Origin of the sequence: Salinisphaera orenii subsp. orenii MK-B5 (genome assembly GCF_003788635.1) — a bacterium.
GTDB lineage: Bacteria > Pseudomonadota > Gammaproteobacteria > Nevskiales > Salinisphaeraceae > Salinisphaera > Salinisphaera orenii.
In genome coordinates this window covers 1-57267 of the sequence record NZ_AYKH01000015.1, presented here as the reverse complement: position 1 = coordinate 57267, position 57267 = coordinate 1, and the positions used below count along the sequence as shown (strand labels likewise).

Below are 57267 nucleotides of genomic sequence, written 5' to 3'. Positions count from 1 at the left end.
CCGGCGCAGCCGCCGCGCCCCGACTTCACGCTGCCCGGTCTCGACGGCGAACCGCGGTCGGTCTCGGAATTCGACGGCGACGTGCTGGTGCTCAATTTCTGGGCGACCTGGTGTGCACCATGCCGGCGCGAGATCCCCATGCTGGTCGAGGCCCAGGACGACTACGGCGACGACGGGCTGACCATCGTCGGCATCGCCGTGGACACCCGCGGCGCGGTCGCCGACTTCGCCCGCGAGTACGAAATCGACTATCCCGTGCTGGTCGACCCGACCGAGGCCGCCCGCGTGCAGGACCGCTACACCGGCGCCGACACGCCCGCCGGGGTGCTGCCCTACACGGTCGTCGTGAACCGTTCGGGCCGGATCGTCGCCCGGGTCGCCGGCGAGCTGACGCGGGCGCATCTGGACCGGCTGGTGCAGGGCCCGCTCAAAGCGACGCCGCCGGCCGAGACGCGGTAACGGCGCGTATCGCGGCGCCTGCGGTGATCTGATCGTCGGCGATTCCTCCACAATACGGCAGCGAACGGCACCGAAGTGCTGCAGTGCACGGTTGTATCGCGCGCAACGCTGGTGCAGACTTCGCCGAACGACACTCAAGGACGGCGGCGTGGCGCATTTTCTGCTGCTCAACGGACCCAACCTGAACCTGCTCGGCACGCGCGAGCCCGGGGTCTACGGGCAGGACAGCCTCGCCGTCATCGAATCGCGCCTGGCCGACACGGCCTGCGCCGCCGGCCACACGCTGGCCTGCTTCCAGTCCAACAGCGAAGCCGAACTCATCGAGCGCATCCACGCCGCGCGCGATGAGAACGTCGCCTGTGCGCTGTTCAATCCGGCGGCGTTCACGCATACGAGCGTGGCGCTGCGCGACGCCCTGCTGGCCGCGGAGCTGGCCTTCATCGAGGTTCATCTGTCGAACACCGCGAAGCGCGAGCCGTTTCGCCATCATTCGTACTTCGCCGACATCGCCGTCGGCACCATCACCGGTTTCGGCGCACGGGGGTACGCCATGGCGCTGGACGCCGCCATGGCGGGCTTTGCGGAAACCGCGCGGGAGCACTGATCATCATGGACATTCGCAAGCTCAAGAAACTCATCGAACTGGTCGAGGACTCGGGCATCGCCGAGCTCGAGATCACCGAAGGCGAGGAGTCGGTGCGCATCGGCCGCTATCCGGCGCCGGGCAGCGTGCCGGCGGCCCCGCAGCAGGCGTATGCGGCCGCGCCGCCGCCGGCCGAGGCACCGGCCCAGAACGCCGGCGGCAGCGCCCCGGCCGCCGAGCCGGCCGACAACACCCCCGAGGGGCATGTGGTGCGCTCGCCCATGGTGGGCACCTTCTATCGCGCGCCGGCGCCGGACGCCAAGGCGTTCGTCGACATCGGCGACACCGTCGGCCCCAACGACACGCTGTGCATCATCGAGGCCATGAAGATGCTCAACCAGATCGAGGCCGAGGTCTCCGGCGAGATCGCCGACATCCTGGTCGAGGACGGGCAGCCGGTCGAATTCGACCAGCCCCTGTTCGTGGTCAAGTAGAGGCCACTCCTATGCTGGGCAAAGTTCTAATCGCCAATCGCGGCGAAATCGCGCTGCGCATCCTGCGCGCCTGCCGCGAACTCGACGTCCCGGTGATCGCGGCCTATTCCACCGCCGACCGCGATCAGAAACACGTGCTGCTGGCCGAAGAGGCGGTCTGCATCGGGCCGCCGTCGGCCACGCAAAGCTATCTCAACATGGCCACGCTCATGAGCACGGCCGAGGTGGCCGGCGCGACGGCCGTCCACCCGGGCTACGGCTTCCTCTCCGAGAACGCCGACTTCGCGGAGAGCGTCGAGCAGTCCGGCTTCACGTTCATCGGCCCGCGGGCGGAAACGATCCGCCTGATGGGCGACAAGACCTCGGCCATCCAGGAGATGCAGGCCGCGGGCGTGCCCTGCGTGCCGGGTTCCGGCGGTCCGCTGGCCGCCGACGACGCCGCCAACCGCAAGCTCGCGCAGAAGATCGGCTTCCCGGTCATCATCAAGGCCGCGGGCGGCGGCGGCGGCCGCGGCATGCACGTGGTCTACGAGGCCAGCGCGCTGTCCGGCGCGATCGACATGGCGCGCCGCGAGGCCGCGAGCTTCTTCGGCAACCCGTCGGTCTACATGGAGAAGTATCTCGAGCTGCCGCGCCACATCGAGGTGCAGGTGCTCGCCGACAACCACGGCAACGCGATCCATCTGGGCGAGCGCGACTGCTCGCCGCAGCGCCGCCACCAGAAGGTGGTCGAGGAGGCACCGGCGCCCGGCATCACCGAGGAACAGCGCAACCAGATCGGCCAGCTCTGCGTGGACGCCTGCAAGCGCATCGGCTATCGCGGCGCGGGCACGTTCGAGTTCCTGTACGAGAACGGCGAGTTCCACTTCATCGAGATGAACACGCGCATCCAGGTGGAGCACCCGGTCACCGAGATGGTCACCGGCGTGGACCTCGTCGGCGAGCAGCTGCGCATCGCCGACGGGCAGGAGCTGCGCTACACCCAGGACGACATCCACATTCGCGGGCATGCCATCGAGTGCCGGATCAACGCCGAGCATCCGCAGACGTTCGTGCCCTCTCCGGGCAAGATCGAGGCCTATCACGCGCCCGGCGGCCCCGGCATCCGCATGGATTCGCACATCTATGCCGGCTACAGCGTGCCGCCGCATTACGACTCGCTCATCGGCAAGCTTATCGCCTACGGCGACACCCGCGAATCCGCGCGCAAGCGGCTCGACATGGCACTGTCGGAGATGGTGGTCGAGGGCATCCACACCAACATCGCCCTGCACAAGCGCATCATCCACGACCCCGCGCATATCGAGGGCGGCGTGTCCATCCACTTCCTGGAGAAGAAGCTGCGGGACGAAAGTGACGACGGCTGAGGCGCCAGCCTGGCTGCAGATCACCGTCACCACACCGCGGGCCGCACTGGCCGAGGCCGTGTTCGAGGAACACGGCGCCGATGCGGTGACCGTGCTCGACGCCGGCGACGATCTGGTGGCCGAGGAGGCCCCGCACGCGCAGCCGGACTTCGACGCCGCGCGCGTGGTCGGCCTGTTCACCCACGGCACGCCGGCCGAGCCGATCCTGGCGGTGCTACGCGACGTCCTCGGCGACGACGTCTCGGCGGCCACCGAGACGCTGGCGAACCAGGACTGGGCCGGCGCCTGGCTGTCGCAGCATCCGCCGCTGCGCTTCGGCGAACGGCTCTGGATCGCCCCGCACAGCGCGCCGGTGGACGCCGACGAGGACGCCGTGGTGGTCCGCTTGGATCCGGGCCTGGCCTTCGGCACCGGCACCCATGCCACCACCGCCCTGTGTCTGGAGTGGCTGGCCCGGACCGATCTGGCCGGCCGGCGGGTGCTGGACTACGGCTGCGGTTCGGGCATTCTCGCCATCGCCGCGGCGCGCCTGGGCGCGGCCTCGGTGACCGCGGTCGACATCGACGACCAGGCGGTGCGCGCCACCCGCGACAACGCCGCGCGCAACGGTGTGGCCGACGCCGTCGCCACGCCGCCGATGGACGCCATCGAGCACGGCCCCTTCGACATCGTGCTGGCCAATATCCTGGCCCAGCCGCTGATCGATCTCGCGCCCACGCTGCACGCCCTCACCGCGCCCGGCGGCGATCTGCTGCTCTCGGGCCTGCTGACCCGCCAGCGCGAGGCCGTGTCCGCCGCCTACATCGCCACCGGCTTCACGCTGGCCGGCGACGCGCACCGCGACGACTGGGTCCGCCTCGACGCCCGCCGCCCGGCGGGCTGACCCCGGCGAGCGCGCTCGGGCGCGGCCGGCGCTCGATCCCGCTCGATGTCCCGGACTCGGTGCCGGCAGGGGCGCCGACCATCGCCGGCCACGTCGTTCCGGGACGGCGCCGCTTGGCCGTGTCCGAGCCGGCTGTCGCGGCGCTCCGACGCGCGTCGGCACCGCGCCCGTCCGAGTATCGCCGGCAGCCCGCTTCGCGGCCTGTCGCGCGGCGAGGGACGGCGCGGGGCGGCATCGCCGAAAGTCGCCTTTCTATCGCCCGGCTTTGCCGTTATAGTTTCGAGTCCTTAACCCGCCCGCGCGCCTCGAGAACGGATGACGCAGACCGACCCGGACGCCGATGCCCTGCCGCTCAGCCACTACGTGAGCACGAGCATCGATCGCTATTTCGAGTCGCTGAACGGCTCCGCGCCGCCCTGCGATCTCTATCACATGGTGCTCGAGCAGGTGGAGAAGCCGCTGCTCGAGCGCGTGCTCGAGTACAGCCGCGGCAATCAGTCGCGCGCCGCCGAGATGCTCGGCATCAACCGCGGCACGCTGCGCAAGAAACTGCGCGCCTACGACATCGCCCAGTAGCCGGGCGCCCCGAAGCCATCCGCCCGCCTCGCGGGCTTTTTCTTTTTCGAGAGGACTTCCACCGACGTGAGCGAGCCGACCCCGATCCGCCGTGCCCTGATCAGCGTCTCCGACAAGACCGGCGTGGCCGATTTCGCCCGCCGCCTGGCCGAGGACCACGGCGTCGAGATCCTGTCCACCGGGGGCACGGCGCGCACCCTGCGCGAGGCCGGCGTCTCCGTGACCGACGTGGCCGAGCACACCGGCGCGCCCGAGATCATGGACGGCCGCGTGAAGACGCTGCACCCCAAGATCCACGGCGGCATTCTCGGCCGGCGCGGGACCGACGACGCGGTGATGGCCGAGCACGCGATCGCGCCCATCGACCTGGTGGTGGTCAATCTCTATCCGTTCGAGCAGACCGTCGCCCGGTCGGACTGCAGCCGCGACGAGGCCATCGAGACGATCGACATCGGCGGCCCGGCCATGCTGCGGGCCGCGGCCAAGAACCACGCCCACGTCACGCTGGTGGTCGACGCCGCGGACTATGACGCCGTGCTGACCGACCTGGCCGACAGCGGCGGCACCACCGACGCCACCCGCGCCCGGCTGGCGGCCAAGGGCTTCAACCACACCGCCGCCTACGATCAGGCGATCGCGACCTACCTGAGCGGCAGCGACGCCCCGGCGGCAACCGACGACGCGCTGCCGGATCGCTTCGCACCGGCCTGGCACAAGCGGAAGTCGCTGCGCTACGGCGAGAATCCGCACCAGCGGGCCGCGCTCTACGCCGGCGATACGCCGGTCGCCGGCAGCCTCGTCGACGCCCGCGTCTGCCAGGGCAAGGCGCTGTCCTACAACAACCTCGCCGACGCCGACGCCGCGCTGGCGGCCGTGCGCGCCTTCGACCAGGCCCCGGCCTGCGTGATCGTCAAGCACGCCAACCCCTGCGGCGTCGCCGTGGCCCCGGATCTGACCACCGCCTACGAGCGCGCCTTCGCCACCGATCCGGTCTCGGCCTTCGGCGGCATCCTCGCCTTCAACGAGACGCTGGACGCGGCCACCGCGGAGCGCATCGTCGCCAACCAGTTCGCGGAGGTCATCCTCGCCCCGCACATCGCCGACGCGGCCCTGGCGGTGTTCGCGAAGAAGAAGAACCTGCGCGTGCTCGCCACCGGCGACTTCAAGCCCGCGGCCACGCCCGGTTATGCGCTCAAGCCAATCGCGGGCGGGCTGCTGGTCCAGGACGCCGACGGCCTGCTGTTCGAGCGCGACAAGCTGCAGGTCGTCACCGAGACCCAGCCCGACGGCACCCAGCTGCAGGATCTGCTGTTCGCCTGGCGGGTGGCCAAGTACGTCAAGTCCAACGCCATCGTCTACGCCCGCGACGGCCGCACCATCGGCGTCGGCGCCGGACAGATGAGCCGCGTGGATTCGGCCCGGCTGGCCGGCCAGAAGGCCGCCGACGCCGGGCTCGAGGTCGCCGGCTCGGTGATGGCCTCGGACGCGTTCTTCCCCTTCCGCGACGGGCTCGACTCCGCCGCGAAGGTGGGCATCCGGGCGGTGATCCAGCCCGGCGGCTCCATCCGCGACGACGAGGTCATCGCCGCCGCCGACGAGGCCGGCATCGCCATGGTCTTCACCGGTATCCGCCACTTCCTGCACTAGGGCCGAAACGCCCGCCACGGCCCGGTCGACGCCGCTCGTTCGGCGGTACCCGGGCCGCGGTCCGGCCGTCTGCGCAAGCGCGCTGGAAAGCCGGGTTGCCGCGAACCAACGCTTGGCCCGAAAGAGGGGCCGCCCATGAAACAACCATGGGCGCGCCGCGGCGTTGGCCGTCCGGAGCGTGGCGCGCCACGATCGTCGACTCGCGCCTTGCCACACACGATGTGCGGTCGCCAACGCGGCGCTCGTATGACGTGTTGACAGGCCGCCTCGGCCCCGCGCCGAAACGCCCCGGCAGCCGGCCGACGGTGCCCGTTCGGCGATGCCCGGGCCACGGCCCGGTCGGACCGCCGGCGCGGGCGATGCGCCGCGACCGTTCGATACCAGCCCGGTGGTCATCCCCGGGTCGAAGCCACGCCCGCCTCGCAGTCCGGCACCCGGACCGGGGCTGCGCCTGACGTCTGAACGGGCGCGCTCGCACACCCCTTCCCGCCCCACCGTGGCCAGCGGCGCCCGCGCTGCGCTTAGTTCGAGCATCTCACCACGGCGCATCGCCCGGCCCGCAGCTCGCGCGCTTCCGCCGATCGGGCGGACGATCACAGGCGATACGCGGCCGAACTCAAGCGCCGACGCGACTCGCCGCTCGTCGCGGCCGGACGCCTCCGGACTCGCATCGCCCACACCGGCAGCCCGCGCCGCCGCAACGCCGAACGAGCCTTCGGGCCGCTGCCGCGCGTGGCTGCCTGCCGTTCGACGCCCCGACGAGGGGCCAAGGGGCCGGCATTGAAACGGCGATCGCAGCGCGTGGCCGGCCGCCGGCGGCGCGCGCGAGGGCCGTCGCCACGCCGCGGCCGAAGACGGCGGCGAACCGCACTACGGCGTCGTTTCGCGGCTGCGGCGCACCGATCCGCACATCGCATGATTTGCATGGGATTTATATCCCATGATAACTCTGCACTTCACCGATCGATCAATAATCCAAGAATCGGGTAAGCCACGCACGCCGTGGTGCAGAGGAGATAAGCATGCGCATGATCCTGTCCGCGGCCACGGCGGCCGTCTTCACGCTATCGCTGACCACGACCCCGGCGCTCGCCGCCCTGGGCGACGGCCTGCTGGGCCAGCTGCTCGGCGGCGGTGACAGCGCCGACGAAACGACCGACAACAGCCCGACCGAAAGCCAGCCCGAAACGGTGTCGGACGATAGTGCCGACGACGACCTCGCCGGGGCCGGCGGTCGCTTCAGCGCGCCGTTCGCGGAGCCCACGATCTCGGTGGACGGCGAGGAGATCGCTACCGACGACCGCTGCATCCCCGGCGCCGACGGCTCGCTCAACTGCAAGCCGGCGGCCGGCACCGTGGCCGTGCTGGGCGACGGCCGTTTCGTCTATCTCAACGCGCTGGAAGGCACGGAGAACGTGGAGCTGTCGATCGTCGCCGAGTTCGGCGAGGTCTCGGTCAACGACCAGTCGCGCGTGCTCACTCTCGACGAGAACGACGACCCGTCCTGGGCGCGGCCCACGCCGGTCGACGGCGGCGCCAACCCCGACGGCGCCGACAGCGAAACCATCGCGAGCGGCCTGCCCGGCGTGCCCGACGGCGCGCTGTCGACCGCCGACAACACCACCAAGAACGACGGGGCCCTGTTCTGCGCGGACGTCGTGTTTCTGGCCGACGGCAGCATGATGGCTGTCGGCGGCACCGACTACTACACCGAGCCCGGCGTGGACGGCGTGCCGGTGGGCGTGGTCGAACTCGAGGGTCTGAAGTCCTCGCGTATCTTCGATCCCGACACCAACACCTGGACGCAGAGCGGCGACATGCAGTTCGGGCGCTGGTACCCAAGCCTGGTGACGCTGGCCGACGGCGACGTGTTCGTGGCCAGCGGCGTGACCAAGCTGCTCAAGCCGGTCTATCCCGAGCAGCCGCTCAACTCCGGGCGCAACGTCGCCCAGACCGAGACCTACGACATCGAGACCGGCCAGTGGCAGGGCAACGGCGAGGCGGCACAGCGCTCGCTGCCGCTGTTCCCGCGCATGCATCTGCTGCCCAACGGGCAGGTCTACTACAACGCCGGCGGCCAGGCCTTCAACCCGTTCGGCCAGGCCTACGATCAGGCGCTGTGGAACATCGTCGCCGCCTACGATCCCGAGAACCAGACCTGGACCGACCTCGGCTATGCGGGCCTGCCGCTGCGCCTGAACGAGATCGGCCTGGGCCAGCTCACGAGCACGCTCAACCCGACCACGGTCGACGGCGAACAGGTGCAGAGCCTGCTCAGCGATCTGGTCGGCACCACCCTGGACGACCCGACCGCGGCGATCGGTCAGCTGCTCGAAACGCCGATCGACGGCCGCGCGCTCGAACGCACCATCGGCTCCGGCATGCGCGGATCGACCTTCTCGGCGATGCTGCCGCTGGAGCCGGACGCCAACGGCGGCTACCACGAGGCCGAGTTCCTGACCGCCGGCGGCGTACCCACCTACGTGACCGTCGGCAGCCCGGGCGGCTATCTGCCGGTGTCCTCGTCGCGCATCGACACCGTAACCGTCGACGAGGAGCAGATGAGCTACGAGTCGCGCCTGACCGGGCCGCTGAACCAGCCGCGCTGGTACAGCTATGCCGTGGTGATGCCCGACAACGGCGTGATGATCTTCTCCGGCGGCACACGCGACGGCGTGGTGGTACCCGGTCTCGAGGGCGCGATCCGTCAGACCGAGCGCTTCGACATCGAGACCGAGACCTGGGAGCCGATGGCCACCGCCAACCGGCCGCGCACCTACCACAACACCGCCGTGCTCATGCCGGACGGGCGCGTGCTGGTGGGCGGGCATTCGCCCATCAACACGGCCTATCTGTCGTTCACCAATCTCGACAGCCTCGGGCTGGCGGACTACTCCGGGCGCGATCCGTCCTTCGAGATCTACACCCCGCCCTACGCCCTGCGTGACGACCGCCCGGTGATCGAGGACGCACCCACCGAGCTGGAGACCGACGGTGAGACCTTCACCCTGACCACGGATCGGAGCGATATCGATCAGGTCATGCTCATCCGCCGCACCGCGACGACCCATCTCGTCGACGGCGACCAGCGTGCGGTCGTGCTGCCGATCGCCGCCCGCAGCGGCAACGAGCTGACCGTGGAGATGACGGCCAATCCGGCGGTGGTGCCGGCCGGCCAATACATGCTCTTCGCCAGCCACGAAGCCGACGACGGCACCCGCGTGCCCTCGGAGTCGACACCGGTGAGCGTCCAGCTCGGCGGCGACGGCGAGATTCGCCAGCCGGAACCGGCGCCGATCGCGGATCGCACCGACGGCGGCCTGTTCAGCGGTGGCACCGGCAGCGCCTTCGACGGTTCGGTCTCGCCCCTGCGTCCGGTCACGGATCTGCTCAGCGGCGTGACCAGCGTCATTCCCGGCCCGGAGACCGCGATCACCGGCGCCCCCGGGGTGGCCGACGAGGGCGCGGCCCTCGGCCAGCGCACCTTCGACCTGCTGAAACGCACCGTTCGGAGCCTGCCCGGCGCCGGCACCGGCGTGGTGACCGACATCACCAACATGGGCGGGGACGACGGCAACGACACCGGGGGCGATCAGTGATCGCCGTCACGCCGCGAACCACTCGGCCGCGCCTGCGCGGCCGGGGCCTGGCCCTTGTGCTGGCACTTGCACTGTCGGCCCCGAACGCCTTCGCCCACGGCGGCGGCGACAGCGACGGTAGCGTCCGTGCCGTGCTCGGCCCGCTGCCGCCGGCGCTCGACGGCGTTCGCGTGCAGCTGCGACGCACGCTCGCGCCGCAGCTGCTCGTGGCCAATGAAGGCGAGCGGACGCTGACCGTGCTCGACAGCGACGGTCGCGCGTTCCTGCGCATCGGCGACGGCGAGACGCGGGCGGATCTGGGCGCGGCCGCCTTTCATCGCAGCAATACCCTAATGGCCCCGGGCGCGATCCCGGCCGACGCCTCGACCAAGGCACGCTGGCAAACGGTCGAACCCGAGCCCCACTGGGGCTGGTTCGACCTGCGCCTGCGCACCGATGGCCTCGACGTGCCCCATGCCGTGACCGATGGCGGCGAGCGCGCGCGTCTCGGCGGCTGGTCGATCCCGGTCCGGCACGGCGACACCACCACCGAAATCAGCGGCCACTTCGAGTTCGTGCCGGACCCGGGCGGCATTCCCGAAGCCCGGATCGCCGACACCGGCGCGCTGTCCGATGTCGCTCTGGTGCGGGCGATGAACGGCAGCGCGCGTGCGGGCCTGTTCCTGTCCTACCGCGGCGAGCGCCCGCTGACCGTGCGCGGCGCGCTCGACGAACCGCTGCTGCGCTTCGACGCCGACGGTGTGGCCGTCAATCGGCACAGCCCGACCTGGCAGGACATCGCCCCGGCCGGCGCGCCCGACTATGCGGCCGGCGACGGCGTCGACTGGGCGCGCATATCCGGCCAGCCCAGCTACGGCTGGATCGATCCTCGCGCCGGCTTCACGGGCTCGGTCACCGAGGCCGACGAGGCCACGGTCGTCAAACGCTGGACGATCCCGATCCGGGTCGGCGAGACCGAAAGCGCGATCGAGGGGGTGACCGAATGGAAACCGGTCGCGCCCGTCGCCCGCGCGCACTGAACCGTCGCCCCACCCGGCCGCCGCGTGACCGGCCCGCCGACGGGTCACCGACTCGTCGTCCAGACAGCGCGAGTATACGTATCGTAGGCTGTCGCCGGCGGCCCGCCGCGACAGTTGCACCGCTGGGACATGGCATGACGCCGCAACGATCATTGAACCCGACCGCCGCAGCCGGCCTTGCCGCGATCGGCCTCGGATCCCTGTGCGGCGGTGTCGCTCAGGCCCGGGTCGCCGACGATTTCGACCCGCGCACGCATCTGCTCGGCGACCCGGGCGGCCTGCGCTCGGCGGCCGAGGACCACGGTTTCGCGCTCGACGCCAATCTGACCGGCGATCATTCGATCGTGCTGAACGGCGGCCGGGCGCCGCGCGCCACCGCGACGCGCTATCTCGCCGAAGCCGGCGTCACGGTCGACACCGACACCGCCTTCGGGCTGCCCGGCGGCACGCTCCGCGTGGCCTATGTCGGCTTCCACGGCGATAGCGGCAATCTCGACAGCGGCGATTTCCAGACCTACTCCAACATCGACGCCGAGCCCTTCGATGCGCTGTACTCGGTCTGGTATCGCCAGCGTCTGTTCGACGAACGGCTGTCGATCCGGGTCGGCAAGGTCGACGCCAACACCGACTTCGCCTACGTCGACAACGGCGGCGGCTTCATCCATTCCTCACCCGGGTTCTCGCCCACGATCCAGGGCTTTCCCTCCTATCCCGACCCGGCGACGAGCATGAGCGTCTTCCTGCGCCCGCACGGCGGGTTCTATCTGGGTGCGGGGGTCTATGACGGCGCCACCCAGGCGGGCGTGCGCACGGGCACGCGCGGGCCGTCGACGTTCTTCGACGACGATCCGGGCGGGCTGTTCTGGATCGGCGAGACCGGCCTGGAATACGCCCGCGACGGGCGCATCGGATTCGGCGCGTGGCGCCACACGGGCGACTTCGAGCGCTTCGCGGGCGGCACGGCGGATCATGCCGACGGCGTCTATGCGGTCTGGGACCAGACCGTCTATGCCGACAGCGCCTCGCCGCGCGAGGCCGGCGTTTTCGCGCAGTACGCGCTCGCGGACGAGGCCGTGAGCGAGGCCACGCACCACGCCAGTCTCGGCGTGGAGATCCAGTCGCTGCTCGCCGACCATCCCAACGACGTGAGCGGCCTGATGGCCAGCTACGTGGCCTTTTCCGATGCACCGGGCGCCGGCTTTCGCGACGATTACGAACTCGCGATCGAAGCGTTCCACGCCATCCGGGCGACGGGCTGGCTGACCCTCAAGCCGGACCTGCAGTACATCGTCCACCCGGGCGGCACCGGCCTGGACGACGCCACGGTGGCGACCCTGCGCGCGCGGATCGCACTCTAGCCGCTCTAGCCGAGCACGCCTACTCGATCACCCCGCAGTACATGCGCACGCCGCCCTTGCCGTGGTCGTGATCGTCGTGGCCGTCGTAGTGATCGGCCGCGCCGTGGACCATGACGGCACGCCCGTCCAGGTCGGCGACCGTCGGCCGCGGTGCGAGCACCGGAATCGTGGCAGCGCCGTCGGCGGCCACGATCAGATTGGGCAGATCACCGAGATGGCCTTCGCCGTAGGGGCCTTCGTGGCGCTGCGTATCGTCCGGGTCATAGTGGCCGCCCGCGGCACCGCCGGCCATCGCATGGCCGTGCGAGCCCTCGCGCGGGCCGCACGCACCCTTGGCATGAATATGCATGCCATGCGCGCCCCCGCTTGCCAGGCCCTGCAGATCGGGGGTGACGAGCAGGCCGTGGGCCGCATCGGTGAACGTGATCGTGCCGACCGCGCCCGCTTCGCCCTGGGCGGTGATCTCGTGCAGCGTCGCCGTGCGTTCGGCTGCGAGCGCGCCGCACGACACCAGCAGGGCAAGCGCGAGCGCGCCCGCCCGGCGCCGGGGAATTCGCATGAGACTCCTCCTTGTCTATCTTCTTGTTTATTGTTGGATAGTACGCGGCATACGACCGATCGGTGGCGCGCCTCGCTCCCAGGGTATCGTCGTTAGGGATTCGACGACCGCCCACCGCGCCGCGAGAGGCCGCTACCCCACGGCGGGCATGAGCGTGACCACCACGTCGCGGCGATGCGGCGCGCTGCGGTGCTCGTAGAGATAGATTCCCTGCCAGGTGCCCAGATTGAGCGCGCCGTCGGTGATCGGCACCGTGAGATCCATGCCGGTGAGGATGCTGCGGATATGACCGGGCATGTCGTCCGGGCCTTCCATGTCGTGCTCGAACATGGGGTCGCCGTCGACCACGACCTTCGCCATCCAGCGCTCGACGTCCTCGCGCACGCTCGGGTCGGCGTTTTCGCAGATCATCAGCGAGGCCGAGGTGTGGCGGATGAAGACGTGGCACACGCCGACGGCCACGCCGGCCGCACGCACCACCGCGTTCACGTCGGCGGTGATGTCCCGGGTGGAGCGCCCCGGGGTCTCGAACGACAGTGTCTGCTGCATGCGCTGCTACCGAGTCGAAAAACCTCTGCGCGACAGGCTAACGCGTCGAACCCGCGGCGTCTGCGGCCAGGGCCGTGCGACCGAAGGGGCCAGCTCGACGCTGCCGGCCACGCCCACCGTCGCGGATCGGCCGGCAAGCCCGCACGGCGGCCGAGCCCGGACCGATGGAACCCGGCGTCCACCGAGCCCTGTCGGCAATCCGTGTGCAATCGGGCCCGTCTCGCGTACCCACTGTCATCGCGCGCCGTCGTCCGGCGCCGGGCAATACGCCTCGACGAAGGCTAGAGCGCGTCGAGCTTGGCGACGAGCATCCGATTGACGTCCTTGGGGTTGGCCTTGCCCTGCGAGGCCTTCATGACCTGGCCGACGAGATAGCCCACGATCTTGGTCTTGCCGTCGAGATACTGCTGCACCTGGTCCGGGTTGTCGGCGATGACCTGGTCCACATAGCCCTCGATGGCGCCGGTGTCGGTGATCTGCCGCAGGCCACGGGCCTCGATGATCGCGTCCGCGGACTCGCCCTCGCCGGCGAACAGTGCCTCGAAGACCTCCTTGCCGATCTTGCCGGAGATGGTGCCGTCGGCGACCCGCGCGATCAGGCCGCCGAGCTGGGACGGGCTCACCGGCGAGGCGTCCACGCCGCGGCCCTCGCGGTTCAGGGCACCGGAGAGATCGCCCATGATCCAGTTGGCCGCAGGCTTGCCCTGGCTCGCCGCGTCACCGCCGGCGGCGGCCACGGTGGCCTCGAAATAGTCGGCGAGCACACGCGACTGCGTCAGCGCCGCGGCGTCGTCGTCGCCCAGGCCGTAGTCGGCGACGAAACGCGCGCGCTTGGCGTCGGGCAGCTCGGGCAGGTCCGCGCGCTCGGCCTCGATGAAGTCGGCGTCGATCGCCACCGGCAGCAGGTCCGGATCCGGGAAGTAGCGGTAGTCGTGCGCCTCCTCCTTGCTGCGCATGCTGCGCGTCTCGTCGGCCTCGGGATCGTAGAGCCGGGTCTCCTGAACGACGGTGCCGCCGGATTCGAGGACGTCGATCTGGCGTTCGATCTCGAAGTCGATCGCCTTTTCCAGAAAACGGAAGGAGTTGACGTTCTTGGTTTCGGTCCGGGTGCCGAACTCGACGCTACCCGCCGGGCGGACCGAGACGTTGGCGTCGATCCGGAACGAGCCCTCGGCCATGTTGCCGTCGCAGATGCCCAGATAAGTCACCAGCGAGTGCAGCTTGCGGGCATAGGCCGCGGCCTCGGCCGCGCTCGTCATGTCGGGTTCGGAGACGCACTCTACCAGCGGCGTACCCGCGCGGTTGAGATCGATGCCGGTCTCGCGTTCATACGCCTCGTGCAGCGACTTGCCGGCGTCCTCCTCCAGATGCGCGCGGGTGATGCCCACGCGCTTGTCGCGGCCGGCCACGGTGATGTCCAGATGCCCGCCGGCAACGATCGGCAGCTCGTACTGGCTGATCTGATAGCCCTTGGGCAGGTCCGGATAGAAATAATGCTTGCGCGCGAACACCGACCGCGGCGCGATCGTGGCGTCGATGGCCAGGCCGAAGCGCGTGGCCATGCGGATCACGCCCGCGTTGATCACCGGCAGCACGCCCGGCAGCGCGATATCGACCGCGCTGGCCTGGGCGTTGGGCGCCGCGCCGTAGGCGGTCGGCGCGGTGGAGAATATCTTGCTCTGTGTGGCGAGCTGGATGTGGACTTCCAGCCCGATCACCGCTTCCCAGTTCATGGCGTTTCCTGCGACTCGTAGCCCGGCGGACGGCGCGTGTGCCAGTCAGTGGCCTGCTGGAAGGCATGGGCGGCGTTGAGCAGACGCCCCTCCTCGAACCACGGCGCGAGCAGCTGCAGACCCACGGGCAGCCCCTCGACAAAGCCGGCCGGCACCGACATGCCGGGCAGCCCGGCCAGACTGGCGGGCAGCGTGTAGACGTCGTTGAGATACATCGACACCGGATCGTCGAGCTTTTCGCCCAGCCGGAAGGCCGGCGCCTGGGTGACCGGCCCGGCGATCAGGTCGACGTCGGCGAAGGCGCGGGTGAAATCGTCGGCGATCAGCCGTCGCGTCTGCTGCGCCTTGACGTAGTAGGCGTCGTAGTAGCCGGCCGAGAGCACATAGGCGCCGACCATGATACGGCGCTGGACCTCGCGGCCGAAGCCCTCGGCCCGCGAGCGGCTGTAGAGATCGTCCAGATCGACCGGATCGGCGCAGCGGTGGCCGTAGCGCACGCCGTCGTAGCGAGCCAGATTCGACGAGGCCTCGGCCGGCGCGATCACGTAATAGGTCGATACCGCGAGATCGGTGTGCGGCAGCTCGATCTCGACGGGCTCGGCGCCGAGACCCTCGAGTTCCGCGATCGCCTTGTCGATGGCCGCGCGGCTGCCCGCCTCCAGGCCGTCGGCGAAGTACTGTTTCGGCAGCCCGATACGCAGGCCGCGGATGTTGCCGTCCAGGGCCGCGGCGTAGTCGGGCACGTCCCGCTCCACGCAGGTGGAGTCGCGCGCGTCGAAACCGGCCATGGCGCCGAGCACGTGGGCGCAGTCCTCGGCCGAGCGCGCGAAGCAGCCGCCCTGGTCGAGGCTCGAAGCGAAGGCGATCATGCCGTAGCGCGACACCCGGCCGTAGGTCGGCTTGATGCCGGTCACGCCGCACAGGGCCGCGGGCTGACGGATGGAACCGCCGGTATCGGTGCCGGTGGCCGCGGGCGCGAGCCCGGCGGCCACCGCGGCCGCGGAACCGCCGGAGGAGCCGCCAGGCACGTAGTCGCGGTTCCACGGGTTGCGCACCGGGCCGTAGTAGCTGGTCTCGTTCGACGAGCCCATGGCGAACTCGTCCATGTTGGCCTTGCCGAGCGTGACCGCACCGGCCGCGGCCAGACGCGCCACGGCGGTGGCGTCGTAGGGCGCGATGAAGTTGTCGAGCATGCGCGAACCGCAACTCGTCTTCACGCCCTCGGTGCAGAAGATGTCCTTGTGGATCAGCGGCAGGCCGGCCAGCGGCCCGTCCGCCGCGGTGCCGGCGTCGACGGCTTCGGCCTGGGCGCGGGCGCGCTCGGCACAGACGCTGATCAGCGTGTTGAGGTCGCCGTCGTGGCGCTCGATGCGCTCGAGATAGTGCGCGGCGATCTCGGCGGCCGAGATCTCACCTGCGGCGCGGCGCGCGACCAGCGACCGGATGCCGTTTTCGGCCGTCATTCGATCACCTTCGGCACGAGGTAGACGCCGTCGGCCACGGCCGGCGCGATCGCCTGGAAGGCGTCTCGCGTGGTCACCGGCACGGCCTCGTCGGGGCGCAGCCGGGCGGTCAGATCCAGCGGATGCGCCATCGGCTCAACGCCGTCGGTATCGACCTGCGCCAGCGACTCGAACACGTCGATGATGTTCGACAGTTCGCCGGCATGCTCGGCGATGCGCGCATCGTCGAGGCCCAGGCGCGCCAGCCGCGCCACGTTGCGTACCTGATCGTCGGTCAGACTCACGAGTGCTTGCCTGTCTTGGGTCTGTCGGTGAATGCCCGCGCACCGCAGCGCGGCGCATAAAACTAGCATAATTGACCGCTTGCCGAACCGCGGCGTTGCCGTGGCCCACCCCCGTTGCTAGCATTGCGCCCTTGACCGTGTCGCGCTCGAAGGCGCGACACGGCAGCGCGTGGCTGGCGCGCTGTATCGTACTTGCGCTCGGGTGCCCCTCTAATGCTGGAAAACTTTCGCGGCCTGTTCGTCAACGATCTATCGATCGATCTCGGCACGGCCAATACGCTGGTCTACGCCCGCGACCAGGGCATCGTGCTCGACGAACCGTCGGTCGTGGCGGTGCGCACCGATGCCCGCGGCGGCAAGCGTATCGAGGCGGTCGGCGCCGACGCCAAGCGCATGCTCGGGCGCACCCCGACCCATATCAGCACCATCCGGCCGCTCAAGGACGGCGTGATCGCCGACTTCACGGTCACCGAGAAGATGCTCCAGCACTTCATCCGCAAGGTGCACAAGAAGCGCTTCCTGCGGCCGATGACGCGGGTGCTGGTCTGTGTGCCCTACGGCTCGACCCAGGTCGAGCGCCGGGCGATCCGCGAATCGGCCTCCAACGCCGGCGCGCGCCGTGTGTATCTGGTCGAGGAGCCGGTGGCCGCGGCCATCGGCGCCGGCATCCCGATCAGCGAGGCCCGCGGCTCGATGGTGCTCGACATCGGCGGCGGCACCTCCGAGGTCGCGGTGATCTCGCTCAACGGCATCGTCTACGCGGAGTCGGTGCGCACCGGTGGCGACAAGTTCGACGAAGCGATCGTCAACTACGTCCGGCGCCAGTACAACATGCTCATCGGCGAGGCCACGGCGGAATCGATCAAGCACCAGATCGGCACCGCCTTCCCCGGCCACGAGGTCAAGGAGATCGAGGTGGTCGGCCGGCATCTCTCCGCGGGCGTGCCGCGCAGCTTCACGCTCAACTCCAACGAGGTGCTCGACGCCCTGCAGGAGCCGCTGTCCAACATCACCAGCGCGGTCAAGCTGGCGCTGGAGTCGACCCCGCCGGAGCTGGGCTCGGACGTGGCCGAACGCGGCATCGTGCTGACCGGCGGCGGCGCGCTGCTCGCCGATCTGGACAAGCTGATCTCCGAGGAGACCGGCCTGCCGGTGATCGTGGCCGACGATCCGCTGACCTGCGTAGCCCGCGGCGGCGGCATTCTGCTGGAGATGATCGACCGCAAGGCCGGCCAGGTCTTCGCGCTGGAATAGGCCCACTCGCGAGTTGCGCGGCGCCGCCGCGCGCCCCTATTCTTCACCGTCCATATTGCCGTTACCGTACGGCGGGGTACGCATGACGAGTACGCCGACGGACCGCAGACGTGCTGCCAGGACGCAGCCCCGGACGCTCATCTCCGCCGCCCGGCCCGGCGCGTGACGGAGGGTGCGCGATGTGCCGCGCCGGTGCGTCCGGCGTGCGGCGGCGACGGTTTCCAACGACACGGGCTTTAAGTGCGCGGATTCGCCGACGACGACGACAACAAGGGCCCCCTGCGCGGTCGCGGTGTCTCGCCGGGGATCAAGATCGTGGCGATCGCGATCGTCTCGGTCGTGCTGATGATGGTCGACAACGCGCACGATGCGCTCGCCCCGGTGCGCGGCACGCTCGCAATCGCGATGCAGCCGATCCAGATCGCCGCGGAGATGCCCGGTGACGTGGCCGACTACCTCGGCCGCTACTTCAACCGCGGCGAGCTGATCGAGGACAACGAGGCGCTCAACCGCCGGGTGTTGCTGCTGCGGGCGCGGCTGCAGCGGCTGGCCGCCCTCGAGGCCGAGAACGAACGCATCCGCGCCTTGCTCGCCTCGGCGAGTTCGCTGGATCAGAACGTGCTGATCGCTCGCGTGCTGTCGGTCACGCCCGACCCATACCGCCATCGCATCAAGCTCAACAAGGGCAGCGCGGACGGGGTCTTCAAGGGCCAGGCGCTGATCGACGCCAACGGCATCATGGGTCAGGTGACCGACGTCACCCCGCTCGATTCGCGCGCGATCCTGATCACGGACGCCAATCACGGCATTCCGGTGGAGATCAATCGCACCGGACTGCAGACGATCGCCCAGGGCACCGGCCGATCGAACGAACTGCGGCTGCCATTTCTGGCCAACAACGCGGATGTTCGGAACGGCGATCTGCTGGTCTCCTCGGGCCTCGGCGGCCGCTACCCGGCGGGCTATCCGGTCGGTCGGGTCCAGAATGTCGATCACAAGCCGGGTGACGAATTCCTGGACGTGGTCGCAGAGCCCGCGGCCCATCTCAACCGGGGCCGCGAAGTCCTGCTGGTGTGGACCAGTGACACCGGAGCGAAGGCGGAAAAGGCGAATGACGAGAAGCCGTCGGCTGACACGGCCGACGCGGCCGATGGCGCGAATCGGGCCGATGCCGGCAGCGACGATCGATGATCACCAATCATCACGTGAGCGGGTTGATGATCCTGTTCACGCTGGCGATCGGTCTGCTGCTCACGCTCCTGCCGCTGCCCGAGGCCCTGGCCGCGGCCCGGCCCGCCTTCTATCCGGCGACGGTGCTGTTCTGGGTGCTCATGCAACCGCTGCGCTTCGGCCTGGTCGCGGCCTGGGTCTGCGGCATTCTGATCGACGTCATCTACGGTACGCCCTTCGCCGAGCACGGCCTGGCGCTCGCGGTCGCTGCGTACCTGGTGGTCCAGATGCGCGAGCTGCTCTGGAGTTTTCCGCCGTGGCAGCAGAGTCTGCTGATCGCGCCGGCCATCGTGGCCTACGAGTTCGTACTGTTCTGGATCGACGGCGTCGCCGGCGCGGAAGTCAACCAGTGGTGGCGCTGGCTGCCCGTGCTGACGACGCCGCTGATCTGGCCTCTATGGACGTTTCTGCTGGAACGTATCGCAGAATTCGAGGTCGGATGATGATGACGTTGAAGTTTCGGCTCTAACCAACTGAGCCGGCGGACAAACGCCGTATTCAAGAATGTCTGCCCGAACGGGCGCAAGGGGACGGGAGCGCACATACCAGCATGGCCGCAGACGACGCGATCAAGGACCACGCCGCGGAGCGACGTCTGTTTGTCGTGCGCACGCTCGTCATCGGCACGGTGCTGGGCGTGATGGTGGCGACCCTGGTCGCCCGCGTGGCCTATCTGCAGGTCTACCGGCACGCCTACTACGAGACCCGCTCGCAGGACAACCGCATGCGAGTCCAGGTGATCCCGCCGGTGCGCGGGCTCATCTACGATCGCGACGGGGTCGTGCTGGCGGACAATCTGCCGGCTTATCGGCTCGAGATCGTGGCCGAGCAGGTCGAGGATCTGGATGCCACGCTGGACCGGCTGGGCGAGGTGGTCGAGATTCGCGAGGCCGATCGCCAACGCTTTCGAGATCGGCTGTCCAAGACGCCGGATTTTCGCGGCGTGCCCATTCGGATGAATCTCAGCCAGCGCGAGGTGGCACGATTCGAGGTCAACCGCGGGGCGTTTCCGGGGGTGGAGATCCGCGCCGGTCTGACGCGCCACTATCCGCTGGGCCGCGTGGCCGCGCACCTGGTCGGCTATGTCGGCGGCATCACCGCCGAGGATCTCAATCACGTCGACAACACGCGCTATCGCGGCTCCAATCACATCGGCAAATCCGGGGTCGAGTACAGCTTCGAGTCCCGTCTGCACGGCTATCCGGGCTCGCGCGTGGTCGAGACCAATGCCAGCGGCCGCGCGCTGCGGGAATTGGAAATGAACCGCCCCACGGCCGGCGAGAACCTCTATCTGACGGTCGACGCCCGCCTGCAGAGCGCGGCCTACGAGGCGCTGGGCGACCACGACGGCGCCGTGGTGGCGATGAGCCCGGAGACCGGGGGTTTACTCGCCATGGTCTCCAAACCGAGCTACGAGCCGGACCTGTTCGTGGACGGCATCAGCCATGACGATTACCGGCAGCTGACCAGCGATCCGCACATGCCGCTCTACAACCGGGCCATGCAGGGACGCTACCCGCCGGGCTCCACGATCAAGCCGGTCATGGCACTGGCCGGACTGGAGACCAACGCCGTCCCCGCGACGAAGAAGGTCTGGTGCCCCGGCTACATCACCCTGCCGGGCAGCGAGCGCCGCTACCGCGACTGGAAGCGGACCGGCCACGGCTGGGTGGACATGCGCGAGGCGATCTATCGCTCCTCCGACGTCTACTTCTACAAGCTTGCGCTCAAGCTCGGCATCGACAACCTGCATCGCTACGGTGCCATGTTCGGTCTGGGCAGCCCGACCGGCATCGACCTGCCGCGCGAATCCAGCGGCATCATGCCCTCCCGCGAATGGAAACGCGGTGCGCGCAGTCTGCCCTGGTACCCCGGCGAAACGCTGAACACAGTCATCGGTCAGGGCTTCATGACCGCCACGCCGCTGCAGCTCGCCCAGATGACGAGCCTGATCGCCGAGCGCGGGGCAGGCTATCAGCCGCATGTGCTGCGCGGCTGGAAGGCGCCCTCGGACGAGAGCTTCCAAAGCGCGCCGCCGCGGCCGCTCGAGCCGATCGAGCTCAAGGACCGCGATCACTGGCAGGTGGTCATCGACGGCATGGTCGATGTGGTCTCCGCGCCGCGCGGCACCGCGCACCATTATGTCGGCCAGAATCTCGACTATTCGATCGCCGGCAAGTCCGGCACCTCTCAGGTGGCGGGCCTGGCCCAGAACGAGGCAGCGCCGGACATCGAGGATGTGGAACGACGCTTTCGCGACCACGCCCTGTTCATAGCCTTCGCACCGGTGGAGGACCCGGAGATCGCGGTCGCAGTGGTCGTCGAGCACGGCGGCGGCGGCTCCAGCGTCGCCGGCCCCATCGCGCGTCAAGTCATCGACGCCTACCGCGCCGATCAACCGATGCTTCAGGCCAGCACGGAGACGCCGCAATGACCACGCAGACCGCGGCCAACGCCCCGTCGACACTCTCCGAGTGGCTGGTCTACTGGCGCATCGACCTGCAGCTGCTGGTAGCTCTGCTGTGTGGCGGCGCGGTCGGCCTGTTCGTGCTCTACAGCGCCTCCGGCCAGTCGACGACGCTGGTCCTCAACCAGGCGATCCGCTTCGGGATCGGCATCCTCGGCATGCTCATCATCGCCCAGATCCCGCCCGACTGGTTCCGCGTCGGTGCGCCCTGGCTGTTCGCGCTCGGTGTAGTGCTGCTCACGCTCGTGATCCTGATCGGCGACACCGCTATGGGCGCACAGCGCTGGCTGGACTTCGGCTTCATGCGGTTTCAGCCGTCGGAGATCATGAAACTGGCCGCGCCACTGGCGATCGCGGCCTATTTCCACGACAAGAGCCTGCCGCCGACGCTCGCCCGGGTCGCCGTCGCCGCGGCCATGATCGCCGTGCCCGCGGGCCTGATCGCCAACCAGCCGGACCTGGGAACATCGCTACTGATCTCGATCGCCGGCGCCTTCGCCATCTATTTCGCCGGTCTGCGCTGGCGCGTCATCCTCGTGCTCGCGCTGCTGGCCGCGGCCGCCGCGCCGCTGCTGTGGTTCAACATGCACGAGTACCAGCAGGCGCGGGTGCTGACGTTTCTCAACCCCGCGAGCGATCCGACCGGCGCCGGCTATCACATCTCCCAGTCCAAGATCGCGATCGGCTCGGGCGGGCTGTTCGGCAAGGGCTGGCTCAACGGCAGCCAGGCGCATCTGAACTTCCTGCCGGAGTCGGACACGGACTTCGTGTTCGCCGTCTTCGCCGAGGAGACCGGCCTGTTCGGCGTGATGGCGCTGCTCGCGCTGTACTGTTTCATCGTGGCCCGCGGTCTGTACATCGCCGCCAAGAGCCAGGACACCTTCCAGCGATTGGCCGCCGGCAGCCTGAGCCTGACGTTCTTCATCTACGTGTTCGTCAATATCGGCATGGTCGCCGGGCTGATGCCGGTGGTCGGCGTGCCCCTGCCGCTGATCAGCTACGGCGGCACCTCGATGGTGATCCTGCTCGCCTCCTTCGGCATCCTCATGTCCATCCACACCCACCGGAAGCTGCTCGCCACATGATTCGATCCATCGCTCTCATCACGCTGGCGCTGGCCGCCGCGCCCCTGCTCGCCGCGCCGGGCGGCAACTACGCCGAGCGCGAGGCCGGACGGGCCCTGCTCGAACGGCTGGAGGGCGTCGACGGCGTGAACATCGACGCCGCGCGCGCGCTCCTCGCCGAGGCCGAATACCAGCCGGAGATCGTCGAAAAGATGCGCACGCCCGCCGAACGCACGCTGACCTGGGGGGACTACCGGCCGATTTTCCTGCAGGCCGAGCGAGCCGCGCTCGGCGCCGACTATATCGCCGCGCATCGCGAGATCTTCGACCGCGTCGCCGACGAGACCGGCGTGCCGCCCCATATCGTCGCCGCGATCATCGGCGTGGAGACGAAATACGGCCGCGTGCTGGGCAACGACCGCGTGCTCGACGCGCTGGCCACGCTGGCCTTCGATTACCCGGAACGCAGTGACTACTTCACCCGCGAGCTCGAAGGTTTCATCCGGCTCTGCGTGGAGGAGTCGCTCGACTGCGACCGTGAGGTCGGCTCCTATGCGGGGGCTATGGGCCAGCCGCAATTCATGCCCTCCAGTTATCGCGCCTACGCGGTGGACGGCAACGACAACGGTCGGCGCGATCTCTGGGAAGAGCCCGCCGACATCATCGCCTCGGTGGCCAACTATCTCGCCGAGCACGGCTGGGAGCGCGACGCCCGCGTCGCCCTGCCCGCCTGGGTGGGCGACGCCGATCAGATCGACGGCATCGAGCGCAGCGAACGCGAACCGGCCTATCGCTGGGACGCGCTGCGCGGGCTCGGCATCCGGGTGGACGCGCCGCCGGCGGATGACGCCCGCGTGGGCCTGCTGGAGTTCGACGGCGCCCACGGCACCGAGTATTGGGTCGGGCTGAACAACTTCTTCGTGATCACGACCTACAACCACAGCCCGCTCTACGCCATGGCCGTCTACCAGCTCAGCCAGGAGATCGCGGCGGCCCGCCAGGACGCCGAAGGCTGATGCGTGGCGCGTGGATCCCGGCGACGGCGGTGCTGGCCGCTCTGATGCTGGCCGGCTGCGCGAGCACTTCCGGCCGGAGCACCGGCGGTTCGGCGGGCGGCGGTGGCGGCTACTATCAGAACGACGGTCCGCCCGAGAACGAGCGCATCGACCTCGACTCGATCGAGGATGCCGTGCCACGCGACGAGCCGAAATCCAAATACGGCAACCCGGCAAGCTACGAAGCACTCGGCAAGACGTACTACGTGCTGGAAAGCGCGGCCGGCTTTTCCCAGACCGGCCGCGCCAGCTGGTACGGGCGTCAGTTCCACGGCCGACGCACCTCTAGCGGCGAGGACTACAATATGTTCAAGATGACGGCGGCGCACAAGCGCCTGCCCATCCCGAGCTATGTCCGCGTCACCAATCTCGACAACGGCAAGCAGGCGATCGTGCGGGTCAACGATCGGGGACCCTTCCACGACGGCCGCATCATCGACCTGTCCTACGTCGCCGCGCGACGCCTCGGCGTGGTCAGGCGCGGCAGCGCGCCCGTGCGCATCGAGACCGTCACGCCGGCAAGCCTGCGCGCCGAACGCCGGGCGTCCGAGCCGCCCGAACGCACCGCGCAGCGAAGCACCACGCCCACGGCATCCGGCCCGCAGGATGACCGCCGCGCGGCCGCATCCACGAGTGCTTCCGGCTCCCCCGGCCGCGCGATTCCGGTTGCCGACGGCCCGCCGTCAAGCCGCCGGAGCCCGCGCCTGTATCTCCAGGCCGGCGCCTTCGGCGAGGCCGCCAACGCGGACCGGTTGCGCACGCGCCTCGAAGCCGCCGGTTTCGAGCGCGTGTCGATCATCGAACCGAGCGCGGCCACACCCCTGTATCGCGTGCGCGTCGGCCCCTTCGACGATCCGCGCCGCCGCCGCTCGTCCCAGCGAATCCTGACCCAACACGGCTTCGCCGCGCGCGCGGTCGAACGTTAGCCCGCAGCCGATCCACGCGATAAACTCCCGCGTCGCCGGCCCAGTCACTCTCATGCCACCGAGTCGAAGTCGATGCACCACGCCACTCGCCTTTTCTTTGCCGTTGTTCTGCTGTTCGTCGCCACGCCGGTACTGGCCGCCTCGCTGCCGATCCCGGACCCCCCGAACCTGGAGGCACGCAGCTACATTCTCGTGGATTTCGATTCCGGACAGGTCCTGGCGGCCAAGAACGCGGAAAAGGCGATCGAGCCCGCCAGCATCACGAAGCTGATGACGACCTACATCCTGTTCGACGAGATCGACCAGGGCAACATCGCCCTCGACGACCAGGTCACGATCAGCGAGAAGGCCTGGAAGATGGGCGGCTCGAAGATGTTCATCGAAGTCGGCGACCAGGTCAGCGTGGACGATCTGCTGCACGGCATGATCACCTCCTCGGGCAACGATGCGACCGTGGCCCTGGCCGAGTACGTGGCCGGTACCGAATCCTCCTTCGCCGACTACATGAACCAGTACGCGCAGGATCTCGGGCTGACGGAAAGTCACTTCGTCGACGCCAGCGGCTGGCCGCACGAGGACCACGTGATGAGCGCCCACGACATCGCGCGCCTGCTGGGCGCCATCGTGCGCGACTTCCCCGACCTCTACGACCAGTACTTCCATCAGAAGAAGTTCACCTACGCCGGCATCGAGCAGTACAACCGCAACTCGCTGCTGTGGTCCGACGACAGCGTCGACGGCGGCAAGACCGGCCATACCGAATCCGCCGGCTACTGCCTCGCGGTGACCGCCAAGCGCGACGACATGCGGCTGGTCTCGGTGGTCACCGGCACGGATTCGAACAACGCCCGCAAGTCGCAGAGCCAGGCACTGCTGAACTACGGCTTTCGTTTCTACGAGAGCGGCCAGCTGTTCGATGCCGACACGCAGATCTCCGAGATCCGCGTCTGGAAGGGCGACGAAACCATGTTGCCGGTGGTCGCCGACGGCGCGGTCCACGTGGCCTACCCGCGCGGCAAGCGCGACGAGCTGTCCACCAGCGCCGAGCTGCCGTCCAACCTGAGCGCGCCGGTCAAGGACGGCGAGCGCCTGGGCACCCTGCACGTCAAATACGGCGACGAGACCCTGGCGGAAGTGCCGCTCTACGCCGGCCAGGCCATCGCCGAGGGCGGCATCATCCGCCGCCTGACCGACGAAGTCATGATGATGTTCGAGTAGGCCGCCATGCGCACCGACACCGCCCCCGACACCGCCTGGGTCAACGGCCGCTTCCTGCCGCTCGCGGATGCGAGCGTGTCCGTGCTGGACCGCGGCTTCCTGTTCTCGGACAGCGTCTACGAGGTGATTCCGGTCTATGCCGGGACCCCCTTTCGCATGGACGACCACCTGCAGCGGCTGGCCCGCAGTCTCGACGCCCTTGGGATCGCCGACCCGCACGGCATTGACGGCTGGCGGGCACTGCTCGCCGAACTCGTCGAGGTCAACGGCGGCGGTGATCTCGCGATCTATCTGCAGGTGACGCGCGGCGCGCCATCGCGCCGCGATCACCGCATCCCGCACGACGTCGAGCCCACGGTCGTCGCCTTCTGCCAGACCCGTGCCGCGCCCGACCCCGAGGCCCTGGCCGCGGGCCTGGCGGCGATCACCACAGACGACACGCGCTGGCGCGACTGTCACATCAAGTCGACCTCGCTGCTGGCCAACGTGCTGGCCGCGGACGCCGCCCGGGCCGAGGGCGCGACCGAGGCGATCCTGGTGCGCGACGGCGCCGTACTGGAGGGCACATCCTCCAACGTGTTCGCCGTGATCGACGGCCGCCTGGTCACGCCGGCGCTGCGGCCCACCATCCTGCCGGGCATCACCCGCGGGGTGGTGCTCGGGATCGCGCGCGCCCAGGCACTGGACCACGCCGAGGTGGATACACTCACCCCCGAGGCGCTGCGCGCCGCCGAGGAGGTCTGGATCACGTCGTCGACGCGCGAGATATTCCCCGTGACCCGGCTGGACGGCGCCAGCGTGGGCGACGGTGTGCCCGGGCCGCTCTGGACGCGGGTCCGCGGCTGGCTGCAGGCTGGACTCCATGACTGACGACCGCGAGACGCTGCTCGAATTCCCCTGCCGGTTCCCCGTCAAGGCCTTCGGCCGGCAGGGCGAGGGCTTCGAGGCGGTCGTCCACGACCTGCTCAAGCCCCATGTGCCCGAACTCACCCACGCCGATCTGTCGCGGCGCGAGAGCAGCGGCGGCCGTTTCGTGTCCGTGACCGCGCACATCACCGCCCAGAGCCAGGCGCAGCTGGACGCGATCTATGCGGCGCTGACCGCGAGCGACGACATCGTCATGGCGCTGTGAGCCGTTCGTGAGCTCGCCACCGCTGGCTATCCGCCGCTACGGCTGGACCCCGCTGGCCTATCGCCCCGTATGGCACCGGATGCAGGCCTACACCGACGAGCGCGGGCCCGGCACGCCTGACGCGCTGTGGCTGCTCAACCACGCGCCGGTGTTCACCCAGGGCAAGAACGGCCGCCCGGAGCACGTGCTGGCACCGGGCGACATCGAGGTCGTGCCCATCGATCGCGGCGGCCAGGTGACCTATCACGGGCCCGGCCAGATCATGGCCTATCTGATGCTGGATCTGCGCCGGCACGGCATCGGCATCCGCAGCCTCGTCAGCGCGCTGGAGAACGCCGTGATCGCCACGCTGGCCGGCTACGGCATCGCCGCCCGCGCCGAACCCGATGCCCCCGGCGTCTATATGGACGGCGCCAAGATCTGTTCGGTGGGCCTGCGCGTGCGCCGCGGCGCGAGCTATCACGGCCTGGCGCTGAACGTGAACATGGACCTGGAGCCCTTCTCGCGCATCGATCCCTGCGGCTATCACGGCCTGACGATGACCCAGATCGCCGATCTCGGCGGGCCCGGCGATCTGGACCGGGTGGCCGACGATCTCGGCGCCCAGCTCTGCATCGCCCTCGGGATCAACGACGTAGAGCACGGGTCCGGCGTTCCCATCTGATAGGCTTGCGCGCAAGTTCCGCGCGTGACGGCTCATGACTCCAGAGACTCCCGGGCCTGCGCGGCCCCGTGACAACAGCGATCTCCTCGTCGAGGTGCGCGATCTGCACTTCGCGATCGGCGCGCACGTGATCTACGACGGCGTCGACGTGGACATCGCGCGCGGGCGCATCACCGCGATCATGGGCCCCAGCGGCACCGGCAAGACCACCCTGCTGCGGCTGATCAGCGGCCAGTGGCGCGCGGCGCGCGGCTCGGTGCGCTTCGACGGCGCCGAGGTCGCCCGCATGTCGCAGCGCGAACTGTTCGAACAGCGCAAGCGCATGGGCATGCTGTTCCAATCCGGGGCGCTGCTCACCGACCTGTCGGTCTACGACAATGTCGCCTTTCCACTGCGCGAGCACACGCGGCTGCCCGAACGCCTGATCCGCGACATCGTGCTCATGAAACTCGAGGCCGTGGGCCTGCGCGGCGCGCGCGGGCTGTACCCGGCCCAGCTGTCGGGCGGCATGGCCCGGCGCGTGGCGCTGGCGCGGGCGATCGCCCTCGACCCCGAGATGATCATGTACGACGAGCCGTTCGCCGGCCAGGATCCGATCTCGATGGGCGTGCTGCTGCGGCTGATACGGCGTCTGAACGACGTGCTCGGCCTGACCGCCATCGTGGTCAGCCACGACGTCAAGGAGACGCTGGGCATCGCCGACTACGTCTACGTGATCTCGGACGCCACGGTCATCGACCACGGCACGCCCGACGATATCCGCAACTCGCGCTCCGACTGGGTGCAGCAGTTCATTCACGCGGAGGCCGACGGGCCGGTGCCCTTCCATTATCACGGCGCGCCCTACGCCGACGAGCTGCTCACGGGAGAGCGCGGATGAGCGACGTCCGGGCCATCGTCCACACCGCCACCGACTGGATCGCCGAACTCGGCCGGGCGGCGCTCTTTCTCGTGCGCATCCTGCGCAATCTGCCGTCGCTGGTGACCAAGCCGCGGCTGCTGGTCGAGCAGATTTATTCGGTGGGCGTGCTCTCACTGGTGATCGTGGTCGTGGCGGGCGTGTTCGTGGGCATGGTGCTGGCCCTGTCCGGCTATCGGCTGCTCGTGGATTTCGGCGCGGAGGAGGCCCTCGGCACCTCGGTCGCGCTGGTCGTGGTACGCGAACTCGGCCCCGTGGTCACCGGCCTGCTGTTCGCCGGCCGTGCCGGCAGCGCGCTGGCCGCCGAGATCGGCCTGATGAAGGCCACCGACCAGCTGTCCGGCATGGAGATGATGGCGGTGGACCCGGTGCGCCGGATCGTGGCGCCGCGCTTCGCCGCGGGCGTGATCGCCCTGCCCCTGCTCACCGCCATCTTCTGCGTGATGGCGATCGGCGCGGGCGGCGGCTACTTCGTCGGCGTCGACATGCTGGGCGTGGACGCCGGCTCCTACTGGAGCGGCATCCAGTCCAACGTCGATTTCGGCGGCGACATCATCAACGTGTTTCTCAAAAGCGGCGTGTTCGGCGCCATCGTGACCTGGGTCGCGGTCTATCAGGGTTATCATGCGCCCCCCACCTCGGAGGGCGTGTCGCGGGCGACGACCAATACGGTCGTGATCGCCTCGCTCGCCATCCTCGGCGCCAATCTCATGCTGACCGCCGTGCTGTTCGGCGGCAACTAGCCTGCTCGGCGGAAATCAGGATCAGTCTATGCAGTCTCGTGCAGTGGAAATACTCGTCGGCTTCTTCGTGTGCCTCGGGATCGCGGCGATCTTCATCCTCACCATGCGCGTCAGCAACCTGACCGATACCAGCGGCATCGACGGCTATACCGTCACCGCGGCCTTCAACGACATCGGCGGCCTCAACGAGGGATCGCCGGTCAATATGGCCGGGGTGCGCATCGGTCGCGTGGCCGACATCACGCTGGACCAGCAGACCTATCAGGCGGTGGCCACGCTGCGCATCGACGAGCGCTACAAGATTCCGCGCGACTCCGACGCCCAGATTCTGACGTCGGGCCTGCTCGGCGAACAGTATGTCGGCGTCGGCCCCGGCGGCGCCATGAAGAACATGGAGGACGGCGACCGCTTCATCATCACCCAGAGCGCGGTCGTGCTGGAACAGCTCATCGGCCAGTTCATGACCAGCATGGGCGCCGGCGATGCCGGCTCGCGCGGCGCCCCCGCACCGGACAACGAGTCGGCTCCGTGACGCGATCGATTCAGGCCGGATTAATGCCGGCCGATCGAGACTTGCGCCCAATCACCCCCAGAGTGAAATCCGCCATGATGCGAACCCCCCGCACCCCCTTGCTCAAGCGCCTGTTGCAGGTGATGGCGCTGTCGCTTCTGCTGCCGGCGATTGCGCTCGCCGCCCCGAAACCGCCGGAGGAGCTGGCGCGCGAGACCGTGCAGACGATTCTCGACAGCATGGAGGGCCGTCGCGACGAGCTGCGCCAGAACCCGCAGGAACTCTACACGCTGATCGAGCAGGAACTGGTGCCGCTGGTGGACATGGAATACATGTCGCAGCTCGTGCTCGGCCGCGCCTGGCGTACCGCCTCGCCGGAGCAGCGCGAGCGCTTCCAGGAGGCGTTCCAGAACATGCTGATCCGCACCTACGGCAACGGCCTGCTCAGCTTCCAGGACCAGCAGCGCATCGAGTACCTGCCGGTCCGCGGCGACGACGACGCCGAGGACATCACCTTCCGTGCCCAGATCACGGATGACCAAGGCGACAAGGTGCCGGTGAGCCTGCAGATGCACGTGGTAGACGGCGAATGGAAGATCTACGACGGCAGCGTCGGCAATCTGTCGTTCGTGACTAACTACCGCGGCCAGTTCAACTCGCAGATCCGCAACGGCGGCCTGGAGTCGCTCATCGAGCGCATGGAAGCCCGATACAACTCGGACGGCTGAACATGGGCGAGACGGGCGACGCCACCGCCGCAGTATCGGGCGAGCTTGACGCCGAGACCGCACCGCGGCGCCTGCGCGACTCGGAACACTGGTTCGACCGCGGCGCGGAGACGGTCATCGACCTGTCCGGCGTGACTCGGGTCGACAGCGCCGGCGTCGCCCTGCTGCTGGCCTGGGTGCGCGATGCGCGCGCGGCCGGTGCGAGCCTGCGCTTCGTCAACGCACCGGCGCAGATGCGCGCCATCATCGATTTCTGCGCCCTCAACGACGTCATCCCGGTGGGCGAGCCGCTCGCGGCGACGCAGCCGCGCGGTTGACGACTCAGGCGCCGGCGCCGCCCGGTCCGCCGGCGGGAATCTCCAGCGCCTCGATCGCCGCGATGTCGGTCAGCGATTCCGGATTGGCGATGGCGCCGGTGTTGTCGACCGTCGCGCCGCGCAGGAGCTTGGCCACGGCCACCTCGACCTTCTTGCCGCTGCGCGTGTAGGGCAGCGCCGCCACCGGCACGATCAGCCCGGGCACGTGGCGCGGGCTGGCGTGCTCGCGCAGCCGGCGACGGATGGTGGCCGCCAGCGTGTCGTCGAACTCGTGGCCCGGATTGAGCACCACCAGCATCACGATGCGGCTGTCCTCGCCGCGCGGCTGGGCCACGACCATGGCGTCGGCGATGGCCTCCAGCGGCTCGACCTGACGATAGATCTCGGCGGTGCCGATGCGGATGCCGCCCACGTTGAGAGTGGCGTCGCTGCGCCCGTAGATGATCGCGCCGCCCTCGGCGGTGAACAGGATGTAGTCGCCGTGCGCCCAGACGCCGGCAAAGGTGTCGAAATAGGCCGCGCGATAACGGCTGCCGTCCGGATCGTTCCAGAACTTCACCGGCATGGACGGCACGGGCTGGGTGCAGACCAGCTCGCCGCATTCGTCGATCACCGCCTCGCCCTCGTCGTTGAAGGCGTGGGCGTCGATGCCGAGCAGGCGGCACTGGATCTCGCCCCGGCGCACGGGCAGCAGCGGGCAACAGCCGACAAACGACGACACCAGATCGGTGCCGCCGGAGATCGAGCCCAGCAGCACGTCCGAGCGCACGGCCTCGTACACCCAGTCGAAGTCCGGCGGCAACAGCGGCGAGCCGGTGGACAGCAGCACGCGCAGTGCCGACAGGTCGTGATCGCGGCCGGGCGCGAGATCGGCGTTGCGGCAGCCGGCGAGAAACTTGGCACTGGTCCCGAAATGGGTGATGCCCTCGCGCTCGGCCAGCGCCCACAGCACGTCCAGATCGGGATGGCCCGGATTGCCGTCGTAGAGCACCAGCGTCGCGCCGGTGAGCAGGCCCGAGACCAGCCAGTTCCACATCATCCAGCCGCAGGTGGTGAAGTAGAAGAAGACATCGTCGCGATGAATGTCGGCGTGCAGCAGCAACTCCTTGCTGTGCTGCATGAGCGCGCCGCCGGCGCCGTGGACGATGCACTTGGGCACGCCCGTGGTGCCGGACGAGAACAGGATGTAGACCGGCTGCTCGAAGTCCAGCGCGACGAATGACGGCTGTGCGCCGCGGCCGGCCGCCAGCGCCGCGTCCCAGGATACGAAGCCGTCACGACTGTTCAGCTCGGGAGTCTGATCGCCGTTGGCCGTCACGATCACGGTCTCGATCGACGGGATCCGCTCGCACACCGCCGCGGCATGGTCGATGCGTTCGAAGTCCTTGCCGCCGTAGCGGTAGCCGTCGACCGTGATCAGCACGCGCGGCTCGATCTGCGCGAAGCGATCGACCAGGCCGCCGACACCGAAATCCGGCGAGGCCGACGACCAGATCGCCCCCATGCTGGTGCAGGCCAGCATCGCGACGATGGGCTCGTGGGTGTTGGCGACGATGCCGGCCACGCGATCGCCCGGCTGCACGCCCACCGAGCGCAGATAGGCCTCCATCGCCCCCACCTGCGTCAGTAGCTCGCCGTAGGACAGCCGCACCTCGGCCCGCGATTCGGATACGCCGACGACGGCGGTTCGCCCGGGGTCGCCGTCGATGGCCTCGCGCAGCAGATTCTCGGCGAAGTTCAGCCGCGCGCCCTGGAACCAGTGCGCGCCCGGCATCTCGCGGGTATCGAGTACGCGATCCGGACCACGCTCGGCGCGCACGCCGGTGTAGTCCCAGATGCTGCGCCAGAAATCCTCGAGCGCATCCACCGACCATCGATGCAGCGCGGCGTAGTCGTCGAAGCTGCCGTATCCCTGACGCTCGAGCCAGCGCATGTAATCGAACATTATCGAGCTCGAGACGGCCTGTTCGCTGGGCCGATACATTACGGGCGCTTCGCTGTCCACGACATTCTCCTCCATGACGTTTCGGCGCACTTTGTCAGGTTCCGAAAAAAAATGCTAACGCGTCGCCAAAGTCATACTTTGTGTAGCGCTCGGCCGCCGGGCCGAGCGCTACACATCGGTCATAGCGTTATGCAACACCCTGTTTCATGACGAAACACATACCGATACGAGCGCTTCGACGGCCATCTTTCGATAAATAAATCCTCAACTGGCCCCGTTTCAATGCATTGGACCGCATCCGCGGCCATTCGAGCGGCCTTCGCTGACGCCCTGGCATAGCCGTTGCCCCTGCCCTGATTGCCAAGAACCAAACAGGCAATCACAAGGAGGAGAACCCGATGGTTGCAACAGCCAATGAAGGGCCGCAGGTGTTGGGCATCGATGCCGGCGGCACGATGACCGATACCTTCTTCGTCAACCGCACCGGCGACTTCGTGGTCGGCAAGGCCCAGACCACGCCCGACGACGAGTCGATCGGTCTGCTGGAATCCAGCGCCGACGCGCTAGCCAACTGGGACATGGCCGTCGACGACGGCTTTTCGTCGCTGCGTACCGGCGTGTATTCCGGCACCGCCATGCTCAACCGCGTGGTCCAGCGCAAGGGCCTGGAATGCGGCCTGATCGTCAACGCCGGGATGGAGGATTTTCACCGCATGGGCCGGGCCATCCAGTGCTATCTCGGCTATGCCTATGAAGATCGCATCCACCTGAACACCCATCGCTACGACAAACCGCTGGTGCCGCGCGAGCGCACCCGCGGCGTAGTCGAGCGCATCGACATGATGGGCAACGTCGTCATTCCCCTGCGCGAGTACGGCGCCCGCGCGGCGGCGCGCGAGCTCATCGCGCTCGGGGTCAAGGGCATCGCCATCAGCCTGCTGCATTCCTACAAGAATCCCACGCACGAGCGTCGGGTGCGCGACATCGTGCAGGAAGAGATCGACGCCGCCGGCGTGCAGATTCCGATCTTCGCCTCTGCGGATTACTACCCGATGCGCAAGGAGTCGCACCGGACCAACACCACCATTCTGGAAGCCTATGCGGCCGAGCCGTCGCGCCAGACCCTGGCCAAGATCAGCACCGCCTTCGAAAAACAGGGCGCGCAGTTCGACCTGCGGGTGATGGCGACCCACGGCGGCACCATTTCGCGCAAGGCCAAGGAGCTGGCGCGCACCGTGGTTTCCGGGCCGATCGGCGGCGTCATCGGCGCCAAGTACCTGGGCGAGCAGCTCGGCTACAAGAACATCGTCTGTTCGGACATCGGCGGCACCTCCTTCGACCTGGCGCTGATCACCAAGGGCGACGTCACCATCCGCAACGACCCCGACATGGCCCGGCTGGTGTTGTCGCTGCCGCTGGTCGCCCTGGACTCGGTCGGCGCCGGCGCTGGCAGCTTCGTACGCCTCGACCCCTATACCAAGGCCATTCACCTGGGCCCCGACAGCGCCGGCTATCGGGTCGGCGTGTGCTGGGCCGACAGCGGCATCGAGACGGTCACGATTTCCGACTGCCATCTGGTGCTCGGCTATATCAACCCGGACAACTTCCTGGGCGGCCAGGTCAAGCTCGACCGCCAGCGCGCGGTCGACGCCGTCAGAGAGCAACTGGCCGAACCGCTCGGCCTGTCGGTCGAGGACGCCGCGGCGGGCGTCATCGAGCTGCTGGATTCGAGCCTGCGCGACTACATGCGCTCGATGGTCTCGGCCAAGGGCTACAGCCCGGCGAGCTTTACCTGCTTTTCCTACGGCGGCGCCGGCCCGGTGCACTGCTACGGCTACACCCAGGGGCTCGGCTTCGAGGACGTGGTGGTACCCGCCTGGGCCGCCGGTTTCTCGGCCTTCGGCTGCGCGGCGGCAGATTTCGAATACCGCTACGACAAGAGCCTCGACATCAATATCGCGCCGGATGCCAGCGAAGATCAGCAGACCGAGGCCGCGCACACCCTGCAGTCGGCCTGGAACGAGCTCACCGAGAACGTGCTGCACGAATTCGAGGTCAACGGCTTCGCCCGCGACGATGTCCGCCTGCAGCCGGTGTTTCGCATGCAGTATCGCGGTCAGCTCAACGATCTGGAAATCGAATCGCCGATCGCCGAGATCGACAGCGCGGCCGGCTGGCAGCAGTTGGTCGATGCGTTCAACGCCCACTACGCCGAGGTCTATGCCGCCTCGGCCCGCTCGCCGGAGCTGGGCTATTCGGTTACCTCTGCGGTCATGCGTGGCCTGGTGGAGATTCCCAAGCCCAACATCCCCAAGGACCCGATCGCCGGCAAGACGCCGCCGGCGGCAGCCGAAACGGGCACACGCAAGTTCTATCGCAACAAGGAATGGGTGGACGCCCGCCTGTTTCACATGGAGTCGCTCGAGCCGGGCAACCACATCGTCGGACCGGCGGTGATCGAGTCCGACGCCACCACCTTCGTTGTGCCCAAGGGCATGGAAACCTGGCTGGACGAGCATCGCCTGTTTCATCTGCGCGACGTCCCGGCCTGAAACCAACGTTCGACGAGCGTTTCCAATCATTGCGTGCAAGGAGATCGACATGACAACCCAAACCAAGAAAGTCACCCCGATGCAAGAAGACACCGCAGCCGGCATCGTGCGCGGCGGCGAAACTCTGAAAGCGCACCGCGACCGCATCCTGAAGGCCACCCGCGACAGCGGACACTATGCCGGGCTGACCCACTGCGAGCTGCGTGAAACCCAGCCCATCCACTACAACAAGCTGTTCTCGCGGCTGCGCGCCGGCGTGGTCGACGCCCGCGAGACCGCCAAGAAGATCGCGGCCTCGCCGATCGTGGAGCAGGAAGGCGAGCTGTGTTTCTCGCTGTACAACGCCGCCGGCGACTGCATCCTGACCTCCACCGGCATCATCATCCATGTCGGCACCATGGGTGCGGCGATCAAGTACATGATCGAAAACGGCTGGGAGGAAGATCCCGGTGTCGCCGCCGGCGACGTGTTCTGCAACAACGACTGCCTGACCGGCAACGTCCACCCCTGCGACATCCACACCATCGTGCCCATCTTCTGGGAAGGCGAGTTGATCGGCTGGGTCGGCGGCGTCACCCACGTGATCGACACCGGCGCGGTCGGCCCGGGTTCGATGACCACCGGCCAGGTCCAGCGTTTCGGCGACGGTTACCAGATCACCTGCCGCAAGATCGGTACCAACGACAAGCTGCACCGCGACTGGCTGCACGAAAGCCAGCGTATGGTCCGCACTACCCGCTACTGGATGCTCGACGAGCGCACCCGGCTGGCCGGCTGCCACATGATCCGCAAGCAGGTCGAGGAAATCATCGCCGACGAGGGCATCGACGCCTACTGGGCCTTCGCCTACGAGGCGATCGAGCACGGCCGCACCGGCCTGCAGAATCGCCTGCGCGCGATGACCATCCCGGGCAGGTACCGCCAAGTCGGGTTCGTGGACGTGCCCTACAGCCACGAGGACGTGCGCGTGCCGTCGGACTTCGCCAAGGTCGACTCCATCATGCACACGCCCTCGGAGATCGAGATCCGGCGCGACGGCAGCTGGCGCCTGGATTTCGAAGGCAGCAGCCGCTGGGGTTGGCACACCTACAACGCCCACCAGGTGACGTTCACCTCCGGCATCTGGGTGATGATGACGCAGACCCTGATCCCGACCGAACTGATCAACGACGGTGCGGCCTACGGCACCGAGTTCCGCTTGCCCAAGGGCACCTGGATGAACCCGGACGACCGCCGCGTCGCCTTCGCCTATGCCTGGCATTTTTTGGTGTCGTCCTGGACCTCGCTGTGGCGCGGCCTAAGCCGGGCCTATTTCGGCCGCGGCTTTCTCGAGGAAGTCAACGCCGGCAACGCCAACACCTCGAACTGGCTACAGGGCGGCGGCTTCAACCAGTACGACGAGATCCACGCGGTCAACTCCTTCGAGTCGGCCGCCGAGGGCGTCGGTGCCATGGCCCTGCGCGACGGCTTGAATCACGCCGCCGCGATCTGGAACCCGGAAGGCGACATGGGCGACATGGAGATCTGGGAACTGGCCGAGCCGCTGATCTATCTCGGCCGCAAGGTAAAAACCAACAGCGGCGGCTACGGCAAGTACCGCGGCGGCTGCGGCTACGAAACCCTGCGCATGGTCTGGAACGCCAAGGACTGGACCATGTTCTTCATGGGCAACGGCCACATGGTCTCCGACTGGGGGCTGATGGGCGGTTATCCCTCGGCCGCGGGCTATCGCTTCGCCGCCCACGATACCCAGCTCAAGCAGGCGATCGCCGACGGCGCCGAGCTGCCGCTGGGCGGTGACCGCGATCCGGACCAGACCGCCTGGGACGCCCTGCTGCCCGACAGCGCGCGTATCAAGCGCGACAAGCAGGCGATCACCACCGAGGAGATGTTCTCGGACTACGATCTCTACCTGAACTACCTGCGCGGCGGCCCGGGCTTCGGCGATCCACTGGAGCGCGCCCCGCAGGCGGTGGCCGACGACGTCAACGGCGACTATCTGCTCGCCCGCTTCGCCGACAGCGCCTACGGCGTCGTGCTCGCCTGCGACAACGACGGCCATTATACGGTGAACACCGCGGCCACCGAGCGTCGCCGCGAGCAGATCCGCCAGGAGCGTCTGGATAGAGCGCAGCCCACCCGCGACTGGATGGCGGGCGAACGCGACAAGATCCTGGCCAAGCAAGGCGCCGAGGACCACGTCAAGCAGATGTTCGCGTCCTCGTTCCGGCTCGGGCCGCGCTTTTACGAACAGTTCAAGACGTTCTGGTCGCTGCCCGAGGACTGGACCCTGACCGAAGAGGAACTGGACCGGCCCAGCTACGGCGCCCACTACGCCATGGACATCAGCGAGCTGCCGGACGTCCATCCCGTGATCCTGGTCGAGGAATAACCACCCCGGCACCGCCGTTCATACCAAGGAGGAGATTCATCATGGCCTACACCCGCCAGAAAATCAGCGAGCTCGTCGACGGCACCATCGACGACGAGACGCTGCACACCATGCTGTCGTCGCCCAAGGACACGGAGCGCTTCGAGCTGTACATCGACGTGCTGCAGGAACGCATGCCCTGGGACGACCGCATCATCCTGCCCTACGGGCCGTCGCTGTTCTGCGTGCAGAAAAGCGATACACGGCAATGGGTGATCCGCTGTCGCTGCGGCCACGATTTCTGCGATCAGTCCGACAACTGGAAGCTGCACGCGCTCATCCACGTCCGCGACACGCCCGAGCTGATGGAAGAGCTCTACCCAGGCCTCATGGCCCCGTCGTCCAACTGGCAGGTGCTGCGGGAGTATTTCTGCCCGCAGTGCGCCACCCTGCACGACGTCGAGGCACCCACGCCGTGGTATCCGGTCATACACGACTTCGAACCGGATATCGAGGCCTTCTATCGGGACTGGCTCGGCCTGGAAGTGCCCGAGCGGGCCTAGACTGCCGGCGCCCACGGCGTCGACAAACGGAGGGGGGGGGCCGCCGCGGCGCCCCCCTTTTTTCGTGTTCGGCATGGCGCCGTACCCGGCCGCTCGCCTCAGTCCAACCCGAACGCCTTGACCTTGCGATACAGCGTCGAGCGCGCGATACCCAGCCGGCGCGCCGCCTCGGCCATGTTGCCGCCGGCCGCGGTGACGGCCTCGGCCACCGCCTCGTATTCGCTGTCGCGCAAGCTCCGGTTGCCGGCCGCCATCGACAGGCGCGGCCGCGCCGGGTCCAGCACCTCCTCGGGCAGCACCTTCGGGGTCACCCGATCGCCTTCGGCCATGAGCAGCATCGACTCCACGACGTTGCGCAGCTCGCGCACGTTACCCGGCCAGTCATGGCCGCGCAGGATAGCGTAGACCTCGGCGTCGATGACCGGCGGCGCCCGCCCTTCCGCGGCGTAGAAAGCGGCCGCGAAACGCGCCACCAGCGGTTCGATGTCCTCGGCCCGCTCGCGCAGCGGCGGCACCTTCAGGCGCGCCACTGACAGCCGGTAGTACAGATCTGCCCGGAAACGCCCGGCCGCCACTTCGCTGCGCAGATCGCGGTTGGTCATCGACAACACCCGCACCGACACCTGGCGCGGCGTGCCCGATCCGAGCCGGTAGACCACCCCGTCCTCGAGCACCCGCAACAGCGTCGGCTGCATATCCAGCGGCATCTCGCCGATCTCGTCGAGACCGAGCACGCCGCCGTCGGCCTGCTCGATCTTGCCCTTGCGGCCACCGCTGGACGCGCCGGTGAACGTCCCCGGCTCGTAGCCGAACAGCTCCGACTCGATCAGATCGCGCGGCAGCGCCGCGGCATTGATCGGCACATAGCCTGCGCCGTGACGGTCTGAATACGCATGAATGGCCCGGGCGAACAGCTCCTTGCCGACCCCGGTCTCGCCCTCGATCAATACCGGCACGTCCGAGCGCGCCAGCTTGTACGCCTTATCGATGCAGCGATTGAATGTCTCGCTGCGCCCGTACAAGCGCGTCGCCGGTTCGGTCTCGACGTGCAGCGGGCGCGCAGGACCACGCGCACCCGCGACGTCAGTCTCGATGACCGCGCCGATCAGGCGCTCGTCCTCCTCGATCGGCTCGACGCGTATCCGGCCCAGCGTTTCCGGCAGGGCCTGCAGCCACTCCCGCGGCTCCAGCGCCCCGATTTCGGCCACCTTCGGATACGGCCGGTCGTCGCCGGCCAGCAGCTGTCGGGCGCGCTCGCCGGCGTAGATGAGCCGCCCCTCGCGGTCGACGAGCAGCACGTGCTCGGCGCGCCGGCGGCTATGGTCCAGATAGCGGCGCATGACCGCGGAATGATTGTCGTTGATCAGGCGCGCCAGACCACCTTCGATGCGCGAGGCGGCGGCGACCGCCAGCGCCAGGGCCTGCGGATGAAAGGTGCTCGCGCGCCCGGAAATATCCACCGCGCCCACGACGTCCCCGTCCAGCGGATGCCGGATGATGGTCGCGGCGCAGGACCACTTCTTGATCTCGGCGCAGAAATGCTCGACCGAATGAATCTGTACCGGCGCCTGGTCGACGAGCGCGGTGCCGATCGCGTTCGTGCCGATGTTCGCCTCGCTCCACATGCCGCCCGGCTGCAGGTTGATATCCTCGGCCAAGTCACGCGTGCGGTCGTCGCCCTGGGAATAGAGCACGTGGCCCTGGGCATCGGTCAGCAGCATGATCGAACCGGTGGCCGACAAAAACCGCTCTGCCTCGCGCATCACCGGTTCGGCGACCCGCTGCGTCAGCGGCGTTTGCTGGCGGGCGCGCAGCAGCTCGCCGGCCGTAGCCGACGGCGCCCGCTGCCAGTCGACGCCGATCCGGCCGATCGACCGCTCCCAGGATTCGGCGACGGTACGACGAACCCCGGCCACGCGGCCTCCGCCGCGGGAGACGAAACGCTCCCACGCCGACATGATCTGTCTGCTCTCCTCCATACGCGAACCTCGTCAGTTCACGTTTTATTATTGCCAGCGATAATAGGCACTCTTCGACAACGCCCGCAAATCGCCGCCCGTCCCGGCACCGCCGGTCAGCCAGCGCCGACGAAACGATTGCGCATCGTGTGTCGGGTCGCGTCCTTGATGCCGAGCGCGTCCTCGCCGATGAGGATGCGCTGGACGTTCTCGGACCCCTCGCCCACGGTGAGCATGTCGATATAGGCGTTCAATCGCTGGACGGGATACTCCGCGGCCAGCGCGTTGCCGCCGAACACTTCTCGCGCGACGTCGCCGGCCAGCCGCGCGGCCTGGGTGGCGAAATACTTGGCACGCGAGGCCACCCGCGTGGAGACCCGGCCCTGATCCATCGTCCAGCCGATGCGATAGGCCATCAGCCGCGCGGCCTCGACCGCGACGGTGGCGTCGGCGATGCGTTCCTGGACGAGCTGGTGGCGCGCGATCGGCCCGCCGCCGACGAATCGCTCGTTGGCGTAGGCGACGCTGGCATCGAGCGCGGCCTGGGCGATGCCGGTCAGACGCGCCGACACCGTCAGCCGGCCGTACTCCAGGGCGTTCATCGCGATCTTGAAGCCCTCGCCCTCGTCACCCAGCCGGTTCTCCACCGGCACCTTGAAGTCGTCGAGAAATATCTCGCAGGAGCGCAGACTCTTCGACAGCCCCGGCAGATCGATCGGCTGGGCGGTATAGCCCTCGAAGCGCTTCGGCTCGACGATGAAGGCGCTGATGCCGCGATGCGCGGGCTCGGCCTTCGGGTCGGTCCGGGCGAACAGCACGCCGACATCGGCCGCATGCGAGAAGGTGATCCACATCTTCGAGCCGTTGAGCACGTAGTGGTCGCCCTCGCGCCGGGCGGTCGTGCGCATCGCCCCCGCCGGATCCGAGCCGCCCCCGGCCTCCGAGAGCGCGAACATGCCGATCGACTCGCCCGCGATCAGCCCCGGCACGAAGCGCTCGACCTGCGCGGGGCTGCCCCAGTTGTAGATCGTGTAGGGGCAGGTCGCGCACTGCATGTTCATCGCATAGCCGTAGGCGGGGGCGATGCGCGAGACCTCCTCTGCGATCACCGACACCGCCAGAAATCCGGCCGCACTGCCGCCCAGATCCTCCGGAAACGGCGCGCCGAACAGGCCCGTCTCGCCCATCGCACGGATCAGATCGTAGGCGAACTCGCCGCTGCGCTCGAAGGCCTCGGCCTCCTCGGTGAGCCGCCGTGTGGCGAAGTCGGCGGTCGCCTCCTTGAGCGCGGCCATATCCGCCGGCAGGTCGAAATTCATAGCTGGTGCTCCTAGGTTTTAAGACATCAGATTGGGAAGAAACAGGGAGATCTCGGGGAAGGCCAGCAGCAGGCCGAGCACGACGAACTCGACGAGCAGAAACGGGGCCACGCCGCGGAAGCAGTCGGCGACCGACACCCCGGTAATGCCCGAGGTGACGAAGACGTTAAGCCCGAGCGGCGGTGTGACGAGACCGATCTCGACGGTCTTGGTGATGACGATCCCGTACCAGATGCCGTCGTAGCCGAGCTGGCTGATCAGCGCGTAGGTCACCGGCACGGTCAGCACGAGGATCGCGATCTGGTCCATGAACATGCCGAGCACCAGATAGATGAGCACGAGCACGGCGATGACCATCCACGGGGCGAGGCCGGCGTCCTGGATCGCGGCGAACAGCGACTGCGTGGCCTGGGTGAGCGTGAGGAAATAGCCGAACATCATCGCGCCGATGACGATGGTCACGATCATCACCGTGGTCGACAGCGTGTCGGCCACGGCGTCGGCGAACGCATGCACGCCGAGCCGGCGCATGAGCACGGTGATCGCCAGCGCCCCGGCCGCGCCCACCGCGCCGATCTCCGTCGGCGTGGCGATGCCGCCGTAGAGCCCACCCACCACGAGCACCATCAGCAGCAGCACGGGCCAGACCGGCCCCAGCGCTCGCACGGCGGCGCCGGCATCGAAATGCGGCTGCGCCGGCATCGCCTCCGGGCGCCGCCAGCCGATCAACAGGATGGCGATGATGTATCCGAGCGCCGTCAGCAGCCCCGGAACCAATCCCGCCACGAGCAGCTTGCCCACCGAGAGTTCGGTGAGAATGCCGTAGATGATCAGCACGATGCTCGGCGGGATCATGATCGCCAGCGTCCCCGAGATGGCGATCACGCCGACCGACACCCGGGCGTCGTAGCCCACCTCGCGCATGCTCGGATAGGCGGCGGCCGACATCGTCGCCGCGCTCGCGGTGCTCGAGCCGATGATCGCGGCCATGAAGGCGCTGGCCATCACGCAGGCCACCCCCAGGCCGCCGCGCAGCCTTCCCAGCCACAGATCGCTGGCGCGGATGACGTCGCGCGCCATGCCCGACTGCGCCATGAACTGGGCCATGAGCACGTACATCGGGATCGTGAGAAAGACATAGGATGCCGAGACGCTGTGATACACATCCGCCAGATAGCTGGCCACGAACGGCAGCCCGCCGGTCAGATACAGACCCGTTGTCGCCGCAATCATCATCGCGAAGGCGATCGGCACCTCCAGTATCAGCAGGCCGAGCAGCACTCCCACACCGATCGCAACACTCACGAGTGCGCCTCCGAGGATGCGCCGGTCTCGGCATCGGGTTCGCCCGATTCCGGCTCGACGATATCGGTGGCCGCACGCACGAGCAGCCGCAGCGCGAGCATGCCGCAGCCGATCGGCACCCAGACCAGCGAGACCCACACCGGCCAATCGATCACGCCGAGGATGGCGTCGCCGGACTGGTACTTATCGACGGTGCGCCAGCCCGAATACCAGGCGATGGCCGCAATGATCGCGGCCGCGGTCAGAGCCCCCGCAGCGTGCAGCACACGCCGGCGGCGCGGGCCCAGCAGCCGGCCGACGACCGACAGCCGGATGAACGCGCCCCGCCGCTCGCACCAGGGCAGCGCGATCGTCGCCACCATGACCATGAGGTAGTTCGTGGTCAGCTCGAACTGAAACGCCAGCGGCGCGTTGAGCAGGTAGCGCGCGGCCACGTCGGCCGAGACCAGCGCCATCATGACCACGAGCGTGGCGGCGGCCAGCATGAACAGCGCGCGTTCCGCGCCCGCATGGATACGGATGAGCACCTTCATGGCCGGCCGTGCCCCAGGGCCTGTTGATGTTTCGTACGCGCGCCGCGTTGGAGACCGCAAATCGTTGTCCGGCAAGGCGCGAGCCGCCGCGTCGTGGCGTGCCACGACCCAGGCTTGCAACGTCGCCGGGCGCGATGTGCGGCCCAACCCTTCGGGACAAGCGCTGTTGTGCGGCAATCCAGCGTTCTAGCGCGCTTGTGCAGAGTGACTGCACGGCGCGCACTACGCCTCGTCTTGCCGCACAACAGCGCTTGGCGCGGACTCGTACGAAACATCAACAGGCCCTAGGCGCCGTCGCCGAGCCGCGACTCGAACGCCTCGAGCGCGGCCTGCCCGTCGAGACCGCGATCGTCCATGCGCTCGATCCAGCGCTGCTGCGCGGCGCGGTACTTGGGCGCCAGCGCCTGCTGCATGGCCTCCGGCAGTTCGTAGACCGTCACGCCCGCCTCCTCGAACCGGGCGAGATCGTCGGCCACGTCGTCGGCCAGGGTCTTCGACAGATGCGCGACCGTCTCGTCACCGGCCTTGGCGATCGCCTGTTTCTGCGCCTCGCTCAAGCCCTCGTAGACGTCCCGGTCCATGGCCACGGTGATGCCGAAGCTGCCGAAGGCGGCGTTGCGCGACAGGCTCTTGCTGACCTCCTGAAGCTTGTACGGCGCGATACTCGTGACCGGGAACAGCGCGCCGTCGAGGGTGCCGCGCTGGATCGCGAGATAGGTATCGGGCGCGGCCATGGAGACCGGATTGGCCCTGACCGTCTCGACGACCATGTTCAGGCTGCCCGAAGAGCGCAGCTTCAGGCCCTCGAGGCCGGCCATGTCCTCGACCGGCGGCCGGTTGAGCAGCAGCTGGTAGGGCGGCAGCAGCACCGCGAAGACCGGCACCACGCCGTTGTCGAGGAATTCCTGACGCAGCGGCGTATCCGCCTGCAGGGCGCTCCAGTAGGCTTGACTGGCCTCGACGACGTCGTCCACCTCGCCCGGCAGCATGGTCGCGCCGTTGAGCGGCATCTCGTCGCTGACATAGCCGATGCCGATGTAGCCCGCCTGCACCACGCCGTCATTGATCTTCTGCAGAATCTCGCCCTCCTTGGCGAGCTGCTCGTTCGGGAAATAGCGGAAATCGACCCCGCCGTCGGTATGCGCCTCGACCCGGTCCATCCAGTAGACCGTGCCCTCGCTGGACAGGGTGTTGGACGGCGGGAACGAGTCCGCGAACATCAGTGAGGCGGCCAGCGGTGCGCTGCTGGCCAGCAGGGTCGCCATGCCTGCAGCGGCCAGCGCGAGCGGCTTGAATACATGCTTCTTCTTCATGATCTCCTCCGATCTGTATCGGTTATCGATGCGCCGGCCGAGGTTCTGTGCCTCGGTCCGGACGCGGTTCACTCAGGCATCGCCGGCCTCCGAAAGCGCGGCCTCGATGCGGGCGCGCGCCTCCTTGAGCATGGGGATGTAGGTGTCTTCGAACGTGGCCAGCGGAACGGCCTGGGCCAGCGCGATCAGGTTGAACGCGCAGAGCACGCGCCCGTGGTGCATCACCGGCACGGCGGCGGCGCGGATGGTGGGCACGAACTCGCGGTCGCTCACGGCATAGCCGCGCTCGCGCGTGCGCTCGACGAGCGCCGCCACGCGCGCCGCGTCGCCGGCCTCGTGTTCGTCGGCGTCGCCGCCGGCCACCAGGTCCTCGAGAATGGCCGCGCGCTGGGCCGCGGTGGAGAACGCCAGATAGGCGCGCCCGATGGCGGTGCGCATCACCGACACGCGCGACCCCACCGTCCGGTTGACCGAAAAGGTCCCCGGCTGACGGTTGGTGTCGGCGATCGCCATCTTGCCGGCCTGGTAGATCGCCAGATCGGAGGGCCAGCCGCTGGCCTCGCGCAGCCGCTGCATGACCGGCCGACCGGCGGCCAGCAGGGCCGCGTCGGCGCGATAGTTGTTCGACAGCGCCAGCGATCGCGCGGCGACCAGATAGCGCCGGGACTCGCCGTCCTGGGCGACATAACCGCCGTGGCAGAGCGTCTCCAGAGCGCGCAGCGCCGAGGCCTTGGGCAGGCCGGTGGCTTCGCGCACCTCGGTCAGTGTCGCCGGGCCGATGCGGTTGACCGCTTCCAGCACCTTCAGCCCGCGCAGCAGGGCCGTAACCGGCGTATAGGCCATAAATGTTTCACTAAGTGAACCATCGGTTCAAAAATTGATTGCAGCGTCAGCATGCCCGTGCAAGACTCGGCGCGCAAATCATTTCGAGCCGCTGCCCGAACCACAGCCGCGCGACGCGGCGGCGAGTCGCGGGCCGCTGATCTGGCTCAACGTGCAGGGAGGCATGCATGTTCGAATTGCTGAAGGGGGTGACCGTGCTGGATCTGAGCACGGTGGTCTTCGGCCCTTTCGCATCGCAGATGCTGGCGGACTTCGGCGCCGACGTGATCAAGGTGGAATCGCCGGACGGCGACATCTTCCGGGCGGCAGCACCGGCTCGGCACCGCGGCATGGGCGCGGGCTATCTCAACCTCAACCGCAACAAGCGCTCCATCTCGCTCGATCTGAAGCGCCCCGAGGGTCGCGCGGCGCTGGACGACCTCGTGCGCGAGGCCGATGTCTTCCTGCACAACATGCGCCCGCGGGCGATCGAGCGCCTCGACCTCGGCTACGAACGCCTGGCCGCACTCAACCCGCGTCTGATCTACTGCGGCGCGGTGGGTTTCGGCAGTGACGGGCCGTATGCGAACGATCCGGCCTACGACGACGTGATCCAGTCCATGACCGGCTTCGCGGCGATGGACACCGATCCCGAGGCCGAACCGGCGCTCATCCCGACCGTGCTCACTGACAAGATCGCCGGGCTGTATTCGGTCGCCGGCATGCTCGGCGCGCTGATGTCGCGCGAACGCACGGGCCGGGGCATGGCGGTGGAGGCCGCGATGTTCGAAAGCCTGGCCTCGTTCATGCTCGCCGAGCACCTCAGCGGCCATGTCTTCGATCCGCCGCTGGGCACGCTGCGCTACGACCGCGTCACCTCGCCGCACCGCCGACCGTACCGCACTGCCGACGGCTATATCGCAACGCTGCCCTATTCCGGCAAGCACTGGCAGAAGGTGCTGCAGGTGATCGGCCGCACGGATCTCGCCGAAGCGGGCTGGGTGCGCGACGACGCCGCCCGCAGCGAGCGCATCGGCGAGCTGTATGCCGTGCTCGCCGAGGCGATGCCGCAGCGCTCGACCGCCGAGTGGCTCGCCGAGCTCAAGCGGCTGGACATCCCCTGCGGGCCCGTGAACCGGCTGGAGGATCTCGTCGCCGACGAACACCTGCAGGCGATCGGCTTCTTCCAGTCGGCCGAGCACCCCAGCGAAGGCGCGATCACGACGCTGCGCCAGCCGCTGCGCTTCATCGACGCGCCGACGCGGCCGGACCGACCGGCCCCGAATCTCGGCGGCGACGGCCGGGCCGTGCTTCACGAATACGGCATGGACGACACCACCATCGACGCCCTGATCGCCGCGGGTGCGATGATCCTGCCCGGCGACGACCCCGATCCGGCCTGAGCGCCGGCCCCAACCAGGAGGCCCCATGCCCGGTCTGTATTTCGAGGATTTCAGCGAAGGCCAGCGTTTCGAACACCCGATCACGCGGACCGTGACCGAGTCCGACAACACGCTGTTCTGCGGCATGACGATGAATCCGCAGCCGCTGCACATCGATCACGACTTCGCCGCTCGGTCGCCGTTCGGCAAGCCGCTGGTCAACAGCCTCTACACGCTCGGGCTGATGATCGGCATCTCCGTGCACGACACCACGCACGGCACCACGGTCGCCAACCTGGGCATGAGCGAAACCGCCTTTCCGGCGCCGGTCTTCCACGGCGACACGCTCTCGGTGGTGACCACGGTGGAAAGCCTGCGCCGAAGCCGCTCGCGCGAGCACGTCGGCATCGTCGGATTCCTGCACCAGGCCCACAACCAGCACGGGACCGAGGTCGCCCGCTGCCGGCGTCAGGCCATGATGCACTGTCGCTCGGGCGAAACGGCATGAGCACGCCGCGCGCCTATCTGTTCGTACCCGGCGACGCCCCACGCAAGATGGACAAGGCGCTGACCGCCGGCGCGGACGCCATCATCCTCGATCTCGAGGACTCGGTCGCCCCGGCCCGCAAGGCCGACGCGCTGACCGCGGTGGCCGCATTTCTCGACGCGCGGCCCGCGGACGCCACGCCGGAGTTCTGGGTACGCGTCAACGCCGCCGAGCCGACCGCCGCCCTGGCGGAACTCGCCGCCCTGCCGTTGGCGCGGATCGCCGGCATCGTCCACCCCAAGCTCGAGCGCCACGACCAGCTCGAACGCATGGGCGCCTGGCTCGACGCGCTGGAGGCGCGCGACGGCCTGCCCGCCGAGGGTACGCGCATCCTCGGCATCGTCACCGAAACCGCCGAGGCGCTGGTCGGCGAGCACGGCTCGAGCCTGGCCCGCGGCCACCCGCGACTGCGCGGCTACAGCTGGGGGACCGAGGATCTCTCCGCAGTACTCGGCCGACCGCCATTGGCCGGCAATACCGACGCGCACGCCGACCTTGCGCGCATGGTCCAGCGCCACTGTCTGCTGCTGACCGCAGCCGCGGGGGTCGACGCGATCGACGGCATCAGCGCCGATTTCCGCGATCAGGCGGCCCTGGCGCGCAGCTGCGACTATGCCCGCGAGCTCGGGTTCGTGGCCAAGCTCGCCATCCATCCGGCCCAGATCGAAGCGCTCGACGCCGGACTGGCCCCGCACCCCGACGCGCTGGCCTGGGCGCGGCGCGTTCGCGCGGCGGTGGCCGATGCCCCCGATGCGGCCGCGTTGACCGTGGACGGCCGCATGGTCGATCGCCCGCACATCGACGTGGCCGAACGGCTGCTCACTCGTGCCGGCGAGCCGGGCGCGACGTAACGCCACGACCGCGCCGGTGGCCGGCGCACCGAGGCCTTGGCTCATCCCGCGATCGCCGCGGCATCCACGCACTCCGGGCTGTCCACGGGGCAGACGAACCGCACCCGGGCTTGTTCGGCGGCAAGGCTGGGCGCAGCGCGCGCGTGCGACAACGCCGGGGGCTGCAATCGTTCGTTTTCGGGCGCGCGGCGCTGCCGTCCGGGCGCCCTGCCGGGTTGCAGGCCTCGATCTCGGCTCGCCGCGATCGGCGACACACGCCCTGGCACGATACGGTCCGCGGCCTCCAACGTGGCGCCCGTATGGCCGGTCAACCGGCCCTGATTGTCTTAGTTCGGTGCCAGCGTCACGCGCAGGCCGTCGAGCGCCTCGCTGAAGGCGATGCGACAGGTCAGCCGTGATTGCGCGGCGTCCACGTCGAAGGCCATGTCCAGCATGTCGACCTCCTCCTCGTCGGCCGGCGCGAGTGCGGTCAACCAGGCGCGATCGACATAGCAGTGACAGGTCGCGCAGGCGCAGCAGCCGCCGCAGGAGGCCTCCAGCGGCAGGCCCGCGTCACGGATGATCTCCATCACCTTGCGGCCCGGCTGCGCCTCGAGGCGGTGTTCGCCCCCCGTCCGGTCGATCACGAATATCTGCGCCATGCCAACCTCCATTGTCGAATCGGGAACTTCAAATCCGGGCGCGCCGCCGCCTCAGGCCAGCAGCGGCGGGAGCTGACGGCCGAGTTCGGCGCGTTCGGCGGTGCTGTCGCCGGCCAGCGCGAAACCCAGCGGGGCCTCGTCGTCGCCGCGGAATACGGCGCGCAGATGCCGCCCGTGGCCGTCGATCTCCCAGCGCCCGGCGCTGCCCGCGGCCGGCGGGCAGACCGTCAGCGGCAGGCTTGTCGTCTTGACCACCACCGGCATGGCCTTCATCGCCAGACGGGCGTCGCCACCGGCCAGTACCTGCGCGAGCACCCTGGCCTGGGCCATGAGCGGCAGAATGTAGGGCTGCACCCCGGCGGGCGTCTGGGCGCAGTCGCCGATCGCGTGGATGTGCGGGTCCGAGGTGCGCAGGCGATGGTCGACGCGCACGCCCTGATCGACCACCAGCCCGGCGGACCGTGCCAGTGCGGTCTCGGGCACCAGTCCGGCAGCCGAGAGCACCAGATCGGCGTGGACGCGGCTGCCGTCGTCGAGCGTCGCGGTGAAGCCGCGACCGTGGCGCGCCAGCCGCGCGACGTGATGGCCCGTGCGCACGTCCGCACCGTTGTCGGCCAGCGCGCTCGCCAGCGTGCGCCCGAGCGCGGCCGGCAGCAGGCGCGCGAGCGGCCAGTCGGCGGGGTCGACCAGCGTCACGCGCAGGCCGCGGTGCATGAGATCGTCCGCGAACTCGCAGCCGATCAGGCCGGCGCCGATGAGCAGCACGTGCGACACTCCGGACTCGAGCTTGGCGTACCAGCGGCGGTAGTCGTCGAGATTGTTCACGCTATCGATCCACCGGGCATCGGCCGCGGCGGGCACGATCACCCGCTGGCGCGCGCCTGTGGCCAGCACCAGATCGCCGTAGGGGATCTCACCGGCACTGGTGTCCAGACACCGCGCGTCAGGGTCGACGGCGTGCACGTGACAGTGGTTGATCAGACGCACGTCCAGTTCCGCGGCCTTGGCCTCGGCGGACTTCTGCACCATCGATTCCGGCGTCTGGTGCTTGGCCAGCGCGTTCGACAGCAGCGGTTTGGAATAGACCTCGCCCCCGTCAGCCGTCACCAGCACCACCGGCCGCGCCGGGTCGTGCTGGCGCAGCTGGCGTATCAGGGTGTAGCCGCCGAGGCCGCTGCCCACGACCACGATGGGCCCGGCGGATGATGTCATGCCTGTCATCTCGGTCATCCTCTATTCGCTGGCCACGCGGGCGGCCGCGGTATCACGGCCGAGCTGATTGGCGATTCGACGCTGGAACTCGTGTGTGGTCGCCTCGTGGTAGGGCGAGAAGCGGCCGCCCGCGTATCCCGGCGAATGACGTCCGCGCTGCATGCCCTCGATCATCTCGATGTCTTCGGCGTTGATGCCCGTCCAGGCCTCGATCGGGCGCTGACGCTGGGCCGCCAGGTCGTCGCCCATGGCCGCGTCGCCCACGAAATAGAAATGAAAGATCTCGCGGGTGCGCTCGGGCGACAACGGCTGAATGGCGAACACGAACAGATAGCTCGGGTGCATGCCCAGCATCAGATTGGGCATGACGTAGGGATACTCCGCGGTCGAACGGCGGGCTTCCGGCAGATCCGGGAAGGTCGGCAGGTCGGGGTGCCCCGCGGCCACCGAGTCGTACCCCTGGCTGCCCTGGCCCATATAGGTCGGTTCGAGCATGTTGAAGTGGGCCTGCATCCGCGAATAGTCGTTGAGCGAGGGATGCGTCCACGGCAGGTGATAGCTCTCGACGAAGTTCTCGACCGCGAGTTTCCAGTTGGCCTCGACCTCGAACGTCGCGCTCCCGCCGTGGCGAAGCCGGGACAGATCGTAGTCGGCCCAGCGACTCTCCAGCGGGCCCATGCAATCGGCCAGCGGGGGCGCGTCACCCGAAAGATTCACGAAGATCAGGTCGTACCACGTCTCGCAGCGGATCTCGGCGAGGCCGTATTGCCGGCGGTCCAGCGCTGGCGAGTCGTCGCAGTCGTGGCCGCCGAAATGCGGGGTCTTCTTGAGCTCGCCATCGAGCGAATAGGCCCAGGAGTGATAGGGGCAGACGAGCGTGGCGCAGCCGCGGCGGGCCTCGCCCACCAGCTGCAAGCCACGATGCCGGCAGACATTGTGGAACGCCCGGACCGCATCGGCGCGATTGCGCGTGAGCACCACCGGCCGTCCGGCGATCTCGACCGGTACCACGTCCCCGCGCCGGGGCAGTTCGGCGCCGACGCCCGCGATCACCCATTGCCGATCGAAGATCTCGTCGCGCTCGCGGTCGAGAATCTCCGGCGAGGTATAGGCGGCGTTCGGCAGACAGACCGCATCGCCGGTTGGCCTGTTGAGCTGTTCGATCACGCGTGGCGTCAAGACGGTTTCGGTCATGTCGAGGTCCTCGGCGGGGCCCTTGTTCGAATGGCGTGATCGGCGGCGGGACCAGCGCGGGCACGCTGCCGATGCAGGATTCGAAAACGAGATTAGCGCCGGCCGGCACGCTCGATTGTCTTCGGGGCGACATGAAGATGCACCGACACGACAGCGCGCAAATTACTGCGGGAAAAGCGCTTGCGCCGTTGCCCGCGATGATCCATAAATCGGATAACGAGGCGGGACCCGACCACGAGTGAGTCAACCGTGAACGACAGTCTCCATATCTCCCGCGCACGATCGTCGGCGCCCGTGATAGCCAGCGACGGGGGGCGAGGTCATGCGGCCCGCAGCCGGTGAGGCCAGCGCGCAGCGGCCGACGCGCATCGGTTTCCTGCAGGTGCCCAATTATTCGGCGATCGCCTTCTCGACCGCCATCGAGCCGCTGCGCATGGCTAATCAGCTCGCCGGGGTGGCCCTCTATGACTGGTCGGTCATCACCCTGGACGGCGACCCGGTGGCCGCCAGCAACGGCCTGGCGGTCACCCCCGACGCCGACATCCGCTCGGCGGGCGCGCTGGACATGCTCTTCGTCTGCGGCGGCACCGGCATACGCGATTGCTGCGACCGCCGCCTGCTGGCCTGGCTGCGCTCGCTGGCCGAGCGTCACGTCGAGCTCGGCGCGATCTGCACGGGCACCTATCTGCTGGCGCATGCGAATCTGCTGAAGGGGTATCGCTGCACGATCCACTGGGAGAACATCTCGAGCATCGACGAGGAGCACCGCTTTCCAGACACGGTCTTCACCTCGGAGCTGTTCGTGATCGACCGCGACCGCTACACCTGCGCCGGGGGCATCGCCCCGCTGGACCTGATGCTCAACGTGATCGGCCGGCAGAAGAGCCCGTCGATCGCCGAGGCGATCTGCGAGGAATTCATCCACGAGCGCATTCGCAATGTCAGCGACATCCAGCGGGTGCCGCTGAGAGTGCATCTGGGCACCAGCCAGCCGAAGCTGGTGGAGGCGGTCTCGCTGATGGAGGCCAACATGGAGGAGCCGCTGTCGCTGCGCGATCTGGCGCGGCTGGTGAACGTCTCGCGGCGACAGCTCGAGCGCCTGTTCAAGAAACACCTGAACTGTGTGCCGACACGCTATTACCTGGAACTGCGGCTGAGCCGCGCGCGTCAGTTCCTTCTGCAGACGCAACTGTCGATCATCGACGTGTCACTGGCCTGCGGTTTCTCCTCGCCGCCGCATTTCAGCAAGTGCTATCACGACTTCTTCGGCTACCCGCCAAGCCGGGAACGCCGCAGCCGGGCCGGCGGCGAGTCGAGCGCCGCCGCGACGGCCACGCCGGCGCGGGCGCGCAATCAGCGCCGGAAAGCGAGCACGCCGTAGGCGGCTGCGGCGTGGCCCAGCAGCCGCGGCTCAACGAAGCGATGCGCCGTTGCCCACGTCGCGGGCGGCGTCGTCCAGCCAGGACCAGAGATAGTCCGCCATGCTGCGACGCACGATGACATGGAAGCGCGGCGATGCATCGCGCTGGGCCAGGATCACGTCGGCCTTGGCCAGCAGCGTCTGGGCGCTGTCGCCGGGGCCGAAGACGCGCGGATGCAGGTCCACCGAGCAGCCGCGGGCGAGCAGCGCCCGCGCCTGCGACCCGGCGATCTCCAGCGTGGCGTAGCCGCTGCTGACCTCCGTCGCGGTGGCGAACAGATTGCCGAAGGCCGCACGCAGCCGCGCCTGGAGCGAGACGGCGTCGTCCGGCGGTGTGACCAGCAGCCATTCGTTGGGCGCAAGCCATATCGCCGAAAGCGACTGGCCCATCGTCATCGTGTTGGGCGTCAGCGGCAGGTCGAGGCCGGTGACCGTGCGCACGGCCTCCACGAAGGCCGCCTGCTCCGGCTGTCCACGCAGATTGAGATACCCGCGCGCCGGGCGTTCACGCATCGACAGCGCCGGCCGGTGGGCGCTCGGGACGGTGGCCAGAGCGCTCTGCGTTTCGGTCTGTTCGGTCTGTTCGGTCATGCGGAGGCCTCCCTGGGGCATCGAGAAAAACGGGGTCGGTGATGCGTGCGGACAGCACGCGGCCATCGGCCAGCGGCGCGAACACGCGCTGCCCGATCCGGTCGCGGCCGCCGTCCACGAGCGCGAGCGCGATCGAGCGCCCGACCCGCGCGCTGGCGTAGCTGGACGTCACCCAGCCGACCATGGGCAGCGGCAACGGTCCATCCGGATCATCCACGAGCTGGGCGCCCTCGGGCAGCACGGCCGCCGGCTCATCGGTCAGCAGCCCGACCAGTTGACGACGATCACGGCGCTGTAGGTGCGGCCGCGCCAGCGAGCGCCGGCCGATGAAATCCTTCTTGGCGCTGACCAGGCCGGCCATGCCCAGATCGTCGGGGGTCACCGAGCCGTCGGTATCCTGCCCGACGATGACGAAGCCCTTCTCCGCCCGCAGGACGTGCATGGCCTCGGTGCCGTAGGGCGTCGCACCGTAGCGCTCGCCGGCGGCCATCACGGCCTCCCAGAGGCGCCGGCCGTGAGCGGCCGGCACGCTGATCTCGAACGAGAGTTCACCAGTGAAGCTCACGCGTGCCACGCGGGCCGCCACGCCGGCGGCGGTGCACTCGCGGATCGACATGAACGGCATGGCCTCGGCCGACAGGTCGACGTCCGCACAAACCTCGCCGACGAGGTCACGGCTGTAGGGGCCGGCGACCGAGACGGTGGCCCAGTGGTCCGTGACCGAAGTCAGATGGACTTCGAGATCGGTCCACTCGGTCTGCAGCCAGCGCTCGAGCCACGCTAGAACGGTCGCGGCCCCGCCGGTGGTCGTGGTCATCAGATAGTGGTGCTCGGCCAGCCGGGCGGTCACGCCGTCGTCCATGACCATGCCGTCCTCGCCGAGCATCAGGCCGTAGCGACAGCGGCCGACGGCCAGCTTCCGCCAGTTGTTGGTGTAGACCCGTTCCAGCAGAGTCACCGCATCGGGTCCGTGGATATCGATCTTGCCGAGCGTGGAATAGTCCAGCACGCCCACGGCGTGATGGGTGGCCAGGCATTCGCGATCGACGGCCTGCTGCATCGTCTCGCCGGGCCGGGGGTAGTAGCGCGCCCGCTTCCACTGGCCGACGTTCTCGAACACCGCACCGCGCGCGACGTGCCACGCGTGCATCGGCGTATGGCGCGTGGCGTCCAGCAGCGCACCGACATCGCGTCCGGCGATCGCGCCGAAGGTCACGGGCGTGTAGGCCGGCCGGAAGGTCGTGGTGCCCACCTCGGCCAAAGGCCGGCCGAGCTTCTCGGCCACGATGCCCATGCCGTTGATATTGCCGAGCTTGCCCTGGTCGGTGCCGAAACCCAGCGCGGTGTAACGCTTGACGTGCTCGATCGCGGTGTAGTTCTCCCGGATCGCCAGATGCAGATCGGCGGCAGTGGTGTCGTTCTGATAGTCCACGAACTGCTTGGGCCCGCGCGACACCGGCTTGAATCCGGGCACGAGCCAGCACGGCAGCAGCGGCTGTTCGTCGGCCGCGGCCGCGCTCGGCAAGGCGGTGGCCGGGGCCTCGAAGCCGCAGGCGGACGCGGCGGCGACGCCCGCCTCGTTGCCCTCGAGCAGGCAGCCGGCCGTATCCCAGGTGCCCCGCGCCGCGCCGGCCGAGCGCTCGGCCTGAACCGGATCGCCCGGCACGAAGCAGGCGCGATCCGTATCGAACCGCGGCCGTGCGCCGGACTGCGACTGCAGATGCACCACCGGGCTCCAGCCGCCGGAGACGGCCAGCAGGTCGCAGTCCAGTCGCGGGCCCTCGTCTTCGATCCGGCCGGCGTCGGCCGACAGACGCGCGGTGCGTACCGAGGCGAGCCGACGCCGACCGCGGGCATCCGGCACAACGTGGCCGGCGAACACGCGCAGGCCGGCCGCACGCGCGGCCTCGTGCCACGCACCCGAGGGATCCGCGCGGACGTCGACCACGCCGGCGACGTCGATGCCGGCGCGCTGCATGTCCAGCGCGCTGCGATAGCCGTTGTCGTTGTTGGCGAACACCACGGCGCGTCGCCCCGGCGCGACGCCGTAACGGTTGACGTAGCTGGATACCGCCGAGGCCAGCATCACGCCGGGCCGGTCGTTGTTGCCGAAGACCAGCGGCCGCTCGATGGCACCGGTGGCGATCACGACCTGCTTCGTGCGCAGTCGCCACAGCCGCTCCCGCGGCCCGACGGCATCGGTGGCCGGCAGATGATCGGTCAGACGCTCGACCAGCGTCAGGAAGTTGTGGTCGTAATAGCCGAACACGGTCGCGCGCGGCAGCAGGGTGACCTCGGGCATGGCCGCGAGCTCGGCGCGGGCACGCGCGATCCAGTGCGTCGACGGCGCGCCGTCGATGTGTTCGGCGGCGGACAGCAGGCTGCCGCCGAACTCACTGCCCTCATCGGCGAGGATGACCCGCGCGCCGCTGTGCCCGGCGGCCAGCGCCGCGGACAGCCCCGCAGGGCCGGCGCCGACGACCAGCACGTCGCAGTGGGCGTTGACCCGGTCGTAGCGGTCCCCGTCGGCATCGTCGGGGGCGTACCCCAGGCCGGCGCCCGCGCGGATGACGTGCTCGTAGTGCTTCCAGCCGGCGGCCGGCCATTTGAAGGTCTTGTAGTAGAAGCCGGCCGGCAGCAGCCGCGAGGCACGGTCGAGCACTGCGGTCAGATCGGTTTCCGCGCTCGGCCAGCCGTTGACCGTACGCGCGCTCAGGCCGTAGTGGAGCTCGGTCTGGGTCGCCCGCTGTACCGGCCGGGTGCGCGCACCGCAGCCCAGCTGCAGGATCGCGTTGGGCTCCTCGGCGCCGGCGGCCACGATCCCCCGCGGCCGGCGATACTTGAAGCTTCGGGCCACGATGTCCACGCCGTTGGCGATCAGGGCCGAGGCCAGGGTATCGCCGGCGTATCCGGCCATCGGCCGGCCATTGAAGGTGAATTCGAGGCGCCGGTCGCGATCGATGCGCCCGCCCGATGCCAGTCGATAGCCGCTCATGCGTCGAACCCCGGCCGCGGTTCACCCATGCGATACACGCGATGGATGCGGTAGGTCACGGTGTCGCGCGCGACGTTGAACCAGCGCCGACAGCCGTGGCTGTGACACCACTGCTCGGACTGCAGACCCCGGGTGTTGGTGTGAAAGAACAGATAGTCGCCCCAGGCCGCGTCGCTGACGGCGTCAGGTTCGGGCGGCCGCGTGATGTGCGCCTCGCCGCCGTAGGTGAATTCCTCCTCGTCGCGCGGTCCGCACCAGGGGCATTCGAGCTGCAGCATGGCCATGTCCTCCGGGGGTCAGTGGGCGACGCCGGCGGCGCCGTGCTCGTCGATCAGATGGCCGGTCACGAACCGGTCGAGCGAAAAGGGCGCGTTGAGCTCATGCGGGGCGTCATGCGCGATGGTGTGGGCGAACGCCCAGCCGGAGCCCGGGGTGGCCTTGAAACCGCCGGTCCCCCAGCCGCAGTTGAAATACAGCCCGTCCACCGGCGTCTTGCCGAGAATCGGACAGGCGTCCGGGGTGACGTCCACGATCCCGCCCCACTGGCGCAGCATGCGCATGCGCGAAAAGATCGGGAACAGCTCCTTGATCGCCGCCAGCGTGTGTTCCACCACCGGAAAGCTGCCGCGCTGACCGTAGCCCTGATAGGCGTCGATGCCGGCGCCAATGACCAGTTCGCCCTTGTCCGACTGGCTGACATAACCGTGGACCTGGTTGGACATGATCACCGAGTCCAGTACCGGCTTGACCGGCTCGGACACCAGCGCCTGCAGCGGATGCGAGGTCACCGGCAGCCGGAAGCCGGCCATGTCGGCGAGCACGCTGGCGTGGCCGGCGACGACCACCCCCACTTTCGGCGCCGCGATGAAGCCGCGGCTGGTCTCGACGCCGGTCACTCGGCCGTCCTCGCGGCGAATGCCCGTGACCTCGCAGTTCTGGATGATGTCGACGC

General features: G+C 68.7%; 52 protein-coding genes (1 of these 52 only partly in view). 33 read left to right on the top strand and 19 right to left on the bottom strand.

Going from position 1 to position 57267, the window contains the following annotated elements; all coding sequences use genetic code 11:
• From SAOR_RS09270 to SAOR_RS09225, 10 genes are all read left to right on the top strand, one after another.
• Positions 1–459, top strand: the 3' portion of a protein-coding gene (locus SAOR_RS09270) for a TlpA family protein disulfide reductase (protein WP_123592205.1). It extends 87 nt beyond the left edge of the window; 459 of the gene's 546 nt are visible here — the last part of the coding sequence; its start codon lies off the left edge, out of view; it ends in the stop codon at positions 457–459.
• Between the two features lie 148 nt (positions 460–607).
• Entirely contained in the window at positions 608–1063 is a 456-nt protein-coding gene (gene aroQ, locus SAOR_RS09265; RefSeq protein WP_123592206.1) for a type II 3-dehydroquinate dehydratase, read from the top strand.
• Between the two features lie 5 nt (positions 1064–1068).
• On the top strand, positions 1069–1536 hold the full coding sequence (accB, locus tag SAOR_RS09260; protein ID WP_123592207.1) for an acetyl-CoA carboxylase biotin carboxyl carrier protein: 468 nt from the start codon (positions 1069–1071) through the stop codon (positions 1534–1536).
• An 11-nt stretch (positions 1537–1547) separates the two neighbouring features.
• Entirely contained in the window at positions 1548–2903 is a 1356-nt protein-coding gene (gene accC, locus SAOR_RS09255) for an acetyl-CoA carboxylase biotin carboxylase subunit (protein WP_123592208.1), read from the top strand.
• Entirely contained in the window at positions 2890–3786 is an 897-nt protein-coding gene (gene prmA / locus SAOR_RS09250) for a 50S ribosomal protein L11 methyltransferase (RefSeq protein ID WP_221177987.1), read from the top strand. The genes accC and prmA overlap by 14 nt, the downstream gene beginning before the upstream one ends.
• Before the next feature lie 315 nt (positions 3787–4101).
• Positions 4102–4362: a DNA-binding transcriptional regulator Fis gene (gene fis, locus SAOR_RS09245; RefSeq protein ID WP_123592209.1), complete on the top strand. Its 261-nt coding sequence runs from the start codon at positions 4102–4104 to the stop codon at positions 4360–4362.
• A gap of 66 nt (positions 4363–4428) precedes the next feature.
• Positions 4429–6009: a bifunctional phosphoribosylaminoimidazolecarboxamide formyltransferase/IMP cyclohydrolase gene (gene purH / locus SAOR_RS09240; RefSeq protein ID WP_123631178.1), complete on the top strand. Its 1581-nt coding sequence runs from the start codon at positions 4429–4431 to the stop codon at positions 6007–6009.
• Positions 6010–7031: 1022 nt separating this feature from the next.
• Positions 7032–9608, top strand: coding sequence for a galactose oxidase early set domain-containing protein (locus tag SAOR_RS09235; protein WP_123631177.1), 2577 nt, complete (start codon positions 7032–7034; stop codon positions 9606–9608).
• Between the two features lie 56 nt (positions 9609–9664).
• Entirely contained in the window at positions 9665–10627 is a 963-nt protein-coding gene (locus SAOR_RS09230; RefSeq protein ID WP_221179936.1) for a hypothetical protein, read from the top strand.
• A 134-nt stretch (positions 10628–10761) separates the two neighbouring features.
• Positions 10762–11985, top strand: a complete 1224-nt coding sequence (locus SAOR_RS09225; RefSeq protein ID WP_185015614.1) for a carbohydrate porin — start codon at positions 10762–10764, stop codon at positions 11983–11985.
• A gap of 19 nt (positions 11986–12004) precedes the next feature.
• Here SAOR_RS09225 and SAOR_RS09220 read toward each other — a convergent pair whose 3' ends face one another.
• The 5 genes from SAOR_RS09220 to gatC form a co-directional block, all read right to left on the bottom strand.
• Positions 12005–12544, bottom strand: coding sequence for a superoxide dismutase family protein (locus tag SAOR_RS09220; RefSeq protein WP_123631175.1), 540 nt, complete (start codon positions 12542–12544; stop codon positions 12005–12007).
• Between the two features lie 132 nt (positions 12545–12676).
• The gene (locus tag SAOR_RS09215) at positions 12677–13093 is read right to left on the bottom strand and encodes a secondary thiamine-phosphate synthase enzyme YjbQ (protein ID WP_123631174.1); all 417 of its coding nucleotides are present in this window, start codon (positions 13091–13093) and stop codon (positions 12677–12679) included.
• A 281-nt stretch (positions 13094–13374) separates the two neighbouring features.
• Complete coding sequence (gene gatB / locus SAOR_RS09210) at positions 13375–14826, bottom strand: Asp-tRNA(Asn)/Glu-tRNA(Gln) amidotransferase subunit GatB (RefSeq protein WP_123631173.1); 1452 nt, start codon at positions 14824–14826, stop codon at positions 13375–13377.
• Complete coding sequence (gene gatA, locus SAOR_RS09205) at positions 14823–16289, bottom strand: Asp-tRNA(Asn)/Glu-tRNA(Gln) amidotransferase subunit GatA (RefSeq protein WP_123631172.1); 1467 nt, start codon at positions 16287–16289, stop codon at positions 14823–14825. Before gatA ends, gatB begins: the two co-directional genes overlap by 4 nt.
• Positions 16286–16573: an Asp-tRNA(Asn)/Glu-tRNA(Gln) amidotransferase subunit GatC gene (gatC, locus tag SAOR_RS09200; protein ID WP_123631171.1), complete on the bottom strand. Its 288-nt coding sequence runs from the start codon at positions 16571–16573 to the stop codon at positions 16286–16288. Before gatC ends, gatA begins: the two co-directional genes overlap by 4 nt.
• A 213-nt stretch (positions 16574–16786) precedes the next feature.
• On the opposite strand from gatC, the gene SAOR_RS09195 reads away from it, so the two are divergent.
• From SAOR_RS09195 to SAOR_RS09120, 16 genes are all read left to right on the top strand, one after another.
• Positions 16787–17827, top strand: coding sequence for a rod shape-determining protein (locus tag SAOR_RS09195; RefSeq protein WP_123631170.1), 1041 nt, complete (start codon positions 16787–16789; stop codon positions 17825–17827).
• Between the two features lie 240 nt (positions 17828–18067).
• The gene (gene mreC, locus SAOR_RS09190; RefSeq protein WP_123631169.1) at positions 18068–19018 is read left to right on the top strand and encodes a rod shape-determining protein MreC; all 951 of its coding nucleotides are present in this window, start codon (positions 18068–18070) and stop codon (positions 19016–19018) included.
• Positions 19015–19500: a rod shape-determining protein MreD gene (mreD, locus tag SAOR_RS09185; protein ID WP_123631168.1), complete on the top strand. Its 486-nt coding sequence runs from the start codon at positions 19015–19017 to the stop codon at positions 19498–19500. The genes mreC and mreD overlap by 4 nt, the downstream gene beginning before the upstream one ends.
• Before the next feature lie 107 nt (positions 19501–19607).
• A complete protein-coding gene (gene mrdA / locus SAOR_RS09180; protein WP_123631167.1) occupies positions 19608–21491 on the top strand; it encodes a penicillin-binding protein 2 in 1884 nt (627 codons plus the stop codon).
• Positions 21488–22609 (top strand): rod shape-determining protein RodA, encoded by a 1122-nt coding sequence (gene rodA, locus SAOR_RS09175; protein ID WP_123631166.1) that lies wholly within the window; start codon positions 21488–21490, stop codon positions 22607–22609. Before mrdA ends, rodA begins: the two co-directional genes overlap by 4 nt.
• Positions 22606–23604 (top strand): lytic murein transglycosylase B, encoded by a 999-nt coding sequence (mltB, locus tag SAOR_RS09170; RefSeq protein WP_123631165.1) that lies wholly within the window; start codon positions 22606–22608, stop codon positions 23602–23604. Before rodA ends, mltB begins: the two co-directional genes overlap by 4 nt.
• Positions 23604–24569, top strand: a complete 966-nt coding sequence (locus SAOR_RS09165) for a septal ring lytic transglycosylase RlpA family protein (protein ID WP_123631164.1) — start codon at positions 23604–23606, stop codon at positions 24567–24569. Before mltB ends, SAOR_RS09165 begins: the two co-directional genes overlap by 1 nt.
• A 72-nt stretch (positions 24570–24641) precedes the next feature.
• Positions 24642–25787, top strand: coding sequence for a D-alanyl-D-alanine carboxypeptidase family protein (locus SAOR_RS09160; protein WP_123631163.1), 1146 nt, complete (start codon positions 24642–24644; stop codon positions 25785–25787).
• Between the two features lie 6 nt (positions 25788–25793).
• A complete protein-coding gene (locus SAOR_RS09155; RefSeq protein WP_123631162.1) occupies positions 25794–26657 on the top strand; it encodes a D-amino acid aminotransferase in 864 nt (287 codons plus the stop codon).
• The gene (locus SAOR_RS09150) at positions 26650–26919 is read left to right on the top strand and encodes a YbeD family protein (protein ID WP_123631161.1); all 270 of its coding nucleotides are present in this window, start codon (positions 26650–26652) and stop codon (positions 26917–26919) included. Before SAOR_RS09155 ends, SAOR_RS09150 begins: the two co-directional genes overlap by 8 nt.
• A gap of 7 nt (positions 26920–26926) precedes the next feature.
• Positions 26927–27583, top strand: coding sequence for a lipoyl(octanoyl) transferase LipB (lipB, locus tag SAOR_RS09145; RefSeq protein WP_123631160.1), 657 nt, complete (start codon positions 26927–26929; stop codon positions 27581–27583).
• Between the two features lie 34 nt (positions 27584–27617).
• Positions 27618–28463 carry an ABC transporter ATP-binding protein gene (locus SAOR_RS09140; protein WP_123592226.1) on the top strand — a complete coding sequence of 282 codons (846 nt, stop codon included), beginning with the start codon at positions 27618–27620 and terminating at the stop codon, positions 28461–28463.
• Positions 28460–29245, top strand: a complete 786-nt coding sequence (gene mlaE / locus SAOR_RS09135; protein WP_123592227.1) for a lipid asymmetry maintenance ABC transporter permease subunit MlaE — start codon at positions 28460–28462, stop codon at positions 29243–29245. The genes SAOR_RS09140 and mlaE overlap by 4 nt, the downstream gene beginning before the upstream one ends.
• 28 nt (positions 29246–29273) lie before the next feature.
• Positions 29274–29777 carry an outer membrane lipid asymmetry maintenance protein MlaD gene (gene mlaD / locus SAOR_RS09130; protein WP_123631159.1) on the top strand — a complete coding sequence of 168 codons (504 nt, stop codon included), beginning with the start codon at positions 29274–29276 and terminating at the stop codon, positions 29775–29777.
• A 74-nt stretch (positions 29778–29851) separates the two neighbouring features.
• Positions 29852–30484 carry an MlaC/ttg2D family ABC transporter substrate-binding protein gene (locus SAOR_RS09125; protein ID WP_185015613.1) on the top strand — a complete coding sequence of 211 codons (633 nt, stop codon included), beginning with the start codon at positions 29852–29854 and terminating at the stop codon, positions 30482–30484.
• 2 nt (positions 30485–30486) lie between these two features.
• Positions 30487–30801 carry an STAS domain-containing protein gene (locus tag SAOR_RS09120; RefSeq protein WP_123631157.1) on the top strand — a complete coding sequence of 105 codons (315 nt, stop codon included), beginning with the start codon at positions 30487–30489 and terminating at the stop codon, positions 30799–30801.
• Between the two features lie 4 nt (positions 30802–30805).
• Here SAOR_RS09120 and SAOR_RS09115 read toward each other — a convergent pair whose 3' ends face one another.
• Entirely contained in the window at positions 30806–32821 is a 2016-nt protein-coding gene (locus tag SAOR_RS09115; protein WP_123631156.1) for an acetoacetate--CoA ligase, read from the bottom strand.
• Between the two features lie 323 nt (positions 32822–33144).
• Between SAOR_RS09115 and SAOR_RS09110 the strand changes: the two genes are divergently transcribed.
• Genes SAOR_RS09110 through SAOR_RS09100 form a run of 3 tightly spaced genes read left to right on the top strand, consistent with a single transcriptional unit; the run spans position 33145 to position 38232 of the window.
• Positions 33145–35298 (top strand): hydantoinase/oxoprolinase family protein, encoded by a 2154-nt coding sequence (locus SAOR_RS09110; protein ID WP_123631155.1) that lies wholly within the window; start codon positions 33145–33147, stop codon positions 35296–35298.
• A 49-nt stretch (positions 35299–35347) separates the two neighbouring features.
• Positions 35348–37690 carry a hydantoinase B/oxoprolinase family protein gene (locus tag SAOR_RS09105; RefSeq protein WP_221179935.1) on the top strand — a complete coding sequence of 781 codons (2343 nt, stop codon included), beginning with the start codon at positions 35348–35350 and terminating at the stop codon, positions 37688–37690.
• 41 nt (positions 37691–37731) lie between these two features.
• Positions 37732–38232 carry an acetone carboxylase subunit gamma gene (locus SAOR_RS09100; RefSeq protein WP_123631154.1) on the top strand — a complete coding sequence of 167 codons (501 nt, stop codon included), beginning with the start codon at positions 37732–37734 and terminating at the stop codon, positions 38230–38232.
• Between the two features lie 98 nt (positions 38233–38330).
• Here SAOR_RS09100 and SAOR_RS09095 read toward each other — a convergent pair whose 3' ends face one another.
• From SAOR_RS09095 to SAOR_RS09070, 6 genes are all read right to left on the bottom strand, one after another.
• Positions 38331–40211 (bottom strand): sigma-54-dependent Fis family transcriptional regulator, encoded by a 1881-nt coding sequence (locus tag SAOR_RS09095; protein WP_123631153.1) that lies wholly within the window; start codon positions 40209–40211, stop codon positions 38331–38333.
• 95 nt (positions 40212–40306) lie between these two features.
• Entirely contained in the window at positions 40307–41509 is a 1203-nt protein-coding gene (locus SAOR_RS09090; protein WP_123631152.1) for an acyl-CoA dehydrogenase family protein, read from the bottom strand.
• 18 nt (positions 41510–41527) lie between these two features.
• Entirely contained in the window at positions 41528–42814 is a 1287-nt protein-coding gene (locus SAOR_RS09085; protein WP_123631151.1) for a TRAP transporter large permease, read from the bottom strand.
• Complete coding sequence (locus SAOR_RS09080; RefSeq protein WP_123631150.1) at positions 42811–43347, bottom strand: TRAP transporter small permease; 537 nt, start codon at positions 43345–43347, stop codon at positions 42811–42813. Before SAOR_RS09080 ends, SAOR_RS09085 begins: the two co-directional genes overlap by 4 nt.
• A gap of 284 nt (positions 43348–43631) precedes the next feature.
• Complete coding sequence (locus tag SAOR_RS09075) at positions 43632–44660, bottom strand: TRAP transporter substrate-binding protein (RefSeq protein ID WP_123631149.1); 1029 nt, start codon at positions 44658–44660, stop codon at positions 43632–43634.
• 72 nt (positions 44661–44732) lie between these two features.
• Positions 44733–45503, bottom strand: coding sequence for an IclR family transcriptional regulator domain-containing protein (locus tag SAOR_RS09070; RefSeq protein ID WP_123631148.1), 771 nt, complete (start codon positions 45501–45503; stop codon positions 44733–44735).
• A gap of 167 nt (positions 45504–45670) precedes the next feature.
• Here SAOR_RS09070 and SAOR_RS09065 point away from each other — a divergent pair, with 167 nt between their 5' ends.
• Genes SAOR_RS09065 through SAOR_RS09055 form a run of 3 tightly spaced genes read left to right on the top strand, consistent with a single transcriptional unit; the run spans position 45671 to position 48262 of the window.
• Positions 45671–46885: a CaiB/BaiF CoA transferase family protein gene (locus SAOR_RS09065; RefSeq protein WP_123631147.1), complete on the top strand. Its 1215-nt coding sequence runs from the start codon at positions 45671–45673 to the stop codon at positions 46883–46885.
• 25 nt (positions 46886–46910) lie between these two features.
• Positions 46911–47372, top strand: a complete 462-nt coding sequence (locus tag SAOR_RS09060; RefSeq protein ID WP_123631146.1) for a MaoC family dehydratase — start codon at positions 46911–46913, stop codon at positions 47370–47372.
• Entirely contained in the window at positions 47369–48262 is an 894-nt protein-coding gene (locus SAOR_RS09055; protein ID WP_123631145.1) for an HpcH/HpaI aldolase/citrate lyase family protein, read from the top strand. The genes SAOR_RS09060 and SAOR_RS09055 overlap by 4 nt, the downstream gene beginning before the upstream one ends.
• 326 nt (positions 48263–48588) lie before the next feature.
• Here the strand turns inward: SAOR_RS09055 and SAOR_RS09050 are convergent, their stop codons facing one another.
• From SAOR_RS09050 to SAOR_RS09040, 3 genes are read right to left on the bottom strand one after another with little or no spacing between them, the layout of a single operon-like run.
• Entirely contained in the window at positions 48589–48903 is a 315-nt protein-coding gene (locus SAOR_RS09050) for a 2Fe-2S iron-sulfur cluster-binding protein (RefSeq protein WP_123592240.1), read from the bottom strand.
• Between the two features lie 51 nt (positions 48904–48954).
• Positions 48955–50115, bottom strand: a complete 1161-nt coding sequence (locus SAOR_RS09045) for an NAD(P)/FAD-dependent oxidoreductase (protein ID WP_123631144.1) — start codon at positions 50113–50115, stop codon at positions 48955–48957.
• Positions 50116–50136: 21 nt separating this feature from the next.
• Positions 50137–51309: an aromatic ring-hydroxylating oxygenase subunit alpha gene (locus tag SAOR_RS09040; protein WP_123631143.1), complete on the bottom strand. Its 1173-nt coding sequence runs from the start codon at positions 51307–51309 to the stop codon at positions 50137–50139.
• Positions 51310–51631: 322 nt separating this feature from the next.
• Here SAOR_RS09040 and SAOR_RS09035 point away from each other — a divergent pair, with 322 nt between their 5' ends.
• Complete coding sequence (locus tag SAOR_RS09035; protein ID WP_123631142.1) at positions 51632–52690, top strand: GlxA family transcriptional regulator; 1059 nt, start codon at positions 51632–51634, stop codon at positions 52688–52690.
• Positions 52691–52720: 30 nt separating this feature from the next.
• Here SAOR_RS09035 and SAOR_RS09030 read toward each other — a convergent pair whose 3' ends face one another.
• From SAOR_RS09030 to SAOR_RS09015, 4 genes are all read right to left on the bottom strand, one after another.
• On the bottom strand, positions 52721–53320 hold the full coding sequence (locus SAOR_RS09030; protein ID WP_185015612.1) for a sarcosine oxidase subunit gamma: 600 nt from the start codon (positions 53318–53320) through the stop codon (positions 52721–52723).
• Positions 53235–56315: a sarcosine oxidase subunit alpha family protein gene (locus SAOR_RS09025; protein WP_123631140.1), complete on the bottom strand. Its 3081-nt coding sequence runs from the start codon at positions 56313–56315 to the stop codon at positions 53235–53237. Before SAOR_RS09025 ends, SAOR_RS09030 begins: the two co-directional genes overlap by 86 nt.
• On the bottom strand, positions 56312–56593 hold the full coding sequence (locus SAOR_RS09020; protein WP_123592286.1) for a sarcosine oxidase subunit delta: 282 nt from the start codon (positions 56591–56593) through the stop codon (positions 56312–56314). Before SAOR_RS09020 ends, SAOR_RS09025 begins: the two co-directional genes overlap by 4 nt.
• Before the next feature lie 18 nt (positions 56594–56611).
• Positions 56612–57267: FAD-dependent oxidoreductase (locus SAOR_RS09015; protein ID WP_123631139.1), on the bottom strand; the 656-nt coding region annotated here is incomplete at its 5' end.

Bases quoted from the DNA above. Each gene is read 5' to 3' on its own strand.
- accC (WP_123592208.1), top strand. From the start codon at position 1,548: ATGCTGGGCAAAGTTCTAATCGCCAATCGCGGCGAAATCGCGCTGCGC.
- mlaD (WP_123631159.1), top strand. From the start codon at position 29,274: ATGCAGTCTCGTGCAGTGGAAATACTCGTCGGCTTCTTCGTGTGCCTC.
- SAOR_RS09215 (WP_123631174.1), bottom strand. From the start codon at position 13,093: ATGCAGCAGACACTGTCGTTCGAGACCCCGGGGCGCTCCACCCGGGAC.
- accB (WP_123592207.1), top strand. From the start codon at position 1,069: ATGGACATTCGCAAGCTCAAGAAACTCATCGAACTGGTCGAGGACTCG.
- SAOR_RS09035 (WP_123631142.1), top strand. From the start codon at position 51,632: ATGCGGCCCGCAGCCGGTGAGGCCAGCGCGCAGCGGCCGACGCGCATC.
- SAOR_RS09065 (WP_123631147.1), top strand. From the start codon at position 45,671: ATGTTCGAATTGCTGAAGGGGGTGACCGTGCTGGATCTGAGCACGGTG.
- gatA (WP_123631172.1), bottom strand. From the start codon at position 16,289: ATGACGGCCGAAAACGGCATCCGGTCGCTGGTCGCGCGCCGCGCCGCA.
- fis (WP_123592209.1), top strand. From the start codon at position 4,102: ATGACGCAGACCGACCCGGACGCCGATGCCCTGCCGCTCAGCCACTAC.
- gatB (WP_123631173.1), bottom strand. From the start codon at position 14,826: ATGAACTGGGAAGCGGTGATCGGGCTGGAAGTCCACATCCAGCTCGCC.
- SAOR_RS09220 (WP_123631175.1), bottom strand. From the start codon at position 12,544: ATGCGAATTCCCCGGCGCCGGGCGGGCGCGCTCGCGCTTGCCCTGCTG.
- mreD (WP_123631168.1), top strand. From the start codon at position 19,015: ATGATCACCAATCATCACGTGAGCGGGTTGATGATCCTGTTCACGCTG.
- SAOR_RS09020 (WP_123592286.1), bottom strand. From the start codon at position 56,593: ATGCTGCAGCTCGAATGCCCCTGGTGCGGACCGCGCGACGAGGAGGAA.
- SAOR_RS09045 (WP_123631144.1), bottom strand. From the start codon at position 50,115: ATGACATCATCCGCCGGGCCCATCGTGGTCGTGGGCAGCGGCCTCGGC.
- SAOR_RS09125 (WP_185015613.1), top strand. From the start codon at position 29,852: ATGATGCGAACCCCCCGCACCCCCTTGCTCAAGCGCCTGTTGCAGGTG.
- SAOR_RS09075 (WP_123631149.1), bottom strand. From the start codon at position 44,660: ATGAAGAAGAAGCATGTATTCAAGCCGCTCGCGCTGGCCGCTGCAGGC.
- SAOR_RS09090 (WP_123631152.1), bottom strand. From the start codon at position 41,509: ATGAATTTCGACCTGCCGGCGGATATGGCCGCGCTCAAGGAGGCGACC.
- SAOR_RS09195 (WP_123631170.1), top strand. From the start codon at position 16,787: ATGCTGGAAAACTTTCGCGGCCTGTTCGTCAACGATCTATCGATCGAT.
- SAOR_RS09060 (WP_123631146.1), top strand. From the start codon at position 46,911: ATGCCCGGTCTGTATTTCGAGGATTTCAGCGAAGGCCAGCGTTTCGAA.
- SAOR_RS09110 (WP_123631155.1), top strand. From the start codon at position 33,145: ATGGTTGCAACAGCCAATGAAGGGCCGCAGGTGTTGGGCATCGATGCC.
- SAOR_RS09115 (WP_123631156.1), bottom strand. From the start codon at position 32,821: ATGGAGGAGAATGTCGTGGACAGCGAAGCGCCCGTAATGTATCGGCCC.
- SAOR_RS09235 (WP_123631177.1), top strand. From the start codon at position 7,032: ATGCGCATGATCCTGTCCGCGGCCACGGCGGCCGTCTTCACGCTATCG.
- SAOR_RS09150 (WP_123631161.1), top strand. From the start codon at position 26,650: ATGACTGACGACCGCGAGACGCTGCTCGAATTCCCCTGCCGGTTCCCC.
- SAOR_RS09165 (WP_123631164.1), top strand. From the start codon at position 23,604: ATGCGTGGCGCGTGGATCCCGGCGACGGCGGTGCTGGCCGCTCTGATG.
- SAOR_RS09025 (WP_123631140.1), bottom strand. From the start codon at position 56,315: ATGAGCGGCTATCGACTGGCATCGGGCGGGCGCATCGATCGCGACCGG.
- SAOR_RS09055 (WP_123631145.1), top strand. From the start codon at position 47,369: ATGAGCACGCCGCGCGCCTATCTGTTCGTACCCGGCGACGCCCCACGC.
- SAOR_RS09120 (WP_123631157.1), top strand. From the start codon at position 30,487: ATGGGCGAGACGGGCGACGCCACCGCCGCAGTATCGGGCGAGCTTGAC.
- SAOR_RS09040 (WP_123631143.1), bottom strand. From the start codon at position 51,309: ATGACCGAAACCGTCTTGACGCCACGCGTGATCGAACAGCTCAACAGG.
- rodA (WP_123631166.1), top strand. From the start codon at position 21,488: ATGACCACGCAGACCGCGGCCAACGCCCCGTCGACACTCTCCGAGTGG.
- SAOR_RS09225 (WP_185015614.1), top strand. From the start codon at position 10,762: ATGACGCCGCAACGATCATTGAACCCGACCGCCGCAGCCGGCCTTGCC.
- SAOR_RS09160 (WP_123631163.1), top strand. From the start codon at position 24,642: ATGCACCACGCCACTCGCCTTTTCTTTGCCGTTGTTCTGCTGTTCGTC.
- SAOR_RS09100 (WP_123631154.1), top strand. From the start codon at position 37,732: ATGGCCTACACCCGCCAGAAAATCAGCGAGCTCGTCGACGGCACCATC.
- SAOR_RS09095 (WP_123631153.1), bottom strand. From the start codon at position 40,211: ATGGAGGAGAGCAGACAGATCATGTCGGCGTGGGAGCGTTTCGTCTCC.
- mltB (WP_123631165.1), top strand. From the start codon at position 22,606: ATGATTCGATCCATCGCTCTCATCACGCTGGCGCTGGCCGCCGCGCCC.
- mlaE (WP_123592227.1), top strand. From the start codon at position 28,460: ATGAGCGACGTCCGGGCCATCGTCCACACCGCCACCGACTGGATCGCC.
- SAOR_RS09070 (WP_123631148.1), bottom strand. From the start codon at position 45,503: ATGGCCTATACGCCGGTTACGGCCCTGCTGCGCGGGCTGAAGGTGCTG.
- SAOR_RS09140 (WP_123592226.1), top strand. From the start codon at position 27,618: ATGACTCCAGAGACTCCCGGGCCTGCGCGGCCCCGTGACAACAGCGAT.
- SAOR_RS09050 (WP_123592240.1), bottom strand. From the start codon at position 48,903: ATGGCGCAGATATTCGTGATCGACCGGACGGGGGGCGAACACCGCCTC.
- SAOR_RS09155 (WP_123631162.1), top strand. From the start codon at position 25,794: ATGCGCACCGACACCGCCCCCGACACCGCCTGGGTCAACGGCCGCTTC.
- SAOR_RS09105 (WP_221179935.1), top strand. From the start codon at position 35,348: ATGACAACCCAAACCAAGAAAGTCACCCCGATGCAAGAAGACACCGCA.
- SAOR_RS09080 (WP_123631150.1), bottom strand. From the start codon at position 43,347: ATGAAGGTGCTCATCCGTATCCATGCGGGCGCGGAACGCGCGCTGTTC.
- mrdA (WP_123631167.1), top strand. From the start codon at position 19,608: ATGGCCGCAGACGACGCGATCAAGGACCACGCCGCGGAGCGACGTCTG.
- SAOR_RS09030 (WP_185015612.1), bottom strand. From the start codon at position 53,320: ATGACCGAACAGACCGAACAGACCGAAACGCAGAGCGCTCTGGCCACC.